Origin of the sequence: Aeromonas sp. 600527 (assembly GCF_049175415.1) — a bacterium.
GTDB lineage: Bacteria > Pseudomonadota > Gammaproteobacteria > Enterobacterales > Aeromonadaceae > Aeromonas > Aeromonas veronii_A.
The window spans coordinates 1-57,311 of the sequence record NZ_JAAKVA010000021.1 but is presented as its reverse complement, the minus strand read 5'-3'; the positions used below and the strand labels follow the sequence as shown (position 1 = coordinate 57,311).

Annotated in this window: 52 protein-coding genes and 1 riboswitch (1 of these 53 running past the window's edge); of the genes, 25 read left to right on the top strand and 27 right to left on the bottom strand. The window is 59.2% G+C overall.

Translation table 11 applies throughout. From position 1 onward, the window contains the following. From fadA to G5154_RS19330, 4 genes are all read left to right on the top strand, one after another. Positions 1-878, top strand: partial view of an acetyl-CoA C-acyltransferase FadA gene (gene fadA / locus G5154_RS19345; protein ID WP_005307433.1) — the 3' portion only. It extends 286 nt beyond the left edge of the window; the window shows 878 of its 1,164 coding nt (coding positions 287-1,164); its start codon lies beyond the left edge, outside the window; its stop codon occupies positions 876-878. 278 nt (positions 879-1,156) lie between these two features. After that, the gene (locus G5154_RS19340) at positions 1,157-1,879 is read left to right on the top strand and encodes a response regulator (RefSeq protein WP_005339475.1); all 723 of its coding nucleotides are present in this window, start codon (positions 1,157-1,159) and stop codon (positions 1,877-1,879) included. Continuing rightward, positions 1,876-3,321: an ATP-binding protein gene (locus G5154_RS19335; protein ID WP_005339474.1), complete on the top strand. Its 1,446-nt coding sequence runs from the start codon at positions 1,876-1,878 to the stop codon at positions 3,319-3,321. Before G5154_RS19340 ends, G5154_RS19335 begins: the two co-directional genes overlap by 4 nt. A gap of 4 nt (positions 3,322-3,325) precedes the next feature. Beyond that, the gene (locus tag G5154_RS19330) at positions 3,326-4,564 is read left to right on the top strand and encodes an ABC transporter substrate-binding protein (protein WP_266135513.1); all 1,239 of its coding nucleotides are present in this window, start codon (positions 3,326-3,328) and stop codon (positions 4,562-4,564) included. A 75-nt stretch (positions 4,565-4,639) separates the two neighbouring features. On the opposite strand, the gene G5154_RS19325 is transcribed toward G5154_RS19330, so the two are convergent. Further along, the gene (locus tag G5154_RS19325; protein ID WP_005339471.1) at positions 4,640-4,831 is read right to left on the bottom strand and encodes a hypothetical protein; all 192 of its coding nucleotides are present in this window, start codon (positions 4,829-4,831) and stop codon (positions 4,640-4,642) included. A 169-nt stretch (positions 4,832-5,000) separates the two neighbouring features. On the opposite strand from G5154_RS19325, the gene tusA reads away from it, so the two are divergent. Both tusA and G5154_RS19315 read left to right on the top strand, forming a co-directional pair. Next, positions 5,001-5,246: a sulfurtransferase TusA gene (tusA, locus tag G5154_RS19320; protein WP_005339470.1), complete on the top strand. Its 246-nt coding sequence runs from the start codon at positions 5,001-5,003 to the stop codon at positions 5,244-5,246. A gap of 21 nt (positions 5,247-5,267) precedes the next feature. Then, positions 5,268-5,615 (top strand): RidA family protein, encoded by a 348-nt coding sequence (locus G5154_RS19315; protein WP_019446300.1) that lies wholly within the window; start codon positions 5,268-5,270, stop codon positions 5,613-5,615. A gap of 144 nt (positions 5,616-5,759) precedes the next feature. Here G5154_RS19315 and G5154_RS19310 read toward each other — a convergent pair whose 3' ends face one another. Continuing rightward, a complete protein-coding gene (locus G5154_RS19310; RefSeq protein ID WP_042054666.1) occupies positions 5,760-6,416 on the bottom strand; it encodes an OmpA family lipoprotein in 657 nt (218 codons plus the stop codon). Between the two features lie 129 nt (positions 6,417-6,545). Then, positions 6,546-7,118, bottom strand: coding sequence for a DNA-3-methyladenine glycosylase I (locus G5154_RS19305; protein WP_421251525.1), 573 nt, complete (start codon positions 7,116-7,118; stop codon positions 6,546-6,548). 222 nt (positions 7,119-7,340) lie between these two features. Here G5154_RS19305 and glyQ point away from each other — a divergent pair, with 222 nt between their 5' ends. From glyQ to G5154_RS19285, 4 genes are all read left to right on the top strand, one after another. Further along, a complete protein-coding gene (gene glyQ / locus G5154_RS19300) occupies positions 7,341-8,264 on the top strand; it encodes a glycine--tRNA ligase subunit alpha (protein ID WP_005339464.1) in 924 nt (307 codons plus the stop codon). A 9-nt stretch (positions 8,265-8,273) separates the two neighbouring features. Continuing rightward, on the top strand, positions 8,274-10,343 hold the full coding sequence (glyS, locus tag G5154_RS19295; RefSeq protein ID WP_320656949.1) for a glycine--tRNA ligase subunit beta: 2,070 nt from the start codon (positions 8,274-8,276) through the stop codon (positions 10,341-10,343). Positions 10,344-10,428: 85 nt separating this feature from the next. Continuing rightward, entirely contained in the window at positions 10,429-11,328 is a 900-nt protein-coding gene (locus G5154_RS19290; RefSeq protein WP_236294418.1) for a hypothetical protein, read from the top strand. A gap of 237 nt (positions 11,329-11,565) precedes the next feature. Continuing rightward, positions 11,566-12,330, top strand: coding sequence for an EAL domain-containing protein (locus G5154_RS19285; RefSeq protein ID WP_421251524.1), 765 nt, complete (start codon positions 11,566-11,568; stop codon positions 12,328-12,330). A gap of 118 nt (positions 12,331-12,448) precedes the next feature. Here the strand turns inward: G5154_RS19285 and G5154_RS19280 are convergent, their stop codons facing one another. Both G5154_RS19280 and G5154_RS19275 read right to left on the bottom strand, forming a co-directional pair. After that, positions 12,449-13,666, bottom strand: coding sequence for a 4Fe-4S binding protein (locus G5154_RS19280; RefSeq protein WP_421263981.1), 1,218 nt, complete (start codon positions 13,664-13,666; stop codon positions 12,449-12,451). Between the two features lie 155 nt (positions 13,667-13,821). Further along, positions 13,822-14,529: a GntR family transcriptional regulator gene (locus G5154_RS19275; protein ID WP_216979828.1), complete on the bottom strand. Its 708-nt coding sequence runs from the start codon at positions 14,527-14,529 to the stop codon at positions 13,822-13,824. Positions 14,530-14,811: 282 nt separating this feature from the next. Here G5154_RS19275 and G5154_RS19270 point away from each other — a divergent pair, with 282 nt between their 5' ends. Then, complete coding sequence (locus G5154_RS19270; protein ID WP_421251528.1) at positions 14,812-16,401, top strand: alpha-glucoside-specific PTS transporter subunit IIBC; 1,590 nt, start codon at positions 14,812-14,814, stop codon at positions 16,399-16,401. Then, positions 16,398-17,723, top strand: coding sequence for a 6-phospho-alpha-glucosidase (locus tag G5154_RS19265; protein WP_206665121.1), 1,326 nt, complete (start codon positions 16,398-16,400; stop codon positions 17,721-17,723). The genes G5154_RS19270 and G5154_RS19265 overlap by 4 nt, the downstream gene beginning before the upstream one ends. A 64-nt stretch (positions 17,724-17,787) precedes the next feature. On the opposite strand, the gene G5154_RS19260 is transcribed toward G5154_RS19265, so the two are convergent. Next, positions 17,788-18,792, bottom strand: coding sequence for a substrate-binding domain-containing protein (locus G5154_RS19260; protein WP_005355925.1), 1,005 nt, complete (start codon positions 18,790-18,792; stop codon positions 17,788-17,790). A 434-nt stretch (positions 18,793-19,226) separates the two neighbouring features. On the opposite strand from G5154_RS19260, the gene G5154_RS19255 reads away from it, so the two are divergent. The 7 genes from G5154_RS19255 to glpG all read left to right on the top strand — a co-directional run bounded on the left by G5154_RS19255 (position 19,227) and on the right by glpG (position 25,366). Next, positions 19,227-20,348: a branched-chain amino acid ABC transporter substrate-binding protein gene (locus G5154_RS19255; protein WP_005342436.1), complete on the top strand. Its 1,122-nt coding sequence runs from the start codon at positions 19,227-19,229 to the stop codon at positions 20,346-20,348. A gap of 65 nt (positions 20,349-20,413) precedes the next feature. After that, the gene (gene livH, locus G5154_RS19250) at positions 20,414-21,340 is read left to right on the top strand and encodes a high-affinity branched-chain amino acid ABC transporter permease LivH (protein WP_005339439.1); all 927 of its coding nucleotides are present in this window, start codon (positions 20,414-20,416) and stop codon (positions 21,338-21,340) included. Next, positions 21,340-22,608, top strand: a complete 1,269-nt coding sequence (locus G5154_RS19245) for a high-affinity branched-chain amino acid ABC transporter permease LivM (protein ID WP_216979827.1) — start codon at positions 21,340-21,342, stop codon at positions 22,606-22,608. Before livH ends, G5154_RS19245 begins: the two co-directional genes overlap by 1 nt. After that, positions 22,605-23,378 (top strand): high-affinity branched-chain amino acid ABC transporter ATP-binding protein LivG, encoded by a 774-nt coding sequence (gene livG / locus G5154_RS19240; RefSeq protein ID WP_005339435.1) that lies wholly within the window; start codon positions 22,605-22,607, stop codon positions 23,376-23,378. The genes G5154_RS19245 and livG overlap by 4 nt, the downstream gene beginning before the upstream one ends. A gap of 10 nt (positions 23,379-23,388) precedes the next feature. After that, positions 23,389-24,090: an ABC transporter ATP-binding protein gene (locus tag G5154_RS19235; protein ID WP_005342433.1), complete on the top strand. Its 702-nt coding sequence runs from the start codon at positions 23,389-23,391 to the stop codon at positions 24,088-24,090. A gap of 122 nt (positions 24,091-24,212) precedes the next feature. After that, entirely contained in the window at positions 24,213-24,536 is a 324-nt protein-coding gene (gene glpE, locus G5154_RS19230; RefSeq protein WP_005342431.1) for a thiosulfate sulfurtransferase GlpE, read from the top strand. After that, entirely contained in the window at positions 24,533-25,366 is an 834-nt protein-coding gene (gene glpG, locus G5154_RS19225) for a rhomboid family intramembrane serine protease GlpG (protein WP_421213372.1), read from the top strand. Before glpE ends, glpG begins: the two co-directional genes overlap by 4 nt. A 66-nt stretch (positions 25,367-25,432) precedes the next feature. On the opposite strand, the gene G5154_RS19220 is transcribed toward glpG, so the two are convergent. Further along, positions 25,433-27,871 carry a VolA/Pla-1 family phospholipase gene (locus G5154_RS19220; protein ID WP_421244953.1) on the bottom strand — a complete coding sequence of 813 codons (2,439 nt, stop codon included), beginning with the start codon at positions 27,869-27,871 and terminating at the stop codon, positions 25,433-25,435. Positions 27,872-28,168: 297 nt separating this feature from the next. Between G5154_RS19220 and ubiK the strand changes: the two genes are divergently transcribed. Continuing rightward, a complete protein-coding gene (ubiK, locus tag G5154_RS19215; RefSeq protein WP_005339429.1) occupies positions 28,169-28,426 on the top strand; it encodes a ubiquinone biosynthesis accessory factor UbiK in 258 nt (85 codons plus the stop codon). A gap of 54 nt (positions 28,427-28,480) precedes the next feature. Here ubiK and G5154_RS19210 read toward each other — a convergent pair whose 3' ends face one another. The 6 genes from G5154_RS19210 to trxA form a co-directional block, all read right to left on the bottom strand. Next, entirely contained in the window at positions 28,481-29,452 is a 972-nt protein-coding gene (locus tag G5154_RS19210; RefSeq protein ID WP_421251522.1) for a GGDEF domain-containing protein, read from the bottom strand. Positions 29,453-29,722: 270 nt separating this feature from the next. Continuing rightward, positions 29,723-30,421, bottom strand: coding sequence for an NAD(P)H-flavin reductase (gene fre / locus G5154_RS19205; protein WP_421251521.1), 699 nt, complete (start codon positions 30,419-30,421; stop codon positions 29,723-29,725). 146 nt (positions 30,422-30,567) lie between these two features. Next, positions 30,568-32,037 carry a 4-hydroxy-3-polyprenylbenzoate decarboxylase gene (gene ubiD, locus G5154_RS19200; RefSeq protein WP_158114355.1) on the bottom strand — a complete coding sequence of 490 codons (1,470 nt, stop codon included), beginning with the start codon at positions 32,035-32,037 and terminating at the stop codon, positions 30,568-30,570. Positions 32,038-32,070: 33 nt separating this feature from the next. After that, positions 32,071-33,063, bottom strand: coding sequence for a hypothetical protein (locus G5154_RS19195; protein WP_421251520.1), 993 nt, complete (start codon positions 33,061-33,063; stop codon positions 32,071-32,073). A 108-nt stretch (positions 33,064-33,171) separates the two neighbouring features. Continuing rightward, positions 33,172-34,437 (bottom strand): transcription termination factor Rho, encoded by a 1,266-nt coding sequence (gene rho, locus G5154_RS19190; protein ID WP_005339417.1) that lies wholly within the window; start codon positions 34,435-34,437, stop codon positions 33,172-33,174. A 207-nt stretch (positions 34,438-34,644) separates the two neighbouring features. Next, a complete protein-coding gene (gene trxA, locus G5154_RS19185; RefSeq protein ID WP_005339416.1) occupies positions 34,645-34,971 on the bottom strand; it encodes a thioredoxin TrxA in 327 nt (108 codons plus the stop codon). Between the two features lie 113 nt (positions 34,972-35,084). On the opposite strand from trxA, the gene rhlB reads away from it, so the two are divergent. The 3 genes from rhlB to G5154_RS19170 are packed head-to-tail and all read left to right on the top strand — an operon-like array spanning position 35,085 to position 38,158. Continuing rightward, complete coding sequence (rhlB, locus tag G5154_RS19180; RefSeq protein ID WP_236348666.1) at positions 35,085-36,371, top strand: ATP-dependent RNA helicase RhlB; 1,287 nt, start codon at positions 35,085-35,087, stop codon at positions 36,369-36,371. A gap of 11 nt (positions 36,372-36,382) precedes the next feature. After that, complete coding sequence (gene gppA, locus G5154_RS19175; RefSeq protein ID WP_421251519.1) at positions 36,383-37,873, top strand: guanosine-5'-triphosphate,3'-diphosphate diphosphatase; 1,491 nt, start codon at positions 36,383-36,385, stop codon at positions 37,871-37,873. A 30-nt stretch (positions 37,874-37,903) separates the two neighbouring features. Continuing rightward, positions 37,904-38,158: a Rho-binding antiterminator gene (locus tag G5154_RS19170; RefSeq protein ID WP_337073713.1), complete on the top strand. Its 255-nt coding sequence runs from the start codon at positions 37,904-37,906 to the stop codon at positions 38,156-38,158. A gap of 70 nt (positions 38,159-38,228) precedes the next feature. Here G5154_RS19170 and G5154_RS19165 read toward each other — a convergent pair whose 3' ends face one another. Further along, positions 38,229-38,978, bottom strand: coding sequence for a class I SAM-dependent methyltransferase (locus G5154_RS19165; protein WP_337073712.1), 750 nt, complete (start codon positions 38,976-38,978; stop codon positions 38,229-38,231). Between the two features lie 69 nt (positions 38,979-39,047). Between G5154_RS19165 and G5154_RS19160 the strand changes: the two genes are divergently transcribed. After that, complete coding sequence (locus G5154_RS19160; RefSeq protein WP_005342407.1) at positions 39,048-39,788, top strand: substrate-binding periplasmic protein; 741 nt, start codon at positions 39,048-39,050, stop codon at positions 39,786-39,788. A gap of 6 nt (positions 39,789-39,794) precedes the next feature. On the opposite strand, the gene G5154_RS19155 is transcribed toward G5154_RS19160, so the two are convergent. Together G5154_RS19155 and prlC are read right to left on the bottom strand one after the other, a co-directional pair. Then, complete coding sequence (locus tag G5154_RS19155; RefSeq protein WP_421251518.1) at positions 39,795-42,341, bottom strand: putative bifunctional diguanylate cyclase/phosphodiesterase; 2,547 nt, start codon at positions 42,339-42,341, stop codon at positions 39,795-39,797. A 204-nt stretch (positions 42,342-42,545) separates the two neighbouring features. Then, positions 42,546-44,588, bottom strand: coding sequence for an oligopeptidase A (gene prlC, locus G5154_RS19150; protein ID WP_236348675.1), 2,043 nt, complete (start codon positions 44,586-44,588; stop codon positions 42,546-42,548). A gap of 437 nt (positions 44,589-45,025) precedes the next feature. Next, positions 45,026-45,111, top strand: a riboswitch (cyclic di-GMP riboswitch). 55 nt (positions 45,112-45,166) lie between these two features. Here prlC and G5154_RS19145 point away from each other — a divergent pair. Then, positions 45,167-47,356 carry an immunoglobulin-like domain-containing protein gene (locus G5154_RS19145; protein WP_421251517.1) on the top strand — a complete coding sequence of 730 codons (2,190 nt, stop codon included), beginning with the start codon at positions 45,167-45,169 and terminating at the stop codon, positions 47,354-47,356. Positions 47,357-47,421: 65 nt separating this feature from the next. On the opposite strand, the gene hemB is transcribed toward G5154_RS19145, so the two are convergent. The 11 genes from hemB to codB form a co-directional block, all read right to left on the bottom strand. Next, positions 47,422-48,438 (bottom strand): porphobilinogen synthase, encoded by a 1,017-nt coding sequence (gene hemB / locus G5154_RS19140; protein WP_005357271.1) that lies wholly within the window; start codon positions 48,436-48,438, stop codon positions 47,422-47,424. Between the two features lie 3 nt (positions 48,439-48,441). Beyond that, positions 48,442-49,227, bottom strand: coding sequence for a TatD family hydrolase (locus G5154_RS19135; RefSeq protein WP_337073708.1), 786 nt, complete (start codon positions 49,225-49,227; stop codon positions 48,442-48,444). A gap of 191 nt (positions 49,228-49,418) precedes the next feature. Beyond that, the gene (gene tatC / locus G5154_RS19130; protein ID WP_040098487.1) at positions 49,419-50,174 is read right to left on the bottom strand and encodes a twin-arginine translocase subunit TatC; all 756 of its coding nucleotides are present in this window, start codon (positions 50,172-50,174) and stop codon (positions 49,419-49,421) included. Beyond that, entirely contained in the window at positions 50,171-50,635 is a 465-nt protein-coding gene (gene tatB, locus G5154_RS19125; protein WP_421251516.1) for a Sec-independent protein translocase protein TatB, read from the bottom strand. Before tatB ends, tatC begins: the two co-directional genes overlap by 4 nt. Before the next feature lie 3 nt (positions 50,636-50,638). Beyond that, on the bottom strand, positions 50,639-50,890 hold the full coding sequence (gene tatA, locus G5154_RS19120) for a Sec-independent protein translocase subunit TatA (RefSeq protein WP_005339385.1): 252 nt from the start codon (positions 50,888-50,890) through the stop codon (positions 50,639-50,641). 42 nt (positions 50,891-50,932) lie between these two features. Next, the gene (gene ubiB / locus G5154_RS19115) at positions 50,933-52,573 is read right to left on the bottom strand and encodes a ubiquinone biosynthesis regulatory protein kinase UbiB (RefSeq protein WP_005339383.1); all 1,641 of its coding nucleotides are present in this window, start codon (positions 52,571-52,573) and stop codon (positions 50,933-50,935) included. Continuing rightward, positions 52,573-53,181, bottom strand: a complete 609-nt coding sequence (locus tag G5154_RS19110) for a ubiquinone biosynthesis accessory factor UbiJ (protein ID WP_421251515.1) — start codon at positions 53,179-53,181, stop codon at positions 52,573-52,575. The genes ubiB and G5154_RS19110 overlap by 1 nt, the downstream gene beginning before the upstream one ends. An 8-nt stretch (positions 53,182-53,189) precedes the next feature. After that, a complete protein-coding gene (gene ubiE, locus G5154_RS19105; RefSeq protein ID WP_005342396.1) occupies positions 53,190-53,942 on the bottom strand; it encodes a bifunctional demethylmenaquinone methyltransferase/2-methoxy-6-polyprenyl-1,4-benzoquinol methylase UbiE in 753 nt (250 codons plus the stop codon). A gap of 65 nt (positions 53,943-54,007) precedes the next feature. Continuing rightward, the gene (gene crcB / locus G5154_RS19100) at positions 54,008-54,385 is read right to left on the bottom strand and encodes a fluoride efflux transporter CrcB (protein WP_421251514.1); all 378 of its coding nucleotides are present in this window, start codon (positions 54,383-54,385) and stop codon (positions 54,008-54,010) included. A gap of 95 nt (positions 54,386-54,480) precedes the next feature. Next, complete coding sequence (locus G5154_RS19095; RefSeq protein WP_421251513.1) at positions 54,481-55,746, bottom strand: cytosine deaminase; 1,266 nt, start codon at positions 55,744-55,746, stop codon at positions 54,481-54,483. Further along, positions 55,740-56,984, bottom strand: coding sequence for a cytosine permease (codB, locus tag G5154_RS19090; protein ID WP_201963516.1), 1,245 nt, complete (start codon positions 56,982-56,984; stop codon positions 55,740-55,742). The genes G5154_RS19095 and codB overlap by 7 nt, the downstream gene beginning before the upstream one ends. Positions 56,985-57,311 lie beyond the last annotated feature (327 nt).

Sequence of the window (57,311 nt, the reverse complement as noted above, 5' to 3'; positions counted from 1 at the left end):
AGGCGCTGCACGATGCCTCCCGCGCCATCCAGGTGGGTGACGGCGACATCTTCATCATCGGCGGCGTCGAGCACATGGGCCACGTGCCCATGAGCCACGGGGTGGACTTCCACCCCGGCATGGCCAAATCGGTGGCGAAAGCCTCCGGCATGATGGGGCTGACCGCCGAGATGCTCGGCAAGCTGCACGGCATCAGCCGTCAACAGCAGGACGAGTTTGCCGCCCGCTCCCACCGCCGCGCTCACGCCGCCACCGTGGAAGGCCGTTTCGCCAAGGAGATCGTCGGGCTGGAAGGCCATGACGCCAGCGGCGCCCGCTTCTTCTACGACTATGACGAGGTGATTCGCCCCGAGACCACGGTCGACACCCTGAGCCAGCTGCGCCCGGTGTTCGACCCGGTCAACGGCACCGTCACCGCCGGCACCTCCTCGGCCCTGTCCGATGGCGCCGCTGCCATGCTGGTGATGAGTGCGGACCGCGCCAAGGCGCTCGGCCTCACCCCGCGCGCCAAGGTACGTGCCATGGCCATCGCCGGCTGTGACGCCGCCATCATGGGTTACGGCCCGGTGCCAGCCACCCAGAAGGCGCTCAAACGTGCCGGTCTGACCGTCGGTGATATCGACCTGTTCGAACTGAACGAGGCGTTTGCCGCCCAGTCCCTGCCCTGCGTGAAGGATTTGGGTCTGCAGGATCTGGTGGACGAGAAGGTAAACCTCAACGGCGGCGCCATTGCGCTGGGTCACCCGCTCGGCTGCTCCGGTGCCCGCATCTCCACCACCCTCATCAATCTGATGGAGGAGAAGGATGCCACCCTGGGGGTTGCCACCATGTGTATCGGTCTGGGTCAGGGTATCGCCACCGTGTTTGAACGGGTGTGATAACCAACCGGATCGACGGGATGCACTACTGAGAGTTGTCCCTTTTCGGGGCCAGTCTGACTGGCCCCTTTTCAAGTCTGTGACGAGCGCCACACGGGGTGCTCGTCAGTGGTCAGAAGCTGTCTGTTGGCCGTCCCGTTTGGGTCGGCCTTTTTTCGTTTTAATCTTATCAATAGGCTGTTATTGCCTTAAACCTCACATTAGATAGGGGGCTTGCTTGCTTTTTACTCCCCCGACAGGTTCAATCTGCACAAAAAAATGGGTGGATGCACATACATATGTCAATGAGCAAACAACTGCTGATCGTCGATGACGACCAAGAGATCCGCGAGCTGCTCAATGAGTACCTGACCCGGGCGGGCTTTCAGGTATTGACGGCGGCGGAGGGCAACGAGATGCGTCAGCAACTCGCCCAGCACAGCCCGGACCTGATTATTCTGGACATCATGATGCCCGGCGAGGACGGTTTTACCCTCTGCCAGCAGATCCGTCGTGACTCCCAGGTGCCCATCATCATGCTGACCGCCGCCTCCGACGAAGCGGATCGGGTGATCGGTCTGGAACTGGGTGCTGACGACTATATCGCCAAGCCGTTCAGCCCCCGTGAACTGCAGGCCCGCATCAAGGCACTGCTACGCCGCGCCGAATTCCGCCAGCCGGAAAAAGAGAAAGAGCCAAGCCGCCGCCTGCGTTTTGCCGAGTGGACCCTCGACACCCTGAGCCACCAGCTGACCCATGACGATGGCAGCCTGCTGGATCTCTCCGGCAGCGATGCCATGCTGCTCGGCATGTTCCTGCAACAGCCCGGCGTGGTGCTGGATCGCGACACCATCTCGGATGCCACCCGCGGTCGCGAAAGTCTGCCGATGGAGCGCGGTATCGACGTGCAGATCAGCCGTCTGCGCCAGAAGCTGGGCGACAACGGCAAGAGCCCGCGCATCATCAAGACCATTCGCGGCAGTGGCTACATGCTGATTGCCGAGGTGCACGAGCTGCCATGAGCAACAAGTGGTCCTGGGGGGCGCTGGTACCCCGCTCCCTGTTGTCACGGATGATCCTGCTGCTGTTGCTGGCCATCCTGCTCTCCCAGACCATTCTGACCGGCATCTGGATGCAGCAGATCCAGAAGCGGGAACTGGAGGGGATGCTCAGCACCACCCGCAACCTCGCCATGTCTGCCGCTTCCACCGTCAACTTCTTCAAATCCCTGCCGCTGCAGTATCGCCATATCGCGCTGGACCAGCTGCGCAACATGGGGGGCAGCCGCTTCTTCGTCTCGCTCAACGAGGAAGAGATCCACATCAACGCCATCCCCGACAGCGAACGCAAGACGCAGGTGCTGGAGGAGGTGCAGGGAGTGCTGACCCGCAAGCTCTCCGACGCCATGGCGATCAAGGTGGACTTCTCCCGACCCGATGACCTCCATGTCTTCAATAACGACACCCTGCTGGCGGATCTCCCCTCCTCCTGGGCCCGTTACACCTTGTCGCTGGAGCCGCTCAATCCACCGGTGCTGGTGACCCAGATCGAGATTGAAAAGGGGGAGTGGCTCTATCTGGCGGCCCTGCTGCCCGCCCCCTACATGACGCTGGATGACACCGTCATGCCAAGCAACCAGGTGCGTTTCATCGCCCTGATGACGGTGTTCCTCTGCTTCTTCACCTTTATGCTGGTGCGCTGGCAGACCCGCCCGCTGCGCCGTCTCGCCAAGGCGGCGGTGAATCTGGGCAAGGATATCGATCAGCCTTCGCTCAAAGAGGAAGGAGCATCGGAAATCGTGGCGGCCACCCGCGCCTTCAACATCATGCAGCACCGCATCCGGCGCTATATCGATGATAGGGAGCGGCTGTTCAGCTCGATTTCCCACGACCTCAAGACCCCCATCACCCGGCTGCGGCTGCGGGTCGAGCTGCTCGACGACGAGGTGCAAATCGCCAAGTTCAACAAGGATCTCGACGAACTGGAGCTGATGGTGAAAGGGGCGCTGCAGACGGTCAAAGAGACCGACATTCACGAGAATATCGAGGAGATCGACATCAACGCCCTGCTTGAGCAGATGGCGGAGTCGATGAACCTGCACGACGAGCGGCTGACCATCGAAGGCCACTGCAAGTGGCCCTACCGCGGCAAGCTGCTGGCGCTCAAGCGCTGCATCGGCAATCTGGTAGACAACGGCATCAAGTACGGCCAGCGGGTGCGCATCATCATCATGGATGACGAGGAGATGCTGATCCTCTTCATCATGGATGAGGGCCCCGGCCTGCCAGACGATCAGTTTGAGCGCATCTTCGAACCCTATTACCGGCTCAGTACCGATCAGGCCGGCACCGGCCTCGGTCTTGGCATCGCCCGCAACATAGCCCACGCCCACGGCGGCGATCTGGTGCTGGAAAACCGTCCGCAAGGTGGCCTGCAGGCCACGCTCTCCCTACCAAGGCAGTAACCTTATGAAGTGGTTGTCTTTTTCTGTCATCGCCCTGCTCTCTGCTCCCGTTGCCGCCTCCCAGGTGGAAGTGCTGCACTGGTGGACGTCCGGCGGCGAAGCGAAAGCGGTCGAAGTGCTCAAATCCGAGTGGACCAAACAGGGCAACCAGTGGAACGACTTTGCAGTGCAGGGCGGCGGCGGCAAGAGTGCCATGACGGTATTGAAAAGCCGGGCACTGGCCGCCAACCCGCCCGAAGCGGCCCACCTCAAGGGCTATGAGCTCAAGGAGTGGGCCGGGCTCGGCTTTTTGCGCGATCTCAGCCCGATGGCCGAACACCTCGGCTGGTACAGCCAGATGCCGCCCATGGTGCGTGCCACCCTCAGCCAGAATGGCGCCCTGATGGCGGTGCCCACCGGCATCCACCGGGTCAACTGGCTGTGGCTCAACCGCAAGATCTTCGAGCGCAACAAGCTGACTCCACCCACCGACTGGGCCCAGTTTGTCACCGTCGCCGACCAGCTTAAAAAACGGGGCATCACCCCGCTCGCCATCGGTAACGAGCCCTGGCAGCTGGCGGTATTGTTTGAAACAGTGGCGCTCGGTGAGGGCGGTAAAGAATTCTATCGCAAGGCGTTCCTCGAGCAGGACAGCGCCACCCTGACCGGCCCCGACATGGTGCGGGTGTTGACCCGTTTCCAGCAGCTGCGCGCCTATGTGCCGCAAAAATACGCCGGTCTGAAGTGGCATCAGGCCACCAACCTGCTGGAGAGCGGTGGCGCCGCCATGCAGGTGATGGGGGACTGGGTGAAGGGGGAGCTGAGCGCGGGCAACTACCGGCCGGGTGAGGATATCGCCTGCCTGCCGAGCCCGGGCAGCTCCGGACTGTTCAGCTACAACCTCGACTCCATCGCCATGTTCAAACAGCGGGATCCGGCCCAGCTGCAGGCGCAGGGGGATCTGGCCCAGCTGCTGATGACGCCGCAATTCCAGGAAGAGTTCAATCGGGTGAAGGGGTCGATCCCGGCGCTGACCAACCCCGACATGAGCAAGTTCGACCGCTGCGCCGTCCGTTCCTATCAGGATTTCCTGCTGGCGGAAAAGCAGGACAACCTGCTGCCCAGCATGGCGGAAGGGATGGCAACGCCGACCAATATGCGGCAGGCGATCCTCGATGTGCTGAGCAACTTCTTCAACGACCCCAAGGCCAACCCGGAGCAGACGGCGCTGCATCTGGAGCGGGCCATGCGCTCGACCCGCTGATCCGGGTACATTGCCAAACGGCAGAAATGACAAAGGCGGAATTGCTCCGCCTTTGTTGTTGAATTGTCATCCGATTCAGGATTGATCGTTCTCGTCCTCATCCTCGTCATAGTAATCGCTGAGCTCGATCCAGAGCCCCAACCCGACCATCACCATGGAGCCGAACCAGGTACCGGTATTCCCGATCGGGCTGCCCATCACTATCATGGCGAAGGACAAGAACCCCATGCCTGCATAGGCTTGTAATCTGCCGTAGGAGACCTGCATATTCACCTCCTTGTTGAATATGGTTCAATTTTTATATTACTCGTCCGGCGCAAGCTGGATAGGGTTCAATAACATTTCGGTTACATATGCTGGTTAACGGGTCGTTTGTTTGATTATTTTTTAGCCCTGAGTATCATTGGCAGCCGAATAGGTTGAAGGTTGATAATAGATGAGTGATTTATTCTGCGGCGCAACTCATGAGTTGGACGCAATCGGGCTTCGTTGCCCGGAACCCGTTATGATGGTTCGCAAGAAAGTGCGGCTGATGGCGGATGGCGAGACCCTGCTGGTCAGTGCCGACGATCCTTCAACCACCCGCGACATCCCCAGTTTCTGCCGCTTTATGGATCACACCCTGGTCGCCAGCGAGACAGAGCAGGCCCCCTACCGCTATCTGATCCGCAAGGGTCAATAAGCCCCCGTACCGGAGCACTCCATGACAACCATTACCCGAATCGGCACCACCCAGCGTTGGTCAGACGTGGTCATCCACAATGGCACCCTCTACGTGGTGGAAGTGCCCGTCAGCGAAGAGGCCGACATCCACCAGCAGACCCGCGAAGTACTTGAGAGCCTGCAACGCCTGCTGGAAGCCAACGGCTCCGGCGTCGACAAGATCCTGATGGCCAATATCTATCTGAAAGACATTCAGGACATCGCCGCCTTCAACGAGCAGTGGGATGCCTGGATCCCGGCTGGCACCGCCCCCGTGCGCGCCTGTGTACAAGCCCGCCTGGCCCACGAAGGCTACAAGGTCGAAGTACAGCTGACTGCGGCAGTCTAAGAGGCGCTTATCCCCCTCATCCCCGCCCCTTCTCCCACAAGGGGAGAAGGGAGCAAACAACAAGGGGCCATTGCCAGCAACGGCTCCAATAGAAAGGCCCCGCCATCACTGGCGGGGCCTTTTCGTTACCGAAACCTGAACGACTTAGGCGGTCGGGGTCAGGGTAATGGTCACGCGACGGTTCTGGGCTTTGCCAGCGGCGGTGCTGTTGGTAGCAACCGGCTGATCCGGGCCCACGCCGGTGGTGGAGATGCGGCTGCCTGCTACGCCCTGACCAATCAGCTGAGCGGCAACGGCATCGGCACGATCGCGGGAGAGCTTCATGTTCAGCTCGCGGGAACCTGTGCTGTCGGTGTGACCGACCACGTTCAGGCGGGTCTTGTCGAACTCGGCAACCACCATGGCCACACCGGAGAGGGTGTTGGCACCGGCCGCTTTCAGCTGGGAGCTGGAGCTGTCGAAGGTCACGTTGTTCGGCATGTTGAGGATCAGCTCATTGCCATTGCGGGTCACGCTGACGCCGGTGCCCTGCAGCTTCTCGCGCAGCTTGGCTTCCTGCACGTCCATGTAGTAGCCGATACCGCCACCCAGCGCCGCGCCGGCAGCAACGCCGGTAAGGATGCCCTTCTTGCGGTCACCCTTGCTGGAGGAGAGCGCACCTACGGCCGCACCGGCAGCGGCGCCAGCCAGCGCGCCCCAGGCACCTTTGGAGGTCTGGGATTCACCTGTGTAGGGGTTGGTGGTACAGCCGCTCAGGGCAACGGTCAGTGCCAGAGCTGGCACCAGGATCTTGGCTCGCATGAAAAAACCTCTGTGAAAACAATCCGGCACCATGCCGGGGGCCGGATTGTAACGCGCTGGCACGCCATTGTCTGACGCAAGCCTGAACAGATGGCGAGAGTGGTGTTTTTTTGGGCAATCGGCGGGCTGTCAGCGCGGTAACTGACACTCGGCGTGGCAAGGACAGCTGACCAGATGATCGTTCACCATCCCCACCGCCTGCATAAAGGCGTAACAGATGGTGCTGCCGACGAAGTTGAAGCCAAGCTTCTTGAGCGCTTTCGACATGGCATCCGACTCCGGCGAGGTCGCCGGAATATCGCCGTTGCCCTGCCGCTGGTTGACGATGGGGGCACCGCCAACAAAGCCCCACAGGTAGTCGGCGAAGTCGATCCCCTGCCCCTGCAACGCCAGATAAGCGCGGGCATTTCTGATGATCGACTGCACCTTGAGCCGGTTGCGAATGATGCCGGTGTCCTGCATCAGCCGCTCTACATCCTGCTCGTCGAACCGGGCAATCTGCACCGGATCAAAGTCGGCATAGGCGCGGTAGTAGCTCTCGGTGCGCTTGAGGATGGTGATCCACGACAGCCCCGCCTGCTGGCCGTCGAGACAGAGCTTGGCAAACAGCTCGCGGGCGTCATAGACCGGCCTGCCCCACTGTTTGTCATGGTATTCAATATATTCCGGGTCTTTGGTCACCCAGGCGCAGCGCAGTTCCATTTCCTCTCCCTCGTTATTTCAGCGGTTTGCCCGACCCTGCCCACTCTGCAGGCGGCACTGCTCACATCATATACCGGACATCCCGCCCGACCAGCCACAGCGCAGCACCATCCCGCGAATCCGCTGCAATTTCGCCTATTATCCGACCATGCCAGACGGTATACTCCCTCGGTTCACATTCAGCAAATCTTGCTCTGATTTTCACTTCGCGCGAAAAAAATTATGCAAAAATTCGATGTCAAAACCTTTCAGGGCCTGATCCTGCAGCTGCAGGACTATTGGTCCCGCCAGGGCTGTACCATCATTCAGCCGCTGGATATGGAAGTGGGTGCCGGTACTTCCCACCCCATGACCTGTCTGCGTGCCCTGGGCCCGGAGCCCATCGCCTGCGCCTACGTGCAACCGTCCCGCCGTCCGACCGACGGCCGCTACGGTGAAAACCCGAACCGCCTGCAGCACTACTACCAGTTCCAGGTGATCATCAAGCCTTCCCCCGACAACATTCAGGAACTCTATCTGGGCTCCCTGAAAGAGCTGGGCATGGATCCTGAAATCCACGACATCCGCTTCGTGGAAGACAACTGGGAAAACCCGACTCTGGGTGCCTGGGGTCTGGGTTGGGAAGTGTGGCTGAACGGCATGGAAGTGACCCAGTTCACCTACTTCCAGCAAGTTGGCGGCCTCGAGTGCAAGCCGGTCACCGGCGAGATCACCTACGGTCTCGAGCGTCTGGCCATGTACATTCAGGGCGTGGACAGCGTCTACGATCTGGTCTGGTCTGACGGCCCGCTGGGCAAGACCACCTACGGCGACGTGTTCCACCAGAACGAAGTGGAGCAATCCACCTACAACTTCGAACACGCCGATGTGGAGTTCCTGTTCCACTGCTTCGAGCAGTACGAGAAGGAAGCCCAGAATCTGCTGGCACTGGAAAAACCGCTGCCGCTGCCTGCCTACGAGCGCATCCTCAAAGCCGCTCACTCCTTCAACCTGCTGGATGCCCGCAAGGCCATCTCGGTCACCGAGCGTCAGCGCTACATCCTGCGCATTCGCACCCTGACCAAGGCCGTGGCAGAGGCATACTACGCCTCCCGCGAAGCGCTGGGCTTCCCGATGTGTCAGCGCAGTGAGAACAAGCAAGGTTAAGGAACGGACATGGCACAACATACATTTCTGGTAGAGATCGGTACTGCTGAGCTGCCGCCCAAAGCCCTGCGCTCCCTGGCCGAAGCCTTTGCCGACAACTTCAAAGCCGAACTGACCAAGGCCGATCTGGCCTTCGGCGACGTCGAGTGGTTTGCCTCACCGCGCCGTCTGGCGCTGAAGGTAAGCGAGCTGGCTGGCGAACAGCCGAGCAAGAGCGTCGAGAAGCGCGGCCCTGCCGTGGCGCAGGCGTTCGATGCCGAAGGCAAGCCGACCAAGGCTGCCGAAGGCTGGGCCCGTGGCAATGGCATCACCGTTGAGCAGGCCGAGCGTCTGGTCACCGACAAGGGCGAGTGGCTGGTTCACACCGCCAAGGTCGAAGGCCGTCCGGCCAAAGAATTGCTGGGCGAACTGGTCGCCTCCGCACTGGCCAAGCTGCCGATCCCGAAGATGATGCGCTGGGGCGACAAGACCATCCAGTTCGTGCGTCCGGTCTTCACCGTGACCCTGCTGCTGGATGGGGATCTGGTCCCTGCCCACATTCTGGGTATCGACTCTGCCCGCACCATCCGCGGTCACCGCTTTATGGGCGAGAGCGAGTTCACCATCGACAACGCCAGCCAGTACCCGCAGATCCTGCAGGAGCGCGGCATGGTGATTGCCGACTTTATGGCGCGCAAGGCCAAGATCAAGGCTGACGTCGAAGCGGCCGCTGCCGCCTTCGGTGGCGTAGCCGATCTGGACGACGCCCTGCTGGAAGAAGTGACCGCACTGGTCGAGTGGCCGGTGGTGCTGACCGCCAACTTCGAAGAGAAGTTCCTGGCCGTGCCGGCTGAAGCGCTGGTGCACACCATGAAGGGTGACCAGAAGTACTTCCCGGTCTACGACAAGAACGGCAAGCTGCTGCCGAAGTTCATCTTCGTCACCAACATCGAGTCCAAAGACCCGAGCCAGATCATCAGCGGCAACGAGAAGGTGGTTCGCCCCCGTCTCTCTGACGCCGAGTTCTTCTTCAAGACCGACCTCAAGCAGACCCTGGCCTCCCGCCTGCCGCGCCTTGAAACCGTGCTGTTCCAGCAACAGCTGGGCACCGTCAAGGCCAAGGTCGAGCGTATCGAGACCGTCGCCGGCTTTATCGCCGAGCGTATCGGTGCTGATGTTGCTCAGGCCAAGCGTGCCGGTCTGCTCTCCAAGTGTGACCTGATGACCAACATGGTCGGCGAGTTCACCGACACCCAGGGTGTCATGGGGATGCACTACGCCCGTCACGATGGCGAAGACGAAGCGGTGGCCGTGGCCCTCAACGAGCAGTACATGCCGCGCTTTGCCGGTGATGCCCTGCCGTCCGGTCTGGTTGCCTGCGCCGTTGCGCTGGCCGACAAGTTCGACACCCTGGCCGGTATCTTCGGCATCGGCATGCTGCCGAAGGGTGACAAAGACCCGTTCGCCCTGCGTCGCGCCGCCATCGGTGCCCTGCGTATCATGACCGAGAAGCAGCTGGATCTGGATCTGGTTGAACTGGTTGAAGAAGCGGTACGCGTCTACGGCGACAAGCTGACCAACAAAACCGTCGTCACCGACGTGGTCGACTTTATGCTGGGCCGCTTCCGCGCCGCCTATCAGGACGAAGGCATCGGTGCCGACGTGGTGCTGGCCGTACTGGCACGCCGCCCGACCCGTCCGCTCGACTTCGATCGTCGCGTCAAGGCCGTCAGCCACTTCCGCACGCTGGATGCCGCACTGGCACTGGCTGCCGCCAACAAGCGCGTGAGCAACATTCTGGCCAAGGTCGAAGGCGAGTTGCCGACTGCCGTCAAACCGGAACTGCTGGTCGATGCCGCCGAGAAGGCGCTGGCCACCCAGGTTGCCGAACTGCAAGCCGAACTGGCCCCGCTGTTCGCTGCCGGTGACTATCAGGCAGCCCTCACCCGTCTGGCCGCCCTGCGCGAGCCGGTCGACACCTTCTTCAACGAAGTGATGGTGATGGCCGACGACGAAGCCCTCAAGGCCAACCGTCTGGCACTGCTGAACAACCTGCGTAACCTGTTCCTGCAAGTCGCGGATATCTCCCTGCTGCAGTGATGTTGGTTGGGTTGAGTGATATTAAAAACGGCGCCGTAAAGGCGCCGTTTTTATATAAACTAATTCTCTTCAACAAGGAGTTAACATGAGTAAACTGGACTTATGGGAGCAGCCTATAAAATCTACTGGTGAAAATGGAATTTTCAAAAAACAGGATTGGATAAAAGAAGCAGATGGGAAAATAATTAGTGCCAAGCTTCTACGGAATTGCGCCAAAAACGCACAACTTAAATTCGAAAATCTCACAAGAGATAGTAATGGCAACATCATTAGAGCCAGCTCACAAGAGACTTTTGAACTTCTTGATGAAAAAGCTGCGGCTAATAAGGCAAGTTTTTTATTACTTGGTTATGCAATTGAACTTCTGCTGAAGTCTAGTATTGTATCTTTGCTTATTTCAGCACCCAAAAAAATCCTTGATAAGAAGATGAAAAGTTATAGTCATGGGTTAATCAACATTACCAATGACTTAAGGCTAAGCTTATCTAGAGATGAGCGATCGCTTTTAGTAGAGTTAGAAAAATTCATTGTTGAAGAAGCGAGGTATCCACTAAAGTCTTATTCGCCAGCTGAATATTGCGAAGACCTAAATAAAGTCAATCAGCGTTTCTCTGATCATAGTAAGTTTAATCTTGGGGTAGAACTATTTACTCGACTCAGAGCAGTCATGATGGATATAGATGGAACTCCGGGCGACCCCAAATTTTACAACCATATGGGAATGGAAGATAATGGATTTATTATTTTCCGAGCAGGAGGTTCATTACCAGCTGTAATTATAATAAAATTTTGTGATTCACAAATAAGAAATGGTTTGAATAATTTAAACCATGTAAGACGTCTTCTACTGAAAAAGAACGAACACGACATGACCATATATTCACGTTTAATGGAAAAAACATGGATGAATGCAATTTTCTTTGTCGTAGATGAAAAAAAGGGCTTAAAAAAAGTTGAATATGACTACGCTGGGACACCCACCTAGCGGGTAGGTTCGATTAGCCGTCAGGCGTAATCGGACGTTCGCGTAAATGGATTATCCCGCCATCACGGCCAGTAGAATTTCCCCCTCCAGCTGGCCGATCCTGCTTCACGACAACAACCGTAATCAAAACCTCTCGATCGTCCGATTACGCTGCGCTAATCGAACCTACAGCGGGGTAATGAGCTGTTATCATTTGAGACAGTGCCCAGTGCCGCCACGGCCAATCAGAGGAACGTCATGAACATACCAACCGCCCCCGCCCCGTCAATCTGCCAGCAGTGTCAGGAGCAGGTGGATCTCGACTTCGATTTCACCATGGCCTTCCAGCCCATCGTCGATTGCAGCCAGCGCACCATATTCGGCTATGAGGCGCTGGTGCGGGGGATCAACAACGAACCCGCGCAGAGCGTGATTGCCCGGGTCAACGACGACAACCGCTACCGCTTCGATCAGCTGTGCCGCATCAAGGCCATCGCGCTGGCCGCCCGCCTCGATATGCGGGGCATGCTGAGCATCAACTTTCTGCCCAACGCGGTCTACCGCCCGGAGCGCTGCATCCGCACCACCCTGCAGGCGGCCCGCGAGCATCTCTTTCCCATCGAGCAGATCATGTTCGAGCTGACCGAGGTGGAGCAGGTGCAGGATAGCCAGCATCTCCGCAGTATCGTCGATCACTATCAGGCCCTCGGCTTCAAGACGGCAATCGATGACTTTGGCGCCGGTTACTCGGGCCTCAACCTGCTGGCCGATTTTCATCCCAACATCGTCAAACTCGATATGCACCTGCTGCGCGGCATCGACCATGACCCGACCCGACAAGCCATAGTGCGCCACTGTCTGGCACTGTTTGCGGAGCTGAAGATCACCCCGCTGGCGGAGGGGATCGAGACCCGCGAAGAGATGGCCTGCCTGCGGGAGATGGGCGTCAGCCTGATGCAGGGCTATCTGTTTGCCCGCCCCGGCTTTGAAACCCTGCCCGAGGTGGATTTCGCCAACTGGTAAGCCATATCGGCCTTGCCCCCTCAACCCACCCCCGCCTGAATAAGAAAACGGACACCCGAGGGTGTCCGTGTGCGTACCCTGTGATCTTGCACCATGGTCACACTGTCACCTTCCCCAGTTAATGGGTCAGCTGTGGCAACAGTTGCAACAGGTGAGCCCGTATCGCCAGCGGCGTCTGGCTGGCCCAGATATCCAACAGGCCATGCGTAAGCAACGGCAGCACCAGCAGCAACAAGCAGAGCAGCCCCAGCAAACGGCTCGGTGCGAGCCGGAGCACCTTGCTGCCAAGGTGCAGGGCCTCGACCCGCTTGGGGCAGGCTGCCACGCAGCTCAGGCAGCCGGTGCACTCCAGGCTGCGAACTGCGATAAGCTGGTGCACCGCAATGCGCGATGGACAGGCCCGGCTGCACTTGTCGCAGTCATGACCCTGGCTTCGCAGGCAGCGGGCCGGGTCACGGCGAATGCGCAGCGGCGTCAGTAGCCCCAGTAGGGCGAGCCAGGCGCCATAAGGGCAGAGGTAGCGGCAGAATCCCTGACGAAAGGTCGCGGTAAGCAGCAACACCCAGCCGAGGCACAGACCCGAGATCAGGGTCATGTTGAAGAAGAAGGCTCCCATCTTCATATCCGCCGCCTGATGGTAGGGGCTGGTGAAGTAGCCGGGCAGAGCAGCAGCCGGCACCGCCAGCAGGATGATGAAGAGCAGAAAGCCGAGCACCAGAAATTTCTGGGTGCGCAGGGTAAGATCCAGCCAGCGCGGCGGGCTCCACTCCCCCGGCAGCAACCGGTGGCGCAGGCCATGTAGCCATTCCCCCACCAGCCCGAGCGGACAGAACCAGGCACAGAACGCCCGCCCCAGCAGCAGGGCCGACAGGGAGAGCACCAGTACGGTGACGGTGGCCGCCGGATGGTGGGGATCCACCAGCCCCTGCGCGAACCAGGCCCGCAGCCCGAGGCCACCGGCGATGGGCAGGAAGGCATCCACCACGTCCGGGCGCACCAGCCAGGGGCTCATCCCCTGTCCCAACTGCCAGATATGCAGGCTGTATTGCACTGTGACCAGCCCCCAGCAGAGCAGCAGCAGATGGCGAGTGCGCGCCCGCAGCCACTGGCTGTCGAGCGCTTCCAGGGCGGGCAGCGGCCGCCTCTGATGCCGGAGGGCAAGCACGGCGGTGACCGTCCCCAGTGCGAGCCAGAGCAGACTGTCCGCCACCAGCAACCAGACCAGCCCCAGCAGGCCGAGCGCAAGACGCCCCGGCCAGCCGGTGCGCACCTGCCACGCCAACCGCACCAGATAAACCATACCGGCCACCATGGTTATCGCTTCAATCACGCTCATGCATCCCCCACTACCTACATCCGGATCCGGCAGCAAGGATAACTAACATTTGAGTTGATTATTTTGATCTGCATGGGCCGAGGGAGGAGTTATGGCCAATGCCTCCCTCGCAGGCTCTCCCCTCTTCAACGACACGCCGCCTCACCAGCCAGGAACTAGCCGCGGGCACGGTGGAGGTGGTAGTCAACGTGATAGTCGTTGGCATTACGGAACATGATGGAGTAGTTGAGGAACTCTCCGCTCTCGCTGTATGAGAGTGAGGTGAGCCGCAGGATAGGGGCTCCCTGCTCGATATGGAGCTGCTCGGCAGTAACCCGATCCGCCAGCACGGCACTGAAGCACTCATAGTTGCCCGCAATCGCGATGCCGCACTCCCGTTCGATGTAGTCGAATTTGGACCCTTCCAGATGGGCTACCGACAGATTGCGAAACAGTCTGACCGGCATATAGCTCTCTTCCAGCAGCAGTGCCCGACCATCCACCGAGCGGATCCGGCTTGAGTAATAGACGGGTTCATTCACCTTAACCCTCAGCTGACTGGCGATGGCCGGTGGCGCGGGCATGGTACGAAACTCCAGTACCTGGCTGGTCAATGTGCGCCCCTGCTCGCGCATCAGTTCGGTAAACCCGCTCAGACCTTTGGTCTCATGCTGGACATCCTTTTTTGTCACATAGGTGCCGCTGCCGTGGCGCCGCTCGACCAATCCCCACTCGATCAACATATCTACCGCTCTGCGAATGGTCATGCGGGAGACGCCATACTGTTCTGCCAGCGCTTTTTCGCCCGGCAACACATCTCCCACCCGGCACTCGGCACCGTTTACCCTGATCCTGAGTCGGTCAGCCACCGATTTATAGATCACTGCTAGACATCTCCTGTGGTCACAACGCCAACCATCTTATTCTTAAGTAAGTGGATAAATTGCATAAAAACAATAACTTAAATTTAAACTAAAGCTGCAAGAACATCACAAAACCAAGAGGTACAACAATATCGCAAAAGTTAGACATCTTTGTCTAAATAACTGCATGCGTCAGATCACATTATTTCAAGATATTTCATGAGGTCTCTTTTTATCGTTGCTAATTTGCATCTGGCAACACCGGCAAGGATTCGATTAGCTATTTCAACCAAGGGACAATATATGCTCAGTCAAATTCAACGTTTTGGCGGAGCAATGTTCACTCCTGTACTGCTTTTTCCTTTTGCAGGTATGGTAGTAGGCATTGCAATTATGCTGAAAAACCCGATGTTTGTCGGTGAATCACTGGCAAACCCACAAGGATTATTTTTTCAGATCATCCATATTATTGAAGAGGGTGGCTGGACAGTATTCAGAAATATGCCGCTAATATTTGCGATTGGCCTGCCAATCGGTCTGGCAAATAAGGCACAAGCCAGAGCCTGTCTGGCTGTATTGGTCAGTTTCATGACCTGGAACTATTTTATCAACGCCATGGGCATGACCTGGGGCAGTTATTTCGGGGTCGACTTCAGTCAGGATGTAGGGGGTGAAAGTGGCCTCGCCATGGTCGCGGGGATCAAGACCCTGGATACCAGCATCATAGGGGCCATCGTCATCTCCGGCATCGTGACGGCACTGCACAACCGCCTGTTTGATCGCCAACTGCCGGTCTTTCTCGGCATCTTTCAGGGCAGCTCCTTTGTCACCATTATCGCCTTCTTCGTGATGATCCCCTGCGCCTGGCTGACCCTGCTTGGCTGGCCAAAAGTACAGATGGGCATCGCCTCCCTGCAGAATTTCATGCTGATCTCGGGTCCGGTCGGGGTATGGGTATACACCTTCCTAGAGCGGATTTTGATCCCGACCGGCCTGCATCACTTTATCTACGGCCCCTTCATCTTCGGCCCAGCGGCAGTAGAGGGAGGCATTCAGCTCTACTGGGCGCAGCACATGCTGGAGTTCAGCCAGAGTACTCGCCCGCTGATTGAACAGTTCCCTCAGGGTGGCTTCGCCCTGCACGGCAACTCGAAGATTTTCGGTGCCATGGGGATTGCTCTGGCCATCTATGCCACGGCAGCCAAAGAGAACAAGGCCAAGGTGGCAGGCCTGCTGATCCCGGCCACCCTGACCGCCATTCTGGTCGGTATCACCGAGCCGCTGGAGTTCACCTTCCTCTTCATCTCGCCGCTGCTGTTTGCCATCCACGCCCTGCTGGCAGCCACCATGTCGACTGTGATGTACCTGTTTGGTGTGGTCGGCAACATGGGTGGAGGTCTGCTCGACCAGTTCCTGCCGCAGAACTGGATACCCATGTTCCACAACCATGCGGGAATGATGTTCACCCAGATCGCTATAGGGTTGGTCTTTACCGGCATCTGGTTCCTGATATTCCGCGCGCTGATTATCAGGCTCAATCTTAAAACACCGGGCCGGGAAGACAGTGAAATAAAGCTTTATTCAAAATCAGATTATCAGGCAGCCAAAAACCAGCGTGGCAGTGATAGTGCAACACAAATTATCGAAGCGCTTGGTGGAGTCAAAAATATACGCAGTCTGAATAATTGTGCCACCCGCTTAAGAATATCGTTGGTTAACAGCAAGCTGGCAGCAGCAGATGAGGAGTTTATTAAATTGGGTGCCCATGGGGTCGTCCGCCATGGCGATAGTATCCAGGTAATTATCGGTCTGCATGTACCTCAGGTACGTGAAAATATGGAATCGATTATGAACAACAGTCATCAACAATCATCTTTAGTAATGGAGTCATGATCATGAAAAAATTCTCTGTAGTCATTGCCGGTGGTGGCAGCACTTTTACTCCTGGTATCGTTCTGATGTTGCTGGAAAATCAGCATCGCTTCCCGCTCAAGGAGATCAAATTCTACGACAACGATGGTGCCCGTCAGGAGATCATCGCCGAAGCCTGCAAGATCTTGCTGAAAGAGAAGGCTCCCGAGATCGCCTTCAGCTATGGCACCGACCCCAAAGCAGCATTTAGCGATGTAGATTTCGTCATGGCCCATATCCGGGTTGGCAAATATCCAATGCGCGAGCTGGACGAGAAGATCCCGCTGCGTCATGGCGTGGTCGGTCAGGAGACCTGCGGCCCGGGCGGTATCGCCTATGGCATGCGCTCTATCGGCGGGGTGCTGGAGCTGGTCGACTATATGGAGCAGTACTCACCCAATGCCTGGATGCTCAACTACTCCAACCCGGCCGCCATTGTGGCTGAAGCGACCCGCCGCCTGCGTCCCAATGCCAAAATCCTCAACATCTGCGACATGCCGATCGGGATCGAGGGGCGCATGGCCCAGATTGCCGGTCTCAAATCCCGCAAAGAGATGCGGGTACGCTACTACGGCCTCAACCACTTTGGCTGGTGGACCCGCATCGAAGATCTGGAAGGCAACGACCTGATGCCGAAGATCAAGGAGCACGTCGCCCGCCACGGCTATGTGCCCAATAGCGCCAGCCATGCCGAAGCAAGCTGGAACGATACCTTCGCCAAGGCAAAGGATGTGTGGGCACTCGACCCGGATACCCTGCCTAACACCTATCTGAAGTACTACCTCTACCCGGACTATGTGGTGGCCCACTCCAATCCGGAACACACCCGTGCCAACGAGGTGATGGAGCACCGCGAGAAGCAGGTCTTCACCGCCTGTAGCGACATCGTCAAGGCAGGTAATTCAGCAGCGGGCGAGCTGGAGATCGATGAACACGCCTCCTATATCGTGGATCTGGCAACCGCCATCGCCTTCAACACTCAGGAGCGGATGCTGCTGATCGTACCCAATCGCGGTGCTATCCCCAACTTTGACCCGGAAGCCATGGTCGAGATCCCCTGCCTGGTCGGCAGCAGCGGGCCAGAGCCGTTGCAGGTGGGCAGCATTCCGCTGTTCCAGCAGGGCATGATGGGCCAGCAGGTCGCGGTCGAGAAACTGGTGGTCGAAGCCTGGGTCGAGCACTCTTACCAGAAACTGTGGCAAGCCATCACCCTCTCCAAGACAGTACCCAGTGCATCGGTGGCCAAGTCCATTCTCGATGACTTGATAGAGGCCAACAAAGCCTACTGGCCGGAACTGAAATAAACCGCCCATAAACAAAAACCCCCTCGTGACAGAGGGGGTTTTTCGTGTTGGCAACGGGTGTGGATTAACGCAGCGGTTTGACCGAGCGACGGACAATCAGCTCGGGCTGTACCGTCATCGATTCCACTTCCAGCTCCTTGTTGCGGATCCGGCTGACCAGATGCTTCACCGCCAGCTGGCCCAGTTCCGCCTTCGGGTGACGGATGGTGGTCAGCGGCGGGCTGGAGAAGCGCGCCATCTCCACATCGTCGTAGCCGATGATGGAGATATCGTCCGGCACCTTGACTCCCGCTTCCCAGGCAGCGCAAATCGCGCCGATCGCCATGGGGTCATCGAAGGCAAAGACCGCAGTCGGACGAGGCTGCAGGGCCAGGATGCGCTGCATGGCATCGAAGCCGCTCTGGCTCTCGTAGTCCCCTTCAAAGACCTGTTCATCTTTGAGGGTCAGACCGTGTTCGCCCAGCGCATCACGCACCCCGTCCAGTCGCTGCTGGGTGGTCGGCTTGGAGAGCTGGCCAGTGATGCAGACGATGTCACGGTGCCCCAGCTCCAGCAGATGGCGTACGGCCATGCGGGCGCCGATGCGGGCGTTGTCGTTGATGACGTTGGCGAAATCGCACTCCGTCCCCCAATCCAGTACCACCTGCGGCACGTTCTTGTGGATGCGCAGCATGTCGCGCAACGGAGTGTCGATATCGGTCCCCAATACCAGCAGACCATCCACCCGTTTTTCCATCAGCATTCTCAGGTAATGCTGTTGGCGAGGCGGCTGGTTTTCGGTGTTGCAGAGGATCAGGCTGTAGCCCTGTTCGAAGCAGTACGCTTCAACCCCTTGCACCACTTCCGCGAAGAAGGGGTTTACGCTGGTGGTCACCAGCATGCCAATGGTCTTGGTCGAATTTATCTTAAGACTGCGCGCTACCGAGTTGGGCGCGTAGTTGAGTTCTGCCACCGCCTCAATCACTTTCTGGGTCGCGTCTTCGCTGACCCGCCGAGTGTGGTTGAGCACATGTGAGACGGTGGAGATGGATACGCCTGCGCGCGAGGCGACATCCTTGATAGTGGCCATCTCTGTCTCCTGACTGTCAAAGGCGGAACATTAGCAGATTTCCCGAATAAAGGCTTGGTTTTAACGGGCTCTGCCACGGAATTGTCAATGCCGGCTAATTTAGGCGCTCATTTCTGTTTGCGCAAACGATTAATGGTCAAAATGGGAGCACCATCAGAGTAAAATATCACCAGACTAATCCTCTGTGCTTCATCATAATCACCTCTGGTTACCAAGATGTTAAGGCGAAGAATCGATACTAAATTCCAATTAAACACAAATAACAGGTCATTTATTTCAAAATAAGCCCACCCAACCCCCTCTGGTTAGTATCTTTAACAGCTTGTTATTGCCCCGTGAGGAATGATAGAACCATACCTATAGCCGGATGCACGGGATGTCGATCCGGAATGGCACTCGTAAATGAAACAATCCACTGATTAAGGGACGAATCAATGCATAAGTTGAGCAAAATTACAGTAAGCGCAGCGGTTTCTTTGGCTCTGTTTGGATCGATCTCCATCGCACACGCGGCAGATACCATCAAAATAGGTATCGCAGGCCCGCTCACCGGCCCGGTTGCCCAGTACGGGGACATGCAGTTCACCGGCGGAAAGATGGCGGTCGAGCAGATCAACAAGGCTGGTGGTATCAATGGCAAGCAGATCGAAGCCGTCATCTATGACGATGCCTGTGATCCCAAGCAGGCGGTAGCCATCGCCAACAAGGTGGTGAACGACGGCGTCAAGTTCGTAGTCGGCCACCTCTGCTCCGACAATACCCTGCCCGCCTCCGACATCTATGAAGATGAGGGGATCCTGATGGTTACCCCCGCCTCCACCAACCCCAAGATCACCGAGCGCGGTTACCAGCTGACCCTGCGCACCATCGGTCTGGATAGCGATCAGGGCCCGACTGCCGCCAAGTACATCATCGAGCAGGTCAAACCCCAGCGCGTGGCCGTTATCCACGACAAGAAGCAGTACGGTGAAGGTATCGCCTCCAGCGTCAAAGCCGCTCTCGACAAGGCTGGCGTGAAGGTGGTGGCCTATGAAGGGATCACCGCCGGTGACAAGGACTTCTCTGCCCTGATCGCCAAACTGCAGAAAGAGAACGTCGATTTCGTCTACTACGGCGGCTATCACCCTGAGCTGGGCCTGATCCTGCGTCAGGCTGGCGAGAAGGGGCTGAAAGCCAAGTTCATGGGCCCGGAAGGGGTGGGTAACAAGGATATCTCCGCCATCGGCGGCCCGGCTTCCGAAGGCCTGCTGGTGACCCTGCCGAACAAATACGATCTGGTGCCTGCCAACGCCCCGCTGGTCGCTGCGTTCAAGGCCAAGGGTCAGGACTCCTCCGGCCCGTTCGTCTGGACCACCTATGCCGCGGTGCAGAGCCTGGCTGCCGGTATCGCCAAGGCGGGTGAAGATGACCCGGCCGCTGTTGCCGCCGCCATCAAGGCCGCACCGATCGATACCGTGATGGGCCCCCTGACCTGGGCACCTAACGGTGACCTGAAAGGCTTCGAATTCGGTGTGTTCCAGTGGCACGCTGACGGTACTTCCAGCCAAGTCAAATAATCTGCCGATCGGGGGTGAGTACGCTCACCCCCCCTCTCTTTGCGGGCAAGTACAGGGAACGCAGTATGTCCGAACACCTCCTTTATCTCGTTCAGCAACTGCTGAACGGATTAACCATAGGCAGCACCTATGCGTTGATCGCCATTGGCTACACCATGGTCTATGGCATCATCGGCATGATCAACTTCGCCCACGGCGAGGTTTACATGATCGGCTCCTATGTCGCTTTTATGGTGATGGCGGGGCTCATGATGATGGGCATCGACAGCACCTTTCTACTGCTGGGGGGCGCCTTCCTGGTCAGTATCATCATCACCGGCACCTATGGCTGGAGCATCGAGCGGGTCGCCTACCGGCCACTGCGCGGTGGCAACCGGCTGATCCCCCTTATCTCCGCCATCGGTATGTCGATCTTCTTGCAGAACATGATGCGGATGGCACAGGGCTCGCGGGATATCGCCATGCCCAGCCTGATCTCCGGTGGCTGGACCCTAGGGGGTGAGGATGGTTTTCAGGCCAGCCTCTCCTATATGCAACTGATCATCTTCGTGGTGACTTTCATCACCATGCTGGCGCTGACCCAGTTCATCGGCCGCTCCCGCATGGGCCGCGCCTGCCGCGCCTGCTCGGAAGATATCAAGATGGCCAACCTGCTGGGCATCGACACCCACGTGGTCATCTCCATCACCTTCGTGCTGGGAGCTGCACTGGCCGCCGTGGCGGGGGTGCTGCTCGGCATGTATTACGGCGTCATCAACCCCTACCTCGGCTTTATGGCCGGTCTGAAGGCCTTCACTGCTGCCGTACTGGGCGGTATCGGCAGCATTCCGGGCGCCGTACTGGGCGGCCTGCTGCTCGGCGTGGTTGAAGCGCTCACCGCCGGTTATCTCAGCACCGAGTACAAGGATGTGATGGCGTTCGCCTTGCTCATTTTTGTGCTGCTCTTTATGCCGACCGGCATCCTGGGTCGCCCGGAAGTGGAGAAAGTGTGATGAAACATCAATTTATCCACGCCTGTATCGCCAGCCTGGTGCTGCTGGTGCTCTCCTTCTGGCTGCTCGGCTTCAAGCTGGAGACCGATGGCGCCAGCCTGCAGGTGGTGAGCCGCCTCGATGTGTCGCTGGCCTGGCTGCTGGGGGGCGCCACCATTGTTTTCTGGTTCCAGATGCTGCGCGGCCAGATTGCCAAGCTGTTTCAGGCCTCCATCAGCGGCTTCTCGGTCGGCTTCACCAAGCTGGTGCTGCCGAGCCCGGAAGAGGCGCCCAAGCTCTATAACCTCACCGCAGTGCTGGTGCTGCTGTTCGCGGTGAGCTGGCCCTTTATGGCCTCTCGTGGCGCCATCGATCTCGCCACCCTCACCCTGATTTACATCATGCTGGGGCTGGGGCTGAACGTGGTGGTCGGCCTCGCCGGTCTGCTCGATCTCGGCTATGTCGGCTTCTACGCGGTCGGTGCCTACAGCTATGCCCTGCTCAACACCTACTTCGGACTGAGCTTCTGGGAGTGCCTGCCCATCGCCGGGCTGATGGCCGCCACCTTCGGCTTCCTGCTCGGCTTCCCGGTGCTGCGGCTGCGGGGGGACTATCTGGCCATCGTCACTCTGGGTTTTGGCGAGATCATCCGCATCCTGCTCAACAACATGACCACCCTGACCGGCGGTCCGAACGGGATCTCCGGCATCCCCAAGCCAACGCTGGGGGGGCTGGAATTCAACCGCACCGTCAAGGATGGGGGCTTTGATACCTTCCACAACTTCTTCGGCATTACCTACAACGCCAACCACAAGGTGATCTTCCTCTACCTGATGGCGCTGGTGCTGGTGGTGGTGACCCTGTTCGTCATCAACCGCCTGCTGCGCATGCCCCTTGGCCGCGCCTGGGAAGCGCTGCGGGAAGATGAGATCGCCTGCAAATCGCTGGGGCTCAACCCCACCATCATCAAGCTGACCGCCTTCACCATAGGCGCCACCTTCGCGGGCTTTGCCGGCAGCTTCTTTGCCTCGCGGCAGGGCTTTATCAGCCCGGAATCCTTCGTCTTTATCGAATCGGCCATTGTGCTGGCGATTGTGGTGCTGGGCGGCATGGGCTCGCAGATCGGGGTGGTGCTGGCAGCCATCGTGATGACGGTGCTGCCGGAGCTGGCCCGCGAATTCAACGAGTACCGCATGCTGATGTTCGGCCTCTTGATGGTGTTCATGATGATCTGGCGGCCACAAGGATTGCTGCCGATGACCCGTCCGCATCTGGAGTTGAAGAAATGAGTACTCATCAGAAGTTAATGGAAGTCTCTGATTTGTCGATGCGCTTCGGTGGCCTGCTGGCCGTCAACGGGGTCAAGCTGGATATCGACAAGGGCGAGGTGATCTCCATCATCGGCCCCAACGGTGCGGGCAAGACCACCATCTTCAACTGCCTGACCGGTTTCTACTGCCCGAGCGGCGGCACCATCCGCTACAAGGGTGAGGAGATCCAGGGGCTGCCCGGCCACCTCATTGCCCGCAAGGGGATTGTGCGTACCTTCCAGCATGTGCGGCTGTTCAAGGAGATGACAGCGGTGGAGAACCTGCTTGTTGCCCAGCACCAGCACCTCAACACCAGCTTTATCGCCGGCCTGTTCAAGACCCCGGCCTTCCGCCGTGCCGAGCAGGAGGGGCTGGAGCGGGCCGCCTTCTGGCTGGATAAAGTGGGGCTCAAGGATCTCGCCAACCGCGCCGCCGGCAACCTGGCCTACGGTCAGCAGCGCCGCCTCGAGATCGCCCGCTGCATGGCGACCCGTCCCGAGCTGCTGATGCTGGATGAACCGGCCGCCGGTCTCAACCCGAAGGAGACCGACGAACTGGACGAGCTGATCATGAGCCTGCGGGACGAATTCGGGGTCTCGGTACTGCTGATCGAACACGATATGAAGCTGGTAATGGGCATCTCCAACCGCATCTTCGTGGTCAGCCAGGGCACCCCGCTGGCCCACGGCAAGCCGGATGAGATCCGCAACAACCCGGCAGTGATCAAGGCCTATCTGGGCGAGTCGTAAGGACAAAAAGATGTTAGAACTTCGCAACGTATCGACCCACTACGGCAAAATTCAGGCACTGCACGATGTCAGCGTCGAGGTGAAAGAGGGTGAAATCGTCACCCTGATCGGCGCCAACGGCGCAGGCAAGACCACCCTGCTGATGACCCTCTGCGGCGAACCCAAGCCCAGCAGCGGCTCCATCTGGTTTGAGGGGGAACAGATCAGCTCCCTCACCACCGCCCGCATCATGCGCAAAGATATCGCCGTAGTGCCGGAGGGACGCCGCATCTTCGCCCGCCTGACGGTGGAGGAGAACCTGCTGATGGGCGCCTTCTTCGTCGACAAGGCAGAGCAGCATGGCCTGCTGGATCAGGTGTTCACCCTGTTCCCGCGCCTGCACGAACGCTTGCAACAACGGGCGGGCACCATGTCCGGCGGCGAGCAGCAGATGCTGGCCATCGGCCGCGCCCTGATGAGCAAACCGCGCCTGCTGCTGCTGGATGAACCCTCGCTGGGGCTGGCCCCCATCGTCATTCAGCAGATCTTTGACACCATAGAGCAGTTGCGCCAGAAGGGGATGACCATCTTTCTGGTGGAACAGAACGCCAACCAGGCGCTCAAGCTGGCCGACCGCGGCTATGTGCTGGAGAACGGCCACGTGGTGCTGCAAGACACAGGGGCCGCCCTGCTCGCCAACCCGGCGGTACGGCAGGCTTATCTGGGCGGTTAACCCACTCACCCGCATGCCATATCAACAAGGGAGCCGCTGGCTCCCTTATCTTTTGTGGGGTTAGTTTGCGCCCAAGCTTGCGGTACACTGGCCCGTAATCAACCTATTCGCAGGACATCCCGATGGACCAGTTTGCCCATATCAATGCCCATGATGCCTACCAGAAACTGAGCGCGGGTGAAGCCCGTCTGGTGGATATTCGCGACCCACAATCCTTTGAAGCGGCCCACGCGGTCGGCGCTTTCCACCTCACCAACGGCACCCTTGTGCGCTTTATGAACGAAGTGGATTTCGATACCCCGGTCATCGTGATGTGCTATCACGGCAACAGCAGTCAGGGGGCGGCCCAATACCTGCTGCAACAGGGTTATGACGAGGTCTACAGTCTGGATGGCGGCTTCGAGGCGTGGCGCCGGGAGTTTCCCATCGAGGCAGGCGAGGCATGATCCAGCTGCTGGTGCTCGACAACGCCCGCATGGCGCAGGCGCTGGTGGACTATCTGGCGACCCTGGGCATCTCCTGCGAGCTGACCCAGTCCGAGCTGGGGGTCACCATCTGGTTGGCGGACGAGCAGCGCCTTGCTCAGGCCCAGCTGGAGGTGAAGCGCTTTCTGGCCGAGCCGGCCCACCCGCGCTACATGGAGGCCTCCTGGCAATCCGGCCGCGCCGATGCCCGCATCGACTACAGCAAGGGGATGACGGATCCCATCACCGACTTCCTCCATCAGGCAGGGCCGCTGACGCTGGTGGTGATCATCGCCTGTCTCGCCATCTACGGGATCGAGGCCATCGGCCTGCCCATCTACGATGAACTGGCATTCCACCCGACGCTGGCCCAGTTCACCGACTGGCAGGCGTGGCGCTATTTCACCCCCGCTCTGATCCACTTCTCGGTGCTCCATCTGGTGTTCAACTTGCTCTGGTGGTGGTATCTGGGGGGCCAGATCGAGCAGCGCCTCGGCAGCGGCAAGCTGCTGATCCTGCTGCTGGTGGGCGCTGCCCTGCCCAATATCGCCGAGTTCTTTGCCAGCGGCCCACTGTTTGGCGGCCTCTCCGGCGTGGTCTATGCCCTGCTCGGCTACTGCTGGCTGCGCAGCAAGCTGCAACCGGCCTGCGGCCTCACTCTGCCACCGGCGCTGATGGGCTTTATGCTGTTCTGGATGGTGCTCGGCTTCTTCGACATGCTCGGCACCAGCACCGCCAACATCGCCCACCTGACCGGTCTGCTGGTCGGCCTGCTGCAAGGCTGGCTGGATCGCAACCACCAGCCGACCTGATTTTTCAGCAGTTGCAGAAACGAGAACGCCGCCCCGAAGGGCGGCGTTTTTTTACGCGATAGGCAGTTACTGCTTGATCAGGGTGTCATCGGTTACCTTGACCGCCGCACCGCCACTCATAAAGAAGCTGGCAAACTGGGTCTGGATCTCTGAAGTGACCGCACCAACCTGATCGAAGTTCGCATCAGGGGCCAGCAGCGAGCTATGGCCCCCTTTCAGGAAGCGCGCAGCATGATGGACGGGGCCAAGGTAACTATCGGTCAACGGTTTTAATCCCATCACCCGGAACAGCGGCTCGGTACCACCCAGCGGCGCAGAGGCAATGCTGTTGGGGATCACCTGATCCGGCAAGCTGAGCGCACCATCACCAACAATTTCGGTGGCGAATAGCGGGAAGCTCTTGGCGACGCCACTGCCCAGATTGATCGGGTCGGCAGAGTCCAGCACTGACTGGGCGGCAAAGGTATAGCTCTGCAAGGTGCTCGCAGCCCCCGCCTGAGTAGCCGCATCCAGACTGGGCAGGAACTCGTTCACGAAACAGGTCGGCACCGCCGTCTGGCAACCGGGAGCATAAGCCTCAAACCCGGCCTTCAACTCGGGACTGCCCGAGGTAAGCACGCTCATCTTGATGGTCGGCCCGAAGCTCGGCGAGTTGAGCAGCAACGGGGCGATGCCGCCACCCGGCATCGACAGACCACCGGTTGAAAACTCGAACATGCTATCAGCGGCGTTACCCATTTTCTGGTTGGCCACCGCCAGCAGATTGGCCCCGGTAATGGCGCCGAGCGAGTGCCCAAGGAAGTGAACTTTCAGACCGACACCGCCCAACTGACCGCCCAGCCCCTTGGCATTAGCCAGACCGACAGCCAGGCGCAGACCCAGCAGATCGGCCACGCTCTGCTTCAGGTTATCCCGCGCCACCGTCAGATAACCCAGATTCAGGTAGGGAGTCGGATTCTCGGAGGTGGTGACAGTATCCATGCTGCCGCTCAGGGCATAGCCACGCTCGCCGTGCAGCGGGTGATCGATCACCACGACAGCAACCACCTTGTTCACTGAGGGGTCTAACCCGGCACCTATCTGGCTCAGCGCCAGCGCATAGGCGTTCTCCTTGATAGAAGTGACCCCGTGCTGATAGATGATCACATCAGTGACAGTGCTGAGGTCAGTGGTGGGGGCAAAGATCCGCAGCGGTACAGATTGTACTTCGGTCAGGGTCGGCAGCGGGTTGAAACGGCCAATATTGCGCTCGGCATCCAGCGGCTTGCCACCTGAGGTGAGAGTCACCCCGATCAGCTTGCTCGCCTCCCTCAGCAGATCGGCCTGACGGCTCGGATCGGCAATCAGCTCACCCAGCAGCTCCGGATTCACTCCGGCGCCTACCAGCCCACCGATCACCTCGCTATCACCCGCTTTCAGCGCGTTGGCGATGGCATAGAGGCTGGGAATGGCGCCGTGCCAGGATTGGGTCTTGGCCTTGTCCCAGGAACCGGCTATCGCTGGAGTAGAGAGGAAATAAGGGAGCTTGACGGTACCGGTATACACCTTGGTCGCCGCCGCGACGCCGTTCAATGTGGCATTAGCAGCCACAGCTGCAGCAATCGCATCCCGATCATCTTGAGGCAAGAATGGCTCGTTCGCCAGCTGTGTCAGGAAGGGCACCCCGCCATTGAGCGCATCAATCGTATATGTTCCCGGCAGACTGGTGTTGCCTTTGGCGTCCTGCTTCCACAGCGATGCAGCATCCAGGGTCGGGCTCTGCAACACGGTGGCCGCAGCGCCCTTCACTGCCAGCAGCACATCGGCACCGGACTGGGTGGCAAACCAGTCGGAGAAGATCACCCGATCGCTGGTGATCCCGGTAGCTGCCTTGAACAGCCCTTCCTGCAGCGCAATCAGGCTGCTGATGGTCTGCTCCTGCACGGTTGCACCAGCCGTCGATTTGAAGTTGCTGTAATCACCACCGGCCTTGAGTGGCACACCACGGCTGTCCTTGAGGGCGTCGGTCGCCACGATCATGTAGTAGGAAGAGGGATTAAGCGGCTTGAGCGGCACCAGATTGAGTTTGCCACCACCATCGCTTACCACAAAATCGGTGCCATAGGTCAGAGGCTTGTTGTTCTTCACTCCGACAGGACGCTGAGTCACCGGATCCAGCACCAGCTCCAGCAGATAGAGGGGTGCAATGGCCGAGGCATACTCGCCGGCGGCCGGTGCCGGCACAGAGACGCCGGTCACGGTCGCCGGCACCAGCTGGACAGGTTGGGTGGTTGACCAGCCATCCAGGGTGGAGAGGGCAGATACCGGGTTCGACAGATCGGCAGTCTCGGTGGAAAACTTCAGGGTACCGTCGCTGGCACGGGGGGCCAGCACACTCGGGCGAAGACCACTGCCACCACTCAGGGCATAGTCCAGGGAGCTGGTGGTGTCTCCCTTGTTGTTATCTCCACCACATCCGGCCAGCAGGGCGCTGACCACAGCTGCATAAATTAGCTTCTTCTTCATTTTTTGTTCTCTTTATAGGTTGTTGTCCATCACAAGCCAACGAAGCATTCACCACTTCGACCGCTCAAAGTTAACATAAAACCAACAACCAACGAGACTCATGTTGGTCATCTTCTGCTCAGGTTTGTGGAGAGAATCAAGGTTTTACGGCAACAAAGGGGCGCAAGGGTAGCAACAGTGGAGGATTAACCAGACCCGACCAGCCAGCAGGCACCATCACGACTAAAAAGCCGTCGCGATCTCGGCAAAGTGAGGGAATTGTCGGTAGAATGTCCACCAACGCTTAAGGAGGACATCATGATCGACCCGAAGAAACTGGAAGAGATCGCCAAGCAGGTGCACAACTCCCTGCCACCCGGCATTCGCAGCATGGGTGAAGAGGCCGAGAAGAAGATGCGTCAGGTGCTGCAGGCCCAGCTGGGCAAGCTGGATCTGGTCAGCCGCGAAGAGTTCGACGTGCAGACCAAGGTGCTGCTGCGTACCCGTGAAAAACTGGCCGCCCTCGAAAGCAAGCTGGCTCAGCTCGAGCAGCAGCTCGGCGCCAAAGGCGAATAACGAAAACCCCGGCTCGGCTGGGGTTTTTGCTTTAAATTGAACCTGTAAAAAACATCACACCTGAAGCAGATACCAGGCCCGCTTGCCGCGAGCCTTGGCCTCGTACATGGCCCTGTCAGCCACCTCCAGCGCCTGCCGGAAGGTCAATGGCCCCTCCTCCCACAGGGCGATACCGATACTGAGCCCGACCCGTTGCGGGCAACCGGGTTTGGGTACATAACCATACATCCGGCTGATCAGGGCATCGGCCAGATGAGCCAGTGCATGGTTTGATACATCACGATGCAGATAAACCACAAACTCGTCACCGCCATAACGGCCGCACAGGGCCGAGCCCGGCATGATGAGACGCAACCACTCCGCCATCTGCTGCAGAACCTGATCACCGCAGGCATGCCCCAACTGGTCATTGATCCCCTTGAAATCATCCAGATCGATAAAGAGCAGCGCCCCCGCTCCTTGCGGCGGCTGCAGAGCGAACGCCTTGCCAAATCCCTGCCGGTTGAGCAGCCCGGTGAGCGCATCGCAGTTGGCCCGCTCCGCCAGCCGCTGTTCATAGGCCTTGCGCTGGGTGATATCGATATGGGAGCCCATGATCCGCAGCGGCTTGCCATCACCATCCCGCTCCACGACACGCCCCCGATCCCATAGCCAGGTGACAGAACCATCCGGACTGACCGTACGATATTCAGCCTCGTAGAAGGGCGTTTGACCCTCAAGATGGGCAAAGTAGCTACCCATGGCATGAGCGCGATCGTCGGGATGGAGCTTGGCGTTCCAGAGCTCAAAACTGGGAGCCATATCGCCAGCCTGGAAGTTTTGCAGATTGAAGACCCGCAGCTCGCCGGTGGGAATGGTGCCCTGCCAGAGACAGATGCCGGTGCCATCGAGGGCGGCATTGAGCTTCTCCTGCAACAGGGCATTTTCATGCTTCAGTGCGGCGATTTCAGCCTGCAAACGGGCCATTTCACTACCATGAAGGGACGGGATCAAGGTTGAGATCAGCTCGACAGAGCCGGACTCCAACCGGTTATCCTCCGCAGATGCCCTGCCCTCTTCACTCAACACTGTTCCACCTCGTGCTATCACTATGGATATCCTTATCCAGTCCGCTGAGAATCCCCGACCAAGATGCCACCAGCCACGGTTAATTAGTAGCCACCCATGTTAAAAATGGTGGAAGGTCATGGGGTAAAGCTGCGATTGCCATACCAAGGTGCATCATTGTGCACGGTGGAAGGCCCAAAAAAAGCCCCCGGCAAAACCGGGGGCTGTGTCATCCAGACGGGGATCCCGTCAAATAAATTCGTAGGCGTCACCAAAGATGCGCTCCGGCTCGGCGCCGAGGATCTTGAACTCCTCACGCGCGGCCCCCGCCATCTCGAAACGGCCGGCGACATAGATGTCGTAGTCGTGGAGGCTGACGAAGTCATCCATGATCGCCTTGTGCACCAGCCCGCTCTTGCCGGTCCAGTCAGTATCAGGCTCCTGTACCACCGGGATAAAGGTGAGCGGTGCATAGTCACGCTCCCACTGCTGCATCTGCTCCAGCTCGTAGAGCCAGTGAGCCTGACGCACTCCCCAGTAGAAGAACACCGGGCGCTTGCTGCCCGTGTCGATCAGGTACTCCAGAATGGCGCGGGCGTAAGAGAAACCGGTGCCGCCCGCCATCAGGATCAGCGGACGGGGGGATTCATCGCGCAGGAACGCCTTGCCAGCCGGCAATTCGACCTCGATCTCCCCCTGCTCGCGCATGCGGGCCAGCACCTGACCGGCGTAGGCGTTCTCGGGAGTGGCACCAATTTGCAGCTCCAGCACGCCCGGGCGGGTCGGCGAGTTGGCGATGGAGAAGGGGCGCTTGTCCGAATCGCTCATCACCACCAGCAGATACTGGCCCGGCTTGAAGCTGATCGCTTGCTGCGGCGTCAGAGCCACATGCCAGATGGTGTCGACATATTCGCGCAGTTCCTCTACGCGGCATTTGATACGTTGCATTCTTGTCCTTGTGGCGGGCTCGCTCGGCCCGCTTCGCTCATTGTTTCACTATGGAGTGACGACCAGCAGCCCTGGCCCCGTCAGTCGAGAATACTCAAATAACTGCGGATCGCATCACTTTTTGCAGCAAAGCTGTCATGTTTGCCTCATCCGAGGATATTGAGCTCATCCCAGATGGCATCGACCTTCTGCTTCACCGCCTCATCCTGAACTATGGGCTGACCCCACTCCCGATTGGTCTCGCCCGGCCACTTGTTGGTGGCATCCAGCCCCATTTTGGAGCCGAGGCCGGAGACCGGCGAGGCGAAGTCCAGATAGTCGATCGGGGTGTGCTCGATCAAGGTGGTGTCCCGTGCCGGGTCCATCCGGGTGGTGATAGCCCAGATCACATCCTTCCAGTCGCGAGCGTTGACGTCATCGTCACACACCACCACGAACTTGGTGTACATGAACTGGCGCAGGAATGACCAGACTCCCAGCATCACCCGCTTGGCGTGGCCCGGGTAACGCTTCTTGATGGTCACCACCGCCATCCGGTAGGAGCACCCCTCCGGCGGCAGATAGAAGTCCACAATCTCGGGGAACTGCTTCTGCAGCAGTGGCACGAACACCTCGTTCAGCGCCAGACCCAGTACCGCCGGTTCATCGGGCGGACGGCCGGTGTAGGTGCTGTGATAGATGGCATCGCGCCGCTTGGTGATGTGGGTGATGGTAAAGACCGGGAACTCGTCTACCTCGTTGTAGTAGCCGGTGTGGTCGCCATAAGGGCCTTCCGGCGCCATCTCACCCGGCTCAAGATAGCCTTCCAGCACGATCTCGGCGCTGGCGGGCACCTCCAAATCGCAGCTGATGGCCTTGATCACCTCGGTACGGCTGCCGCGCAGCAGACCGGCAAAAGCATATTCGGAGAGGGTATCCGGCACTGGCGTCACGGCACCAAGGATGGTCGCCGGATCGGCGCCAAGCGCTACCACCACCGGGAAGCGCTCGCCCGGATGGGCCTCCTGCCACTCGCGAAAATCGATGGCACCGCCACGATGATCGAGCCAGCGCATGATCAGCTTGTTCTTGCCGATCTTCTGCTGGCGATAGATACCGAGGTTCTGGCGCTTCTTGTAGGGGCCACGGGTGATGGTGAGGCCCCAGGTGACCAGCGGCGCCACATCGCCGGGCCAGCAGTGCTGGATCGGGATCTGGTCGAGATCGACCGCATCTCCCTCCTGCACCACCTGCTGGCAGGGGGCGGAAGAGAGGCGCTTGGTCGGCATGTTGAGCACCTGCTTGAAGATCGGCAGCTTCTCCATCAGCTCCTTGAATCCCTTGGGCGGCTCGGGCTCCTTGAGATAGGAGAGCCAGACCCCGACCTGACGCAGGGCGCCCACATCGGGCTGCCCCATGCCCATGGCAACCCGATCCGGGGTACCGAACAGGTTGGTCAGCACCGGCATGGTGTAGCCTTTGGGATTTTCGAACAGCAGAGCCGGGCCACCCGCACGCAGGGTGCGATCGCTGATCTCGGTCATCTCCAGATAGGGATCTATCTCGCGGGTGATGCGCTTGAGTTGTCCGTTTTGTTCCAGCTGCGCGATGAAATCACGCAAATCCTTGTATTTCATGCAAGTTCCCAACCGGGTTCAGGAGGTCACGCATTATAACCCTGGCTGCCCATCGGGTGTACCCGAATCGGGCAGCAGACTCGGTGCAATGGGTGGCATGTCACGCTGGCCGAGGCGTCTGGCCAGCGCAGAGAGCAGCTGGGGCTCGTCCACCTCCATCAACAAACCGGCAACCAGCGCCCCGTATTGGCGGTTGGAGAGCTCCGCCAGCAGGTATTTCTGGGCTTGCGGTGGCAAGGGGGAGAGTGCGCTCAGCTGACGCAGTGCGGCCCCCTTCAATCCCTCATTGCCACTGGCGGCAATCAGCAGATCGCTGGCAGCACTGCCGTGATGAAAGCGGCTGATGGTGGAGAGTGCGCGCAGCGCATCCTGATCTGCCGGCCGCCGCCACAGCATGCTATAGAGCGCCGGTTCCCCGGTGCGCTGCAACAGATGGAACAACAGATGATTGTCGGGCAGATAGATATTCTGGCTGGCCAGCACTTGCGCCTCCCGCATCCAGATCGGTTGCGGCAAGCTGTCGAGGGCCAACAACAGGGCTTGCTGCTGCATGGCGAGATCGGGGTTACTGCTGTAGTAGATGGACTTTAGCTGGAAGCTGCCCTGGGCAAGCTGATGCCGATAGTGCTGCACCAGTGATTGCAATTGCCACTCCCCCAGCAACTGACGGGCCTGCGCGGCAAAATCATAGACAGGTTGCTGCACCAGAAAACCGTCGACCTGCTGCTCCATGAGCCACTCGGGGGCCTTGTCGGCCTGAGCCTCGACCCACTGTTGCAACGCAGGAGATGCAGGGGTGGTCGCGGGAATATCCCGCAGCAGTTGCAACAGCAGGAACTCCCGCCGCTCGCGACTCAGGGTCGCCAGCAGAGAGTCGATGGCTGCAAATTGCCCCTCCTGCAGACGGCCCGCCAGATAGCGTTGGTGCGTCTGCAACGTCTCGGCTGTCACCGCGACCGGAGCACTCTGCGCGCAGGCTGACATTGCACTCAGCAACCCCAGCAATAACCAGAAAACAGGCTTCATGACGTCTCCATCCATGTGACATCGGGATCTCATACTACTAGGGCGACCGGAAAACAGATAAATAAAAACCGCGACCAGGGCCGCGGTTTCGTCATTTTCTGACCGGACTTACTTCTGCTGGCGCCGCATGGCGTCGAAGAACTCGTCGTTGGTCTTGGTCATCGCCAGCTTGTCGATGAGGAATTCGATACCGTCGATCTCGCCCATCGGGTGGACAATCTTGCGCAGGATCCACATCTTCTGCAGCTCGTCACCTGAGGTGAGCAGCTCTTCTTTACGGGTGCCTGAGCGGGTGATGTCGATGGCCGGGTAGACACGCTTCTCGGCAATTTTGCGCGAGAGGTGCAGTTCCATGTTGCCGGTCCCCTTGAACTCTTCGTAGATAACCTCGTCCATCTTGGAGCCGGTATCAATCAGCGCGGTGGCGATGATGGTCAGGCTGCCGCCCTCTTCAACATTACGCGCGGCGCCGAAGAAGCGCTTGGGACGGTGCAGGGCGTTGGCATCCACACCACCGGTCAGTACCTTGCCGGATGACGGGATGACGGTGTTGTAGGCACGTGCCAGACGGGTGATGGAGTCCAGCAGGATCACCACATCTTTCTTGTGCTCGACCAGACGCTTGGCCTTCTCGATCACCATCTCGGCAACCTGAACGTGACGGGAAGCAGGTTCGTCAAAGGTGGAAGCGATCACTTCACCTTTCACCATCCGCTGCATCTCGGTCACTTCTTCCGGACGCTCGTCGATCAGCAGAACGATCAGTTCACAGTCCGGGTGGTTGTAGGCGATGCTCTGGGCGATGTTCTGCAGCAGCATGGTCTTACCGGCCTTGGGCGGCGCCACGATCAGGCCACGCTGGCCTTTACCGATGGGGGAAGCCAGGTCAAGTACACGGGCGGTGATATCTTCGGTAGAGCCGTTACCCCGTTCCATACGCAGACGTTCGTTGGCATGCAGGGGGGTAAGGTTTTCAAACAGGATCTTGTTGCGGGAGTTTTCCGGACGGTCGTAGTTGACCTCGTTGACCTTGAGCAGCGCGAAGTAACGTTCGCCCTCTTTCGGTGGCCGAATCTTGCCGGAGATGGTATCGCCGGTACGCAGGTTGAAGCGGCGGATCTGGCTCGGGGAGACGTAGATATCGTCAGGGCCTGCCAGATAGGAGCCGTCTGCACTGCGCAGGAAGCCGAAACCATCGGTCAGGATTTCCAGCACACCGTCGCCAAAGATATCTTCACCACCCTTGGCGTGTGCCTTGAGGATGGCAAAAATAATATCTTTCTTGTGCGCCCGAGCCAGATTTTCCAACCCCATGGATTCGCCAAGCTTGACCAGCTCGGACACAGGAGTGTTCTTTAATTCAGTCAGATTCATAGTGGTGAAAGTCTGTAAGCAAGGATTGAAATGAGGAGACAGTCTGCTGGATTGATGCTGATCGGATTTGATTTGCCAGGCTGATGTGTGAGCAAAGAGTCAGGCAAAAAGGTTAGCAAACGAGCGATAAATTAGCACCAATCGGGGTGAGCGTCTAGGTGATAAAACACAAGGAGCGCATTATTGCAATGCGCTCCTCTTCGATTATTACAGGTTGCCGTCCAGGAACTCTTTCAGCTGAGTCTTGGACAGAGCACCGACCTTGGTCGCTGCCACTTCGCCATTCTTGAACAGCAAGAGGGTCGGAATACCACGAATGCCGTACTTCGGCGGAGTATCAGAGTTATGGTCGATGTTCAGTTTGGCTACGGTTACGCGACCTTCGTACTCTTGGGCAACTTCTTCCAGGATCGGGGCAATCATCTTGCACGGACCACACCACTCGGCCCAGAAGTCGACCAGAACGGCGCCATCGGCTTTGATTACATCTGCCTCGAAGCTGGCATCGCTCAGCTGAACAATCTTGTCACTCATCTCCAACTCCAGTCAGTAAATAAGGCTTTATTGACTCGTCAATAAAGGCAATAGTTGCCCTATTTGAAATGATCCTGTTTATTATTGCAAGCCTAACCTGATAACCTACCGCCATGAGCAAAACACACTTAACGACCGACAAATTCGCCCAAATGGGCCTCGAACCCGAAGTTCTGGCTGGTCTGGAATCAAAGGGATTTCACTATTGTACGCCCATCCAGGCACTCTCTCTGCCACTGCTGGTAGAAGGCCATGACCTCGCCGGACAGGCCCAGACCGGCACCGGCAAGACCATCGCCTTCCTGGCCGCCACCTTCAACTATTTGCTGACTCACCCGCTGACCAAGCCCCGTCTGGTTAACCAACCCAGAGCCATCATCATGGCCCCCACCCGGGAACTGGCAGTACAGATCTACAACGATGCCGACAGCATCGCCGCCTCTACCGGCCTGAAACTCGGCCTCGCCTACGGTGGCGAAGGTTACGACAAGCAGCTGGCCGTACTGGAGCAGGGCGTCGATATCCTGATCGGCACCACCGGTCGCATCATCGACTACTTCAAGTCCAAGGTGATCGATCTGAGCAACATTCAGGTCGTGGTACTGGACGAAGCAGATCGCATGTTCGATCTGGGCTTCATCAAGGACATCCGCTTCCTGTTCCGCCGCATGCCGCCCGCGACCGAGCGTCTGAGCATGCTGTTCTCCGCCACCCTCTCCCTGCGTGTGCAGGAGTTGGCCTATGAACACATGAACCACCCGGAACATGTGCAGGTAGAGCCGGAGCAGATGACCGGCGTGCGGATCAAGGAGGAGCTGTTCTACCCCTCCAATGAAGACAAGATGTTGCTGCTGCTCTCCCTGATGGAAGAGGAGTGGCCGGAAAAAGCGATCGTCTTCGCCAACACCAAGCATGTCTGTGAAGACGTCCATGCCTGGCTGGAAAACGACGGCCACCGCGTCGGTCTGCTGACCGGTGACGTGCCGCAGAAGAAGCGGATGAAGATCCTCGAGGATTTCACCAAGGGTGCGCTCGATATTCTGGTCGCCACCGACGTTGCCGCCCGCGGTCTGCACATCCCTGACGTGACCCACGTCTTCAACTATGACCTGCCCGACGACGCCGAAGACTATGTACACCGTATCGGTCGTACCGGTCGTGCCGGCAAGAGCGGTCACTCCATCAGCCTGGCCTGTGAAGACTATGCCTTCAACCTGCCGGCCATCGAGGAGTACATCCACCACGCCATTCCGGTCAGCAAATATGATCGCGAAGCGCTGCTGGATGATGTCACCCCGCCGAAACGGGTATTCCGCAACCGTCAGCCGGTGAACCGCAACATGCGGGATCGCCAGGGTGGCAACAGCAACAACCGCCGTCGTCCGCCGCGCAAGAGCTAAGGACAGGCCCGTTGCACAACTCGCCGCTCTATGCCGCTATCGACCTCGGCTCCAACAGCTTTCATATGCTGGTGGTGCGCGAGGTCGCCGGAGCCCTGCGCACCGTCGCCAAGGTCAAACGCAAGGTGCGCCTCGCTGCCGGGCTCGATGCAGACTTTCGTCTTAGCCGTGCCGCCATGGAGCGGGGCTGGGACTGTCTGCGCCTGTTCGCCGAACAGCTGCAGGACATTCCGGCCGACAACATCCGGGTAGTGGGCACCGCCACCTTGCGGCTTGCCACCAACGTCGATGAGTTCCTCAGCGAAGCTGAACGGGTGCTCAACCACAGCATCGAGATCATCTCTGGCGAGGAAGAGGCCAAGACTATCTATGAAGGGGTCTCCTGGACCTCTGCTGGTGAAGGTAATCGACTGGTCATCGACATCGGCGGCGCCAGTACCGAACTGGTGATAGGCGAGCATAGCGAAGCGAAACTGCTCAACAGCCTGCACATGGGCTGCGTCACCTGGCTCAACAATCACTTCGGTGATGGCGAGCTCTCCGAGGCCCGTTTCGAACAGGCGATTACTGCCGCCAAGGCGGTGCTGGAGAAGGTGGCGGAAGATTACCGCGCCCTCGGCTGGCGTACCTGCGTCGGCGCTTCCGGCACGGTACAGGCGCTGCAAGAGATCATGCTGGCGCAAGGGAAGAGCGAACGGGTAACCCTGCCGAAGTTGCAGGAGCTGATGGGTCAGGCCATCGCCTGCGGCAAGCTGGACCAGCTGCAACTGGAAGGGCTGGCGGCCGAGCGGCTGACCGTGTTCCCCTCCGGCCTCGCCATCCTCATCGCCATTTTCGAAACTCTCAATATCGAGAGTATGACCCTCGCGGGTGGCGCCCTGCGTGAAGGGCTGATCTATGGCCTGCTGGGCAACAATCACGACTGTGATGCCCGGGATCGCACCGCAGACAGCCTGATCAGCCGCTATCAGCTGGATAAGGAGCATGCCGAGCGGGTGCGTGATACCGCCGTCGAGGCGTTCAACCAGCTGCAACCGGCCTGGCGGCTCTCCAAACGCTACGGTCGCCCGATCCTGCGCTACGCAGCACTGCTGCACGAAATCGGTCTCTGTATCGAGTACAAGAAGGCGCCGCAACACGCCGCCTACATCATCGACAACATCGATATGCCGGGCTTTACCCCTGCGCAGAAGAAGCTGTTGTCGGCCCTGCTGTTCAACCAGCGGGATGAATTCAAGCTGGAGCCACTGGAGAAGCAGGGGGCGGTCACCGGTCGTCAGGCGATCCGGCTGGCCCGCATCCTGCGCATCGCCCTGATCCTCTGCATGCGCCGCACCCAGGGCACAGTGCCCAGCTTCACCCTGCAGGCAGAAGAGGAGTCACTGACCCTGACCCTGCCCAAGGGATGGATGGAGGAGCACTACCTGCGCGCCAGCGAGCTACGGCTCGAAATGGAACGTCAGCAGAAGATGGGCTGGCCGACCCGCGTGCAGGAAGCCTGAACCAGTAGTTTACCTGTTTTGGAGCCGATCATGCCGGATTACCAACCTATCAGCTGCGATCTCTACGATTGGCTCGAAATTGCCGCCAGCTGGCAACTGTCGGTGACCCTCACCAGTCGCGACGAGCGCCAATGGGCTGACAAGATCCGCACCATCGAGGCCAGCGAAGGGGTCGAGTATCTGCTGCTGCACAGTGGCGAGCGGCTCAGCCTCGCGGATCTGGCGACCCTGCGCCTGAGCTGGCAAGGGGAAGAGAAGCTGATCCACTTCACGCCAAGCAACTGAACCCAATACGCAAAAGGAGGGCCAACGTCATGTTGGCCCTCCTTTTTGCATCTGCAGCTCACTCCGGCCGTTAACTCGCTGCCAATGCAGCCATCACGTAGACATCGAAGCGGTTGCTCTTGGTCTCGATGGCCATGCTGGGCTTCTGTTCGTTGAGCCAGCCCGCATAGTCCGGCCGCTTCACCACTACCCGCTTCTCAGCCATCTTGAGCGCGGCAGGCAACAGGGCATCCGCATCGAGATCCGGTCCCACCAGCGACTGGAATACCCGCATCTCTTTTTTCACCAACGCCGACTTCTGCTTGTGAGGGAACATGGGGTCGAGGTAGATCACCTCGGGCCGCTCCGGCAGCGCCAGCAGATTGTCCACGGCAGGCCCGTGCAGCAGTTGCATCCGCTCGCGCACCCAGGGGCCAATCTCGGGATCTTGCGCCGCCCGTGCCAGCCCGTCCTGCAACAGAGCTGCCACCACAGGGCTGCGCTCGATCAGGGTCACCTTGCAACCGAGGGACGCGAGCACGAAGGCATCGCGCCCCAGACCGGCAGTGGCATCCACCACGGTCGGTGTGGCACCGGCCTTGAGCCCCACTGCCTTGGCGATGGACTGGCCACGACCTCCACCAAATTTGCGGCGATGCGCCACCGTCCCCGCCACGAAATCCACATAGACGGCACCCAGCTTGGGTTCATCCAGCTTGCGCAACTCCAGCCGCTCCGGAGTAAACACCAGAGCAAACAGGGGAAGGTCGATTTGGCCAAGCTGGCTGGCCAGCGCGTCTGCCTGCGCGGCCTTGGCGGGGTCTTCGAGGAGGATTTGCATGGTCTCTGGATGCGTTCTAAGTTCAGTGAAGCGAGTGTACCACAACCCCCTCATATCCCGGAGAATCCCATGCAGCTGCTGATAGCCCTGTTGCTTGCCGCCCAGAGCAGCACCAGTCTCAAGGTATGCGGTGTAGACTGGCCTCCCTTCTCCTACGCCGAACAAGGCAAACTGATGGAAGGGATATCGGTGGAGATCCATCAGGAAGCAACCAGACGCCTCGATATGACCCTCACCCTGCTCGAACTGCCCTGGGGACGCTGCGAACAGTATGTCAGCACCCAGCTGGCGGATGGCATTCTCGACAATGCCCCCCTGCCCGGCTGCTACCACTCTGACCTTGCCACAGCCTTCTACCCGCTGGCCGCCTATGTGCGTACCGACAGTCCGTTACAGACCTTCTCGTGGGAGATGGCCAAGGGGCTGAAAGTAGGGATGGTCAGGGGCTATGACTATACCGACAAGATCAGGAACTTCACCGGATGGGACCCCATCAAGGCCCATTCAGACAAGCAGTTGCTGCTGTTGCTAGAGAAGAGCCGGGTTGACCTCATCATCCTCGACTACTTCTCGGCCCCCATCCTCTCCAGGGAGCAGGACGTAAAGATCCGCCCCCTCACCCCCTTTATCGACTCGACACCGCTCTACCTCTGTTTTGGCAAGCAGAAAGCAGACCTGTTGCCTGCCTACAACAAGGCATTGCAACAGATGCTGGACGAGGGAGTCCTGGATCGCATCTACCTGCGCTATCTCGGCGAGGATTACCGGACACTGCAAGCAAAGCAGGAACAGATGACATCGAAGGAGTAAGCACACCTAACTGATCTGCAGAAACATCCCCTTGTCATTGAGCTGCAGATATTCGGTGAGATCGTCATAGGCCAGCGGGCGGCTGAGCAGATAACCCTGGGTGAAGGCACATCCCTTCTGGCAGAGGAAATTGAGCTGCTCGCGGGTCTCTACCCCCTCAATCACCACCTGCATACCGAGGTTGTGCACTATGTTGATGATGCCGTCCAGCAGCATCCGATCCTGCTCGTTGAAGGGGATATGGCGCACAAAAGAGCGGTCGATCTTGACCAGATCCACTGGGAAAGAGCGCAGATAGTTGAGGGCAGAGTAGCCGGTACCGAAATCATCGATAGCCAGCTTGCAACCCGCCTCGCGCAGGGCATCGATCCGCACCCGGTGCTGATCACTGCTCTCCATCAGCAGAGATTCTGTGATTTCGATGATGATGTCGGCAGGATCGAGCCCGAAGTGCTGGATCACCTTGAGCCACTCGCTCGCCTCGGGGTCGATAGTCTGGAACTCCATGGTGGAGCGGTTGATCGACATCTGCAGATCAGGGAAGCCGGACTGCTGCAACCGTGCCAGATCCCGGCATGATTGCCACAACACCAGCGCCCCCAGCCCCTGAATCAACCCCGCCTCTTCCGCCAGCGGGATAAACTCGGCTGGCGACACCTGTCCCCACTGAGGGTGATACCAGCGCACCAGCGCCTCCAGCTTGGCGACCCGACCGCTGCGGTTGTCCCAGATCGGCTGGTAGGCCATGGTTAACTGCTCCAGCTTGATCGCCTCCGCCAGATCCTGCTGCATCTGGTGGCGCTGACGCACCTCTTCCCGCATGGAGGAGCAGTAGGTACCGATCAACCGCCCCTGCCGCTTGGCGGCAAACAGCGCTTGTTCGGCGTTGCGCAGCAGCTCGTCACTCTCGCTACCATCGACGGGGCAGAGGGTCATCCCCACGGTTGCCGTAACATAGAGATGCTGGTTGGCCAGCATGAAGGGACGGGTAAAGCTACCAATAACCTGCTTGGCAAACACCTCGGCCTGACGACGGGTGACGATGCCTGGCACCAGAAAGGCGAACTCATCACCACCGATGCGGGCCACCAGGTCCTCGGTACGCACCCGGCTCACCAGCCGGTCAGATACCTCCCGCAACAGGGCGTCTCCGGCATGGTGATCCATGCTGTTGTTGACCGCCTTGAAGTTGTTGAGGTCGAGCACCATCAGCGCGAAGCGCTCGCCCCGCTCGCAGAAGCGGCTGAGACAGCGACTGAACAGCCAGCGGTTGGGCAGGCTGGTGAGGTTGTCATAGTTGGCTTGGGCTGCGATCTTCTGCTCGGCCAGCTTGGTCTGGGAAAGATCACTGAAAATGGCGATGTACTGGCTGATCCTGCCTCCTTCCCGCAGGGTGCTAATCATCAGCTGCTGTGGATAGAGCTTGCCATTCTTGCGCTTGTTCCACACCTCACCACGCCATACCCCCACCCGCTCCAGCGCGTGGTACATATCGGCATAGAAGGTCTGATCGTGCAGCCCCGACTTGAGCAGGCTGGGGCGCTGCCCCCGCACCTCGTCGCTGCTATAACCGGTGATCTGCTCGAAGGCCGGGTTGACCGAGATGATGCGGCTATCGGCATCGCACACCAGAATCGCCTCGGAGAGATTGTCATAGACACGGTGAGAGAGTTTGAGCTGCTCCGCATGGCGCTTGAGAGGATCGATATTCTCCAGCAAAACCATCAGGTAGTCAGGTTGCTGCTGCTCGTCACGGATCAGGGTGACGGTTACCCGGCCCCACAGGATCTGACCCCCCTTGCAGAAGTAGCGCTTCTCCCGGGTAAAACTGCTGCGCTCGCCACGGCGGATCTCTTCGTAGCAGACGAGGCTGCCCTGCCAATCCTCAGGATGGTTGATGTCGGAGATGGATCGCTGTAGCAACTCGTCAAGGGGATAGCCAAGCATCTGCTCGATGGCCGGGTTGGCCCAGAGGATACGGCCAGCCAGATCCAGTTTGCCGATCCCCACCGGAGCCTGGAACAGCATGCTCTGCAATGCATGGGACGGTTCAGGCATAGGGGGGGGCAGCTGTCGTTGCAACATCAGCGCCAGCTCACGACCCGCCAACGGAGCCAGCAACCGAAGCAGCCCCATCACCTTGCCCATATTGGCCTGTGGCTGACGGTAAAGCAGAGCGCAGATACCTATGGTCTCGCCATCTGCATTCCTGAGGGCGATCCCGGCATAAGCCTGAGGTTGCCATTCCTGCGCAAGGGGAACGTTGGCAAAGAGCTGGAGCAGACGATCGCTAAACCAGGCTTCCCCCTCCTGCCAGGTAATGGCATCGGGAGAGTCAGCAAGTGGCAGCGTCAGGGTATCGGTGTCAAGGGAGGAGGGATAAGCGGTCTGAACCGTCAGGTGGGTAGCATTTGATTCCCTGCTGGCGATCAGGACGACATCAGCCATCACAGCAGCGGCGATTTCACTCACAAAGGTATCGAAATATCCCTGACCGCTCGAGTGAGCCAGACTGGAGATGATTTGACAGACGGAATCGAGTGCTCGCCTCATGGCAAGTGGCTTTCTCTCCTTGAAGGTTAGAACACGACTCTACTGAAGAGCAGTGGACTGTGCAAATATGCAATCAGCAAGATATTAAAAAGCCTTGAAAAAAGGGACCAAAAGGTCCCTTTTTATCGCAGAAATCACGTCTTGATCTCACTATGGCTCAAAAATGTATCTGCTTGAGGCTCTGTGCAGTCGTGGCCATCAGCCTCATGCGGCAATCCCGCTGTGTCGCAGCAGTGCATCCACCTTGGGCTCACGACCACGGAAGGCTCGGAACAGCTCCATCGGCTCCTTCGAGCCCCCCTTCTCCAGAATATTCTTCAGGAAGGATTGGCCGGTGGCCGGGTTGAAGATCCCCTCCTCCTCGAAGCGGGAGAAGGCATCGGCAGAGAGCACCTCGGCCCACTTGTAGCTGTAGTAGCCCGCCGCATAGCCGCCCGCGAAGATGTGGGAGAAGCTGTGCTGGAAGCGGTTAAACGCTGGCGGCGTCATCACGGCCACCTGGCTGCGAACCTCGTCCAGCAGCGCCGGGATTTGTGCCGAATTAGCCGGGTCAAACTCCTGATGGAGGCGGAAGTCGAACAGGGCGAACTCCAGCTGACGCAGCATCTGCATCGCCGCCTGGAAGTTGCGGGCGGTCAGCATCTTCTCCAGCAGATCGGCAGGCAGCGGCTCGCCGGTCTCGTAGTGGCCGGAGATAAAGGCCAGCGCCTCGGACTCCCAGCACCAGTTCTCGAGGAACTGACTCGGCAGCTCCACTGCATCCCAGGCCACGCCGTTGATACCGGCGACACCGGCAACGTCGATACGGGTCAGCATGTGGTGAATGCCGTGGCCAAACTCATGGAACAGGGTGACCACTTCGTTGTGGGTGAACAGCGCCGGTTTGCCATCCACCGGACCATTGAAGTTGCAGGTCAGGTAGGCCACCGGCTTTTGCAGCGAGCCATCCTGACGGTAGCGACGACCCAGACAGACATCCATCCAGGCCCCGCCCTGCTTGTGCTCGCGGGCGTAGAGGTCGAGATAGAAGCTGCCGCGCAGCTCGTCGTCGGCATCGAAGATGTCGTAGAAGCGCACGTCAGGGTGCCAGGTGTCGATGCCGAGGCGCTCGCGCACCTTCATGCCGAACACCCGCTTCACCACTTCGAACAACCCTTTCACCACCTTGTTGGCGGGGAAATAGGGGCGCAGTTGCTCATCGGAGATGGAAAACTTGTGCTGCTTGAGCTTCTCGGCGTAGTAGGCGAGATCCCAGGCGGCCAGCTCGCTCTGACCGTGCTGTTCGGCGGCGAAGGTGCGGATCTCCTCTAGCTCAGCCTTGCCTTGCGGCAGGGATTTGGCCGCCAGATCGGTGAGAAAGCTCACCACCTGTTCGGTCTTGTCCGCCATCTTGGTGGCCAGGGAGAGCTCGGCATAGTTGGCAAAGCCCAGCAACTGAGCCAGTTCGCGGCGCAGGGTGAGCAGCTCGCTCATGATGGCGGAGTTGTCCCACTTGCCCGCATTGGGGCCCTGATCGGAGGCGCGGGTGGTGAAGGCCTCATACATCTCGGCGCGCAGCTCGCGGTTGTCGGCATACATCATCACCGGCAGGTAAGAAGGGATATCCAGAGTGAACAGCCACCCCTCTTTGCCTTTAAGTTCAGCCATCTGACGGGCAGCGGCGCGCACGCTGTCGGGCAAGCCGGCCAGTTCGGCTTCATCGGCCACCAGCTTGTGCCAGCCCTGGGTCGCATCCAGCACGTTGTTGCTGAAGCGGGAGGCCAGCTCGGAGAGGCGGGCCTGAATTTCACCGTAGCGCTGCTGCGCCTCGGCAGGCAGACCGATACCGGAGAGGCGGAAGTCACGCAGGGTATTCTGGATCTCCTTGCGCTGGGCGCCGCTCAGCAGCGGGAAATCATCGCTCTGGGAGAGGGCCAGATAGGCCTGATAGAGCCCTTCATGCTGACCGACATAGGTCTGGAATTCGGAGAGCAGCGGCAGGCAGGCATCATGGGCCTCGCGCAGCGCTTCGCTGTTTAGTACGGAGTTGAGGTGGCTGACCGGTGACCAGATCCTTGACAGACGGTCATTTACCTCTTCCAGCGGGGCAATCAGGCTATCCCAGGTATGGGGATCACGCTGGGCCAGCACATCGCTGATCTTCTGCTTGCAGTCAGCAATCGCCTGAATCACGGCAGGCTGAACCTGCTCCGGCTTGATCTGGCTGAAAGGGGGCAGAGAATCCATTGTCAGCAAAGGGTTATTCATCCCGGTTACCTCTTGTTTGGTCTTGAACAGACCGCTTTAGCAGCTCTGTATGGCTTTCTAACATGTGGCCAAGCCACGCAATAATCAAGCGGGAATCCGCCGCAACCCTGTACTTTTCCAGCCATTGCGACCCGGATCTCTGCCGTTGCTGCAATTTTGCCATCAACAACCTGCAACAGGATGAATCTACGAGATTTTTTGGCTCTTACCGGCACTTCCAAGGAACAAACCAGTCGCCATTTACCGATTTAATAGCTGCTCACCCGGCATCGAACCGCTCAGTCAGGATCCCCGGCAAGAAGTAGGTGATGAGAAAAATTATCAATATTTTTCAGTTGATTAGAATCACAACCGACTATTGATTAATTTATTTTCAAGCATCTATCATAGGCAACCTGCCATGCAGGTCACTTGATTCTCTGTGATGCACAGAAATCGGGTGAAAAAGGCAAAGTGACCCGAAAGGGCGCGACGCAAAGCTACCGGTCTAAGGGAGATTTCCTATGACAGCGGGGCTGCCCCCGGGAGCGTTCGGCCAAAGCTGACCGCTCCATTTTGTACTGTATGGAGATATCAAGATGAACAAACTGAAGTTATCCCTGCTGGGCTGTCTGCTCGGCATGGGCGCCCCCATGGCGCAGGCTGCCTCAGCCGGCCAGGCCATGGTCAATCCCCAGTCCGGTGTCGTGGTGGGTTACTGGCACAACTGGTGCGGTGGCGCCGGCTATCAGGGCGGTACTGCCCCCTGCGTCAAGCTCGACCAGGTCAATCCGCAATACAACGTGGTCGATGTCTCCTTCATGAAGGTGTACGGCAGCGATCCCATCCCCACCTTCAAACTAGACCCAGCCACCGGCATGAGCGAGAGCCAGTTTATCGAGCAGATTGCCCTGCTGAACAGCCAGGGCCGCTCCGTGCTGCTGGCGCTGGGCGGCGCCGATGCACACATCGAGCTGCGTACCGGTCAGGAGCAGGCCTTCGCCGACGAGATCATCCGTCTGGTGGAGACCTATGGCTTCGACGGTCTGGACATCGATCTGGAGCAGTCCGCCATCACTGCCGCCAACAACCAGACCGTGATCCCGGCGGCCCTGCGGCTGGTCAAGGAGCACTACCGCGCCCAGGGGAAAAACTTCCTCATCACCATGGCGCCCGAGTTCCCCTATCTGACCCAGACTGGCGCCTACATCCCCTATATCCGCAATCTGGAAGGGTACTACGACTGGATCAATCCCCAGTTCTACAACCAGGGTGGCGACGGCATCTGGATCGACGGGGTAGGCTGGATCGCCCAGAACAACGATGCCCTGAAAGAAGAGTTCATCTACTACATGGCGGACTCCCTCATCAACGGCAGTCGCGGCTACTACAAGATCCCCCACGACAAGCTGGTATTCGGCATTCCGACCAATATCGATGCGGCCGCCACCGGTTACGTCAAGAATCCGCAGGATCTGTTCGATGCTTTCAACAAGCTGAAGAGCCAGGGTCAGCCCCTGCGCGGCGTGATGACCTGGTCCATCAACTGGGACATGGGTCGCAACGCCGCCGGTCAGTCCTACAACGAATCCTTCATCAAGAGCTACGGCCCCTTCATCCACGATCAGGAGATCACGCCCCCGGTCGACAACGGCAAGCCGGTGTTCAGCGGCTTGAGCGATACCCGCATCAAGCAGGGTACCGCCTTTGATCCGCTGGCCGGCGTCAGCGCCAGTGACAAGGAAGATGGCGATCTGACTGGTCAGATCCAGGTAGAAGGCTCGGTAGACAGCCAGCGCATCGGCCTCTACCCCCTCACCTACAAGGTGAGCGATCGCGACAACAACGTCACCGAGCAGGTACGCACCATCGAGATCTACAGCATGAAGCCGGTATTCAGTGGCGTCACCGATACCACGCTGGAGCTGGGTACCCCCTTCGATCCGATGGCTGGCGTCAGCGCCCATGATGAAGAAGATGGCGACCTGACCGCCCAAATCAAGGTCAGCGGCAGCGTCGACAGCAGCAAGGTCGGCCGCTACACCCTCACCTATCAGGTGAGCGACAGCGCCGGTCAGCAGGTAACCCAGCAGCGCAACGTGACCGTCAGGGAGCAGGGCGCCGTCTGTGAAAACAGCTGGGATGCCAAGAAGGTCTACGTGGGCGGCGACATCGTCAGCCACAACGGCAAGAACTGGCTGGCAGCCTGGTGGACCCAGAACGAAGAGCCGGGCACCACGGGTGACTGGGGCGTCTGGCGCGTACAGGGCGACAGCGACTGCGGCGGCACAACGCCACCCGCCGAAGGCAGCAGCGACTTCACCGTCAGCGCCATGGCGAGCGAGTACACCATAGTCAACGGTCAGGTCAGCATCCGTTTCAACGTGACGACCGCCAACCCGGTCCAAATCACCGCGACTCTAGAGCAGAGCGGCCACAGCCACGGTACCACCAGCAGCCAGGTGAATGGCACCAGCACCCTGGTACTGCAGGGCAGCAATGTCACCGATGGCAGCTACGACGTTGTGATCACCGGTCTGGCTGACGGCCAGCAGCCGGTGGTGCAGCGCTTCCCGGTTGCGCTGACCGAAGAAAGCAGCGGGGGTGGCGAAGGTGACTACCCGGCCTATGCCCCCAACACCGGCTATCAGGCCGGTGATCGGGTCAGCAATGCCGGTGGCAACTACGAGTGCAAACCCTGGCCCTACAGCGGCTGGTGTGGCGGCTCGAGCAGCCACTATGCGCCGGGTACCGGCACAGCCTGGAGCGATGCCTGGATCCAGTTGTAATCAGCCAGCCATAACAAAGAGGGGGAGCCATCGGCTCCCCCTCTCGTTTATTCCTTTCATCCCGCTTAGCGGGCATCTTCCTTCAGCCACTGCGCTACGCGCTTGGCGAAGTAGGTGAGGATGCCATCGGCCCCGGCCCGCTTGAAGCAGAGTAGAGACTCCATGATGGTCTCCTTCTCTTTCAGCCAGCCGTTCTGGATCGCCGCCATGTGCATGGCGTACTCGCCGCTGACCTGATAGGCGAAAGTCGGCACGCCGAACTGATCCTTCACCTGACGAACCACGTCCAGATAGGGCATGCCCGGCTTGACCATCACGCTGTCGGCCCCTTCCTGAATATCCAGCGCCACTTCGTGCAGGGCTTCGTTACTGTTGGCCGGATCCATCTGATAGGTGGCCTTGTTGCTCTTGCCGAGGTTGCCGGCAGAGCCAACCGCATCACGGAATGGGCCGTAGTAGCAGGAAGCGTACTTGGCGGAGTAGGCCATGATCTGGGTGTTGATGAAGCCATTCTCTTCCAGCGCAGCGCGGATGGCGCCGATGCGGCCATCCATCATGTCGGACGGCGCGACGATATCGACCCCGGCCTCGGCGTGGGAGAGCGCCTGCTTGATCAGGATCTCGGTGGTGATGTCGTTCAGCACATAGCCTTCGTCATCGATAATACCGTCCTGCCCGTGGGTGGTGAACGGATCGAGCGCCACGTCGGTGATGACCCCCAGCTCCGGGAAGCGGGCCTTGAGGGCACGCACAGTGCGCTGGGCCAGCCCGTTCGGGTTGTAGGCCTCTTCCGCCATCAGGCTCTTGCTCTCCAGCGGGGTGACCGGGAACAGGGCAATGGCAGGTACGCCCAGCTCCACCAGCTCGGCAGCCTCTTCCAGCAGCAGATCGATGGAGAGACGCTCCACCCCCGGCATGGAGGGAACGGCTTCACGGCGATTCTCCCCCTCCAGCACAAACACCGGATAGATAAGATCGTTGACGGTCAGTACGTTCTCGCGCACCAGACGACGGCTGAAATCATGTTTGCGCAGACGGCGCAGGCGGCGGCCCGGAAAGGCGCCCGGAAGAGTTGTAGCCATGAATCACTCCTGGAGAGGAAGTTGGAAGAACGCGGCGGAGGTGGCCCGGGTATGGGCCAGCAAGGCCTCGGGCGCTTCACCACGACAGGCCGCCACCACCTTGGCGATGTGCGGCAAAAAAGCGGGTTCGTTGCGTTTCTGGCGCGGTTTCAGATCCCGCGGCACCAGATAGGGGGCATCGGTCTCGATCATCAGGCGACCGGCCGGAATACGCGCTACCTGTTCGCGCAGCAGCTGGCCGCGGCGTTCGTCGCAGAGCCAGCCAGTCACCCCGATATGCAGCCCCAGCGCCAGACACTCGTCCAGCTCCTCATCGGAGCCGGTGAAGCAGTGCAGCACGGCTCCCGGCAGCCTCGGCAACCAGGGACGGAGGATCTCGATAAAACGGGAGTGGGCATCGCGGCAGTGGAGAAACACCGGCATCCCGAGCTCGGCAGCCAGTGCCAGCTGGCCGTCGAATACCGCATCCTGCACCGGACGGGGGGAGAAGTCGCGGTTGTAGTCGAGGCCGCACTCGCCAATAGCCACCACCTGCGGCAAGGCTGCCAGCTCGCGCAGGGCGGGCAGGGTCGCCGCATCGACACTCTTGGCATCGTGAGGGTGTACCCCGGCGGTGGAGAAGCAGTAGCCCGGCCAGCGGGCGGCCAACTCTGCGCTCTCGCGGCTGCCGTCCAGATCGGTACCGGTCAGGATCAGCGCTTCCACTCCGGCGGCACGGGCACGGGCCACCAGCTCAGCCTGCTCGCCGGCGAACTGGCTGCTGGTCAGGTTTAAACCGATATCGATCATGGGATGAGACGTTCCGAACAAAAGGAATACATATCAGGTATTTGAAAACCATCTACCGAATGGGGTCTTACCATACGCCTCGAACGGGAGCATGAAAAGAGGAAGGGAGCCTCAGCTCCCCTCGTTCTGCTATTCCTGCGGACTTCGTCATCCTCTCGCCGTCCGGCAAACAGGTGACGAACAACAGAGCCTCAGCTCTCCACATCCGGTTGTTCCTGTTGCTCTTCATCCTCTTTCTTCACGTAGAAGCGGGCGAAGAACAGACCTATCTCCCACAGCGCCCACATCGGGATGGCAAGCAGGGTCTGGGAGAAGACATCAGGCGGCGTCAGCAACATGCCGACCACAAACACCCCGACGATGACGTAGGGACGTTTCTCCTTCAGGTTTTGCGGTGTGGTCACGCCGGTCCAGCAGAGCAGTATGGTGGCCACCGGAATTTCGAACGCCACCCCGAACGCGAAGAACAGGGTCAGTACAAAGTCCAGATAGCTGGCGATATCGGTAGCCACCGTCACCCCTGCGGGTGCTGTGCTGGTGAAGAAACCGAACACCAGCGGGAACACCACGTAGTAGGCGAACGCCATCCCCGCATAGAACAGCAGGGCACTGGAGACCACCAGCGGCATGATCAGGCGCCGTTCGTGCTGGTACAGACCGGGGGCGATAAAAGCCCAGGCCTGATAGAGCAGATAGGGGATCGCCACGAAGAAGGAGACCACCAGCGTCAGCTTGATCGGCGTCAGGAAGGGGGTCGCCACATCCGTCGCTATCATGCTGGTCCCTTCCGGCAGCTGGCTGAGCAGCGGCTGGGCCACGAAGTCGTAGATGTTGTTGGAGAAGTAGATCAGCGCCAGAAACACCACGAGGATGGCGGTAATGGAGCGCAGCAAACGGGTTCTCAGCTCAACCAGATGGCTGATCAGGGGTTGTTCGGCCTGACTCATGGCTTCACCTCCCCTTTTACTGAGGAGTCGCTGACCGGCACCGGCTCGCTCTCCCGCTGGCTGTTGACCGGTGGCACCTCGTGGCTCAGCTGCACCGCAGGCTCAACCGGCGTGGCAGGCTCAGCCTGGGCGACCGGCTCGGGGCGCGGCGGACGGATCTCGTTCTCCACCTGATAGGGGCGATTGACCGACTGGGCCGCCGCCTTGAGCTGTTCGATGGACTCCTGCAGCTCTGGGCTCAGGTTGCTCATCTGCAACTGTTCGGCCTTCTTGAGGTCGTTATGCAGCTCTTGCAACTTGAGCTCCTGCTCCAGCTCGGACTTGACCGAGTTCGCGGTCGAACGAATGAGGCGGATCCAGTGGGTAGCCGTGCGGATGGCAACCGGCAGCCGCTCGGGCCCCAGTACCACCAGTGCTACCACACCGATAACGACCAGCTCCCAAAAACCGATATCGAACATGGCTTAGGCCTGGTCTTTGTCTTTCTGTTTGGCGGTCTCACTACTCTGAGTGGCCGCTTCGTTCAGCTGTTTCGGGGGAAACTCGGCATCTTTCTGCTCGGCCTTGGCATCAGCCGGCTCGTCGGAGAGGGCTTTCTTGAACCCTTTGACCGCCGCACCCAGATCACCGCCGATCCCGCGCAGTTTCTTGGTACCGAACAGCAGCACGACGATGACTGCGATGATCAACAATTGCCAAATACTGATACCACCCATGATTTTCTCTCCAGAACAGGCGCCTGACGGCGCGGTTGTTGATTAATGGGAACGGGTTCGCAACCAGCCGACCAGCCAGCAGAGGGCTGCACCGGCGAGACTGGCTTGTCCCCACTCAATGTGTTGTTTTTGGGTCAGCAAGAATACACCCGCCAATAGCAGGCTGGCTCCAACCCCTAAGAGGTAGCGGGCCTGCCCCTGCCGACGGCTGTGACGGCGGAACTCGGCAAACATCTGGTCGAAATGACGCTGCTGATGACGGGTCTGGCGCAGGGTCTCATAGACCAGCTCCGGCAGCTCCGGCAGCTTCTCCGCCCAGAATGGCGCCTTCTCCTTGATAGCGTTCAATACCGACTTTGGCCCCACCTGTTCGTGCATCCAGTTCTCGAGGAACGGCTTGGCGGTCTGCCACAAATCGAGCTGCGGGTAGAGCTGACGCCCCAACCCTTCCACATAGAGCAGGGTCTTTTGCAGCAGCACCAGCTGCGGCTGCACCGTCATATGGAAGCGACGAGCGGTGTTGAACAGGTTGAGCAGCACGTGACCGAACGAAATTTCGGAGAGCGGCTTCTCGAAGATGGGCTCCAGCACGGTGCGGATGGCGAACTCGAACTCGTCCACCTTGGTATCTGCCGGCACCCAGCCCGACTCCACGTGCAGCTCCGCCACCCGGCGATAGTCGCGGTTGAAGAAGGCGAGGAAGTTCTCCGCCAGATAGCGTTTGTCTTCCCGATTGAGGGTGCCGACGATGCCGCAGTCGATGCCGATCCAGAGCGGGTTTTCCGGGTGCTCATAGGAGACGAAGATGTTGCCTGGGTGCATGTCGGCGTGGAAGAAGCTGTCGCGGAACACCTGAGTGAAGAACACCTCTACCCCGCGCTCGGCCAGCAACTTCATGTTGGTGCCATTGGCTTCCAGCGCCGGTATATCGGAGACCGGAATACCGTAGATGCGCTCCATCACCAGCACCTGCTCGCGGCAGAGGTCGGTGATGATTTCAGGCACATAGAGCGCCTCGGAGCCGGTGAAATTGCGCCGTAGCTGGATGGCGTTGGCCGCTTCGCGCATCAAATTCAGCTCGTCGAGGATGGTCTTGCGATACTCCTCCACCACCTCGATGGGGCGCAGCCGCGCGCTCTGGGGCACGAAGCGGGCCACCAGACGGGCCAGCGCCTGCATCAGTCTCAGGTCGGCCTCGATGACAGGCTCGATGTCGGGACGGATCACCTTGATGACGATCTCGCGGCCACTCTCCTTCAAGCGGGCGGTATGCACCTGCGCGATGGAAGCCGACGCCAGCGGCGTCTCGTCGAAGTCGTCAAACAGGGTTTCGATGGGACAACCCAGGCTCAGCTCGATCTGCTGGCGCGCCGCCTGACCACAGAAGGGGGGCACCCTGTCCTGCAGCAGGGCCAGCTCTTCGGCGATATCTGGCGGCAACAGGTCGCGGCGGGTCGAGAGCATCTGGCCAAACTTGATGAAGATGGGACCAAGTGCCTCGAAGGCGAGGCGGATACGGGCACCGCGGCTGAGATCCGGTTGCTTGTTCTTGAGCCAGAACAGGGAGCGACGGGCCAGACGACCCGGCCAAGGTTGATAGCGGGCGGGCACCAGTTCGTCGATGCCCTGCTCCAGCAGGATGGTGATGATGCGATAGAGGCGTTTGAACTCCTTCGGGGTCATCAGGTCACCTGCTGTTCGAAGCGGGCCAGCCGCAGTTCGACGGCCTTGAGCTGCTGGGCCAGCACCTCGACGTCATCGTTGAAACTCGCCACTTCCAGCGGGCCGGGGGCTAGGCGGGCCTCTTCGGTCAGATATTCCGCCAGCTGGCTGCGGGTGCGGCACAGCTCGCGGCCGACCAGACGACGCGCCTGACGGGCACCGCTGAACAGGGTGTGGGCCAGCACGTCGCCGGTATAGCGCGACAGCTCCTCCTCCCAGTCGATATCCAGCTCACCCAGCAGCACGCTGAATGCCTGCACCAGCTGGGGATCACCGCTCAGATCCAGTTTCTCCTCGCGGATATAACGGGTCAGGGCGGACGGGTCTTTCAGCAGACCAAGGGCGGTCAGCGACAGGCTGAGCACCGCATCAGCCTCCCCTTCATGCTGGGCCATCACATCCAGTCGACGCTCGGAGAAGACAAACCAGAGCGGCTTGAGTTCACGCAGCTCCAGCTTGAGCACCTTGCCCACCAGTTTGCGCAGCCGCTCCGGGCTCTGTTTGTCCAGCGCCAGCAACTGGTTGAGGCTGGTTTCGATCACCGCGGTGACCATGGCATCCATCGGCATAGGCAACCTTAAAACTTGTAACCGCGGTGCAGGGCGACCACACCCTGAGTCAGATTGAAGTACTCCACCTGCTCGAAACCGACATTTTCCATCATGCCAGCCAGGGTCTGCTGATCCGGGTGCATGCGGATGGACTCTGCCAGATATTTGTAGCTTTCACTGTCGTTCGCGACTATTTCGCCCATTTTCGGCAGCAGTTTGAAGGAGTAGAGATCATAGAGCTTGGCGATCACTTCGCTGACCGGCTTGGAGAACTCCAGCACCAGCAGACGGCCACCCGGCTTGAGCACCCGGAACATGGAGGCGAGCGCCTTGTCCTTGTCGGTGACGTTGCGCAGGCCGAAGCCGATGGTAATCACATCGAAGTGGTTATCCGGGAAGGGGAGCGCCTCGGCATTGGCCTGCACGTAGGAGACGTTGTTGGCGACCCCCAGATTGCGCAGCTTGTCGCGGCCCACTTTCAGCATGGAGTCGTTGATATCCGCCAGTACCACCTGACCGGTCTCGCCGACGATGCGGGAGAACTTGGCGGTCAAGTCACCGGTACCACCGGCCAGATCCAGCACCTTCTGGCCCTTGCGCACACCGGAACAGTCGATGGTGAAGCGCTTCCACAGGCGGTGGATGCCGAACGACATCAGATCGTTCATCAGATCATACTTGGCTGCCACCGAATGGAAGACACCTGCTACCAGAGTTTCCTTCTCGGTCGCGGCCACGGTTTTAAAGCCAAAATGCGTTGTCGTTGCTTGTTCTGACATCCCTTAAACACCCATAGAGCAAAGAATGGCCGCCAGTTTACCAGAGCCACTGGCGTCCGGACACCTTAAACCCGGCTCGCAACCAACTGCATGCCCAGCACCACCATGGCCAGACAGAGGAAGAGATTGAGACCGATATTGAGCAGCGCTTTCAGATAGGCCCCATGTTGAGCCAGCACTACCGTATCGAGGGCAAAGGAAGAGAAAGTAGTCAGGGCACCGAGGATCCCCACCATCAGCAGCGGCTTCATCGGGTGTTCCACCACATGACCATGACTGATGAGGGCGAACGCAACCCCCATAATGAAAGAGCCCACCACGTTGACCACCAGAGTCCCGTAAGGAAAGTGGCGCCCCAGCAGCAAGGCCATCAGTTCGGTAATCCCAAAACGAAGGCAGGCGCCGATGGCGCCCCCTGCAGCAACATAGAACCAGGTTTGCATGGTGTCACTCCCTCAGGGTCAGGCCGCCATTATGTCGCAATGGCGGCCCTTGTGCCCAGAGGTGGAACTAATCGTCACCCAGCCTGATTGAAATCTCAGCGGCGAAAATCGATGGGCTCGGCCTCACCCAGCACGATTTCGGTCTGGGCCGGGCGGGTCTGGGCAATCACCTTGCCGTGACGAATCGAGTAACGCACCGGCACCTGACGGCGCACCGCATCGAAGCCGTTGTCGGCGGGCAGGACCAACAGGTTGGCCGGTTTGCCCACTTCGATACCATAGCGATCCTGCACATTCAGGGTGCGGGCGCTGTGGCTGCTGATCAGCTTCAGACCGTCGTTGATCTGCTCGTAACCCATAATCTGGCAGACATGCAGCCCCATGTGCAGCACCTGCAACATGTTGGCGGTGCCCATGGGATACCAGGGGTCAAACACGTCATCGTGACCGAAACAGACGTTGATGTTCGCCTCCAGCATCTCCTTCACCCGGGTAATGCCGCGGCGTTTTGGATAGGTATCGAACCGCCCCTGCAGGTGAATGTTCACCAGCGGATTGGCCACGAAGTTGATGTCCGCCATCTTCAGCAGCCGGAACAGGCGGGAAGCATAGGCGCCATTGTAGGAGTGCATGGCGGTAGTGTGACTGGCAGTGACACGGTGGCCGATACCCCGCTCGTAGGCCAAGGTCGCCAGCGTCTCGATGAAACGGGACTGCTCGTCATCGATTTCGTCACAGTGCACATCGACCAGAACCTGATACTTCTCGGCAAGATCGAAGATGTAATGCAGACTTTCGACCCCATATTCCCGAGTAAACTCGAAATGGGGGATCGCACCGATCACGTCAGCCCCCAGTTTGAGCGCCTCCTCCAGCAATGCCTTGCCATTGGGGTAGGAGAGGATCCCCTCCTGCGGGAAAGCGACAATTTGCAGCTCCACCCACTCCTTCATCTCCTCCCGCACTTCCAGCATCGCCTTCAAGGCCACCAGATTGGGGTCGGAGACATCGACATGAGTGCGCACAAACTGGATGCCGTTGGCGATCTGCCACTTCAGTGTCTGGATGGCGCGCTGTTTAACATCTTCATGGGTCAGCAGCGCCTTGCGCTCGGCCCAGCGCTCGATCCCCTCGAACAGGGTGCCGGAGAGATTCCAGCTCGGCTCGCCCGCCGTCTGGGTGGTATCGAGGTGAATGTGGGGTTCGATAAAGGGAGCGATGGCCAGGCCGCCCTCCCCGTCCAGCACCCGACCGGCGACGGCATGCTCGTCATGGGGTTCGATGGCGGTGATGACCCCATCCTGACAGCGGATCTGCCACAACCCTTCCCGATCGGCAAAACGAATATGTTGAATCAGCATTTGCTAGCTTCCTGTACCAGAACCGGCCGCGGGGTGAGGCGAACCAAAATGAAATAAGTGAAGGCGGCGCCCAATACCGCGTTGAGTGGCACTATGCCCGGCAGCCATTTACCAACAGCCACCCCGACTGCCGTGGCGACCAGCGCCTGCCAGCGCACCGTCTCGAACTGCTGATCGGCAAACTGACGGTAACGCTCACGATTGAGCAGGAAATCCATGATGATAATGCCACCGATCGGCGGAATTGCCGTACTCAAAAAGGCCAGCCAGCCGACAAAGTTGTTGTAAAGCCAGAGGGCGCAAGCCGTACCGATGAGACCGTTGATCACGCTGAGCGGCTTGCTCTTGAGGCCGGTAATGTTGGCAAAACCGAGGCCGGAGGCGTAGAGCGCGTTGTCGTTGGTGGTCCAGATATTGAGGCCCAGCACCAGAATGGCGGGGATCAACAGCCCCTGCATCAGCATCACTTCCGAGATATCGGCCTGCCCCGTTACCGCCGCACCAGCTGCACCGAAGACGAACATTAGCGTGTTGCCCAAAAAAAACGCCACCATGGTAATCATGACGGCACCCCAGGGTTTGCGACCAAAGCGGACAAAGTCGGCGGTCAGGGTTCCTGCACTGATAAAGGAACCGACCACCATGGTCAACGCCGTGGTGAACTCGATGGGATTGCTTGGTTGTACCTGCTGCAGTGCAGCCATGCCACCGGTCGAGGTCACCGCCAGCCAGACCGAGTAGCCGCCAAGCAGTGCAATGGCCGGTACGGCCACAAAGCTCAGCACCATCAGGGCGGAGATGCCGAAGTAGACGGTCACCGTCATCAAAATGCCCGAAATGGCGATCAGCCAGTTCACATCTATGCCGGTCGCCTTCTGCACCGGCAGGGCAAACATCGCCACGCCAACGCCAAACCAGCCGACCTGAGTACCGCCGAGCAGCAGGGATGGCAGCCAGGAACCTTTCACCCCAAAGGAGTAACGAGCCAGCAGATGGGTAGAGAGACCGGTTGAGGCACCGATATAACCGAGACAGGCTGTGTAGATACCCAGCAGCAAGTTGCCGAGCAGTACCGCCTTGATGAAGTCATCGAACACCAGCCCGGTGCCCAGCGCACCACCGGTCCACATGCTGGCAGAGAAGAAGGTCAGGCCTAGCATCACCAGCATCAGCGACAGCACACCTTTGCGCCCTTTGGCGGGTACCGCCCCCAAACAGTATTCGTTATCCTGCGCCATGCTCTCTCTCCACGTAATAGGCAAAACGCGCCGGATTTTACATGTAAAACGTTTTACGTCAATCAATCATGGTTAAATCTATGGATAAAACCATCAATAGCAGTCAAATGAGTAACACATTAGGACTCAAACCAGCAGATAAACAGTGTCGGCTGCAAGCAGAGGGGGTTGCGGGAATAGGGAATGTAAGGGGATATCATAAAAATGACAGATGCAAAAAAGCCTCCCTTTTCAGGGAGGCTTTCTATTTAATGGTGCTGATACCCAGAATCGAACTGGGGACCTCATCCTTACCAAGGATGCGCTCTACCGACTGAGCCATATCAG

What these genes read in the sequence shown, in the direction of transcription:
- glyS (WP_320656949.1), top strand. Translation starts at nt 8,274, where the DNA reads ATGGCACAACATACATTTCTGGTAGAGATCGGTACTGCTGAGCTGCCG.
- G5154_RS19265 (WP_206665121.1), top strand. Translation starts at nt 16,398, where the DNA reads ATGATCATGAAAAAATTCTCTGTAGTCATTGCCGGTGGTGGCAGCACT.
- prlC (WP_236348675.1), bottom strand. Translation starts at nt 44,588, where the DNA reads ATGAATAACCCTTTGCTGACAATGGATTCTCTGCCCCCTTTCAGCCAG.
- G5154_RS19260 (WP_005355925.1), bottom strand. Translation starts at nt 18,792, where the DNA reads ATGGCCACTATCAAGGATGTCGCCTCGCGCGCAGGCGTATCCATCTCC.
- G5154_RS19330 (WP_266135513.1), top strand. Translation starts at nt 3,326, where the DNA reads ATGAAGTGGTTGTCTTTTTCTGTCATCGCCCTGCTCTCTGCTCCCGTT.
- G5154_RS19270 (WP_421251528.1), top strand. Translation starts at nt 14,812, where the DNA reads ATGCTCAGTCAAATTCAACGTTTTGGCGGAGCAATGTTCACTCCTGTA.
- glyQ (WP_005339464.1), top strand. Translation starts at nt 7,341, where the DNA reads ATGCAAAAATTCGATGTCAAAACCTTTCAGGGCCTGATCCTGCAGCTG.
- fre (WP_421251521.1), bottom strand. Translation starts at nt 30,421, where the DNA reads ATGCAACGTATCAAATGCCGCGTAGAGGAACTGCGCGAATATGTCGAC.
- G5154_RS19305 (WP_421251525.1), bottom strand. Translation starts at nt 7,118, where the DNA reads ATGGAACTGCGCTGCGCCTGGGTGACCAAAGACCCGGAATATATTGAA.
- G5154_RS19285 (WP_421251524.1), top strand. Translation starts at nt 11,566, where the DNA reads ATGAACATACCAACCGCCCCCGCCCCGTCAATCTGCCAGCAGTGTCAG.
- rhlB (WP_236348666.1), top strand. Translation starts at nt 35,085, where the DNA reads ATGAGCAAAACACACTTAACGACCGACAAATTCGCCCAAATGGGCCTC.
- livH (WP_005339439.1), top strand. Translation starts at nt 20,414, where the DNA reads ATGTCCGAACACCTCCTTTATCTCGTTCAGCAACTGCTGAACGGATTA.
- glpE (WP_005342431.1), top strand. Translation starts at nt 24,213, where the DNA reads ATGGACCAGTTTGCCCATATCAATGCCCATGATGCCTACCAGAAACTG.
- G5154_RS19315 (WP_019446300.1), top strand. Translation starts at nt 5,268, where the DNA reads ATGACAACCATTACCCGAATCGGCACCACCCAGCGTTGGTCAGACGTG.
- tusA (WP_005339470.1), top strand. Translation starts at nt 5,001, where the DNA reads ATGAGTGATTTATTCTGCGGCGCAACTCATGAGTTGGACGCAATCGGG.
- rho (WP_005339417.1), bottom strand. Translation starts at nt 34,437, where the DNA reads ATGAATCTGACTGAATTAAAGAACACTCCTGTGTCCGAGCTGGTCAAG.
- crcB (WP_421251514.1), bottom strand. Translation starts at nt 54,385, where the DNA reads ATGCAAACCTGGTTCTATGTTGCTGCAGGGGGCGCCATCGGCGCCTGC.
- ubiB (WP_005339383.1), bottom strand. Translation starts at nt 52,573, where the DNA reads ATGACCCCGAAGGAGTTCAAACGCCTCTATCGCATCATCACCATCCTG.
- ubiE (WP_005342396.1), bottom strand. Translation starts at nt 53,942, where the DNA reads ATGTCAGAACAAGCAACGACAACGCATTTTGGCTTTAAAACCGTGGCC.
- codB (WP_201963516.1), bottom strand. Translation starts at nt 56,984, where the DNA reads ATGGCGCAGGATAACGAATACTGTTTGGGGGCGGTACCCGCCAAAGGG.
- G5154_RS19280 (WP_421263981.1), bottom strand. Translation starts at nt 13,666, where the DNA reads ATGAGCGTGATTGAAGCGATAACCATGGTGGCCGGTATGGTTTATCTG.
- trxA (WP_005339416.1), bottom strand. Translation starts at nt 34,971, where the DNA reads ATGAGTGACAAGATTGTTCAGCTGAGCGATGCCAGCTTCGAGGCAGAT.
- ubiK (WP_005339429.1), top strand. Translation starts at nt 28,169, where the DNA reads ATGATCGACCCGAAGAAACTGGAAGAGATCGCCAAGCAGGTGCACAAC.
- tatA (WP_005339385.1), bottom strand. Translation starts at nt 50,890, where the DNA reads ATGGGTGGTATCAGTATTTGGCAATTGTTGATCATCGCAGTCATCGTC.
- G5154_RS19160 (WP_005342407.1), top strand. Translation starts at nt 39,048, where the DNA reads ATGCAGCTGCTGATAGCCCTGTTGCTTGCCGCCCAGAGCAGCACCAGT.
- hemB (WP_005357271.1), bottom strand. Translation starts at nt 48,438, where the DNA reads ATGGCTACAACTCTTCCGGGCGCCTTTCCGGGCCGCCGCCTGCGCCGT.
- G5154_RS19340 (WP_005339475.1), top strand. Translation starts at nt 1,157, where the DNA reads ATGTCAATGAGCAAACAACTGCTGATCGTCGATGACGACCAAGAGATC.
- G5154_RS19170 (WP_337073713.1), top strand. Translation starts at nt 37,904, where the DNA reads ATGCCGGATTACCAACCTATCAGCTGCGATCTCTACGATTGGCTCGAA.
- G5154_RS19220 (WP_421244953.1), bottom strand. Translation starts at nt 27,871, where the DNA reads ATGAAGAAGAAGCTAATTTATGCAGCTGTGGTCAGCGCCCTGCTGGCC.
- tatC (WP_040098487.1), bottom strand. Translation starts at nt 50,174, where the DNA reads ATGAGTCAGGCCGAACAACCCCTGATCAGCCATCTGGTTGAGCTGAGA.
- G5154_RS19235 (WP_005342433.1), top strand. Translation starts at nt 23,389, where the DNA reads ATGTTAGAACTTCGCAACGTATCGACCCACTACGGCAAAATTCAGGCA.
- G5154_RS19135 (WP_337073708.1), bottom strand. Translation starts at nt 49,227, where the DNA reads ATGATCGATATCGGTTTAAACCTGACCAGCAGCCAGTTCGCCGGCGAG.
- G5154_RS19335 (WP_005339474.1), top strand. Translation starts at nt 1,876, where the DNA reads ATGAGCAACAAGTGGTCCTGGGGGGCGCTGGTACCCCGCTCCCTGTTG.
- G5154_RS19165 (WP_337073712.1), bottom strand. Translation starts at nt 38,978, where the DNA reads ATGCAAATCCTCCTCGAAGACCCCGCCAAGGCCGCGCAGGCAGACGCG.
- G5154_RS19155 (WP_421251518.1), bottom strand. Translation starts at nt 42,341, where the DNA reads ATGAGGCGAGCACTCGATTCCGTCTGTCAAATCATCTCCAGTCTGGCT.
- tatB (WP_421251516.1), bottom strand. Translation starts at nt 50,635, where the DNA reads ATGTTCGATATCGGTTTTTGGGAGCTGGTCGTTATCGGTGTGGTAGCA.
- G5154_RS19290 (WP_236294418.1), top strand. Translation starts at nt 10,429, where the DNA reads ATGAGTAAACTGGACTTATGGGAGCAGCCTATAAAATCTACTGGTGAA.
- G5154_RS19145 (WP_421251517.1), top strand. Translation starts at nt 45,167, where the DNA reads ATGAACAAACTGAAGTTATCCCTGCTGGGCTGTCTGCTCGGCATGGGC.
- G5154_RS19095 (WP_421251513.1), bottom strand. Translation starts at nt 55,746, where the DNA reads ATGCTGATTCAACATATTCGTTTTGCCGATCGGGAAGGGTTGTGGCAG.
- G5154_RS19310 (WP_042054666.1), bottom strand. Translation starts at nt 6,416, where the DNA reads ATGCGAGCCAAGATCCTGGTGCCAGCTCTGGCACTGACCGTTGCCCTG.
- G5154_RS19245 (WP_216979827.1), top strand. Translation starts at nt 21,340, where the DNA reads ATGAAACATCAATTTATCCACGCCTGTATCGCCAGCCTGGTGCTGCTG.
- G5154_RS19255 (WP_005342436.1), top strand. Translation starts at nt 19,227, where the DNA reads ATGCATAAGTTGAGCAAAATTACAGTAAGCGCAGCGGTTTCTTTGGCT.
- G5154_RS19325 (WP_005339471.1), bottom strand. Translation starts at nt 4,831, where the DNA reads ATGCAGGTCTCCTACGGCAGATTACAAGCCTATGCAGGCATGGGGTTC.
- ubiD (WP_158114355.1), bottom strand. Translation starts at nt 32,037, where the DNA reads ATGAAATACAAGGATTTGCGTGATTTCATCGCGCAGCTGGAACAAAAC.
- glpG (WP_421213372.1), top strand. Translation starts at nt 24,533, where the DNA reads ATGATCCAGCTGCTGGTGCTCGACAACGCCCGCATGGCGCAGGCGCTG.
- livG (WP_005339435.1), top strand. Translation starts at nt 22,605, where the DNA reads ATGAGTACTCATCAGAAGTTAATGGAAGTCTCTGATTTGTCGATGCGC.
- G5154_RS19195 (WP_421251520.1), bottom strand. Translation starts at nt 33,063, where the DNA reads ATGAAGCCTGTTTTCTGGTTATTGCTGGGGTTGCTGAGTGCAATGTCA.
- G5154_RS19110 (WP_421251515.1), bottom strand. Translation starts at nt 53,181, where the DNA reads ATGCCGATGGATGCCATGGTCACCGCGGTGATCGAAACCAGCCTCAAC.